Genomic DNA, 57671 nt, shown 5'->3' with positions numbered 1-57671 from the left:
CACCGTGACGACGGCCGTTATTACGATCGCCGCTATTACGACCGTCGCGACTATGACGGCCGCAAGGACTACTACAAGTCCGACAGGCGTTACTACGACAAGCGCTTCCACGACAGGGACCGCAAGTTCCATCACCCGCGCCGCTACTACCAGCAGCCCTATGACAACTTCCAGGAGCGCCGCCACGACTACACGCCGCGCCTGCAGACCTGGGGCAAGAACAATCCTCAGCCGGGCTACCGCGAGTCCAGCTATCGGCAACAGAACTATCACCGGCAGAACTATCGCCGGCAGAACTATCAGCAAGCTGACTATCAGCAACAGCCTCATCGGCGGCACGGCGTTCGCCAGCAGTACCGGGTAGAACCGGGCTACGAGGCACGGCCGCACAATCCGCGCTACAACAACCGCAGTGACTGGTCCATGAAGGACCGCCGCTAGATGGCGGAGAAGTCCCGGTCCTCTTCCAGCAACAGTTCCTTCAACGCCCGCGCAGCCGGAGACAGGCTGCGCGCGGCATGGGTGACGACGCCATAGGCCGATAGGGTCCTGGTGCTGGCAATCGGCTCCAGCATGGCCAGTCGACCGGCCATGACGTCCTCGGCGACCACATCCCAGGGGGCCATGCTGACCACATCACTTCCGGCGACTACCGCCTTCAGCACCATGAAGTTGTCGCACTCGATCGCCAGCGGTTTTTCATTGCCGGCAAGCTCGCCGATGGCGCGGGCCACTTCCACGGGCAGTTGCGTGCCGGCCAGTGCATAGGCGGCAAGGTCAGTCAGTCGCACCCGGTCCCGCGCCAGCAGAGGGTGGCCGGGGCGGCAGAACAGGGTGCCGGGATGGCGGCGCAGGGGAATGATGTCCAGCAGGGGATCGCCGTCGAACTCGCGGATATCAGCGACGAACAGCTCGATGGCGTCGTCCAGCAGACGCTGGCGCAGGCTGTGCCAGTTCTCCAGGGTGAGTTGCACGCGAACGCCAGGGTGGCGGCTGGCGAAACGTCCGAGAGCTCTGGGAACCAGGCGTGCGGCGGGGTAGGGGCCGGCACCCAGGCGCAGTTCGCCGCTGTCGAGATTGTCCAGCTGGGTCACCGCGCTGTGCAGGGCGCGGCTGCCGTCCAGCAGGCGCCGGGCATGCTCGAGCACCAGCCGGCCGTGGGCCGTCAGGCTGATCTGGCGTGGCGCCCGGTCCAGCAGGCTGCAACCCAGGCTGGCCTCCAGGGCCTGGATACTGCGGCTGAGGGCGGGCTGGCTGAGATTCACCGCTTCCGCCGCGCGGGCGAAGTGGCCATGCTCGGCGAGGGCGACGAAATGGCGGAGCTGGCGAAGGTCGTTCATGCGTGCCTTGCATCGAATATGGGAAAAGAATGCATTGGAATTATTAGCAGGCGACTGCCAGCCTGTCTCGGCCAAAAACAACAATCCCGAGCGAACCATGCGCATCACTACCCGATTCAGCGGCCTGCTCCTGGCCGCCGCGCTGCCCCTGGGCGCCGACGCCGCACTGCCGGAAGAGTCCATCGAACCGAGCATCAATGCAGAACTGGCCGAGCACACCCGGCACTTCGACGAGAAGGTCTACAAGATCGCCGACAACGTGTACTCGGCGGTGGGCTGGAACCTCGCCAACAGCGTGATGATCGTGGCACCCGAAGGGCTGGTCATCGTCGACACCGGTGAGTCGGCCGAGCAGTCGCGCAAGGTGCTCGCGGAGTTCCGCAAGATCAGCGAAAAGCCGATCAAGGCCATCGTCTACACCCACTTCCACCCGGACCACATCAACGGTGTGAAGGGCTTCGTCAGCGAGGAACAGGTGAAGGCGGGCGAGGTGCAGATCTACGCCCAGGAAACCCTGCTGGAGAACGTGGTGACCCAGGGGGCGCTGGTCGGCCCGATCCTCGGCATGCGCTCGGGCTACAGCTTCGGTGCAGCGCTGCCGGACGCCGACAGGAAGGACATGAACGCTGGCCTCGGCCCCCTGGCCCATGAAGCTAAATCCACCTTCATCGCGCCCACCATCACCTTCAAGGACAAGCTGGACACCACCATCGCCGGTCTGCCGGTGCAGTTCCTCCACGTGCCCAGCGAGGCACCGGACGAGATCGTGCTGTTCCTGCCGCAGAACAAGGTACTGATCAGCGCCGAAGTCACCCAGGGCCCGACCCTGCCGAACATCCATACCCTGCGCGGCACCAAGTTCCGCGACCCGGTGGTGTGGGTGAACAGCCTCGACAAGCTGCGTGCCTACCAGGCCGACTACATGGTGCCGCTGCACGGCCAGCCGGTGAGCGGCAAGGACAAGGTGGAGGAGGTTCTGCGCATGACCCGCGACGCCATCGCCTACGTCCACGACCAGACCGTGCGCTGGATGAACAAGGGCCTGACACCCGACGAACTGGTCGAGAAGGTCCAGCTGCCGCCCTACCTGGCCGGATACACGCCCTACCTGCGGGAGTACTACGGCACCGTGAAGCACAGCGTTCGGCAGATCTATCAGGGCTACCTGGGCTGGTTCCAGGGTGACCCGGTGGACCTCGACCCTGTCCCTCCCGTGGAGAAGGCCAAGCGCCTGGTGGAACTGATGGGCGGTCGCGAGAAAGTGCTGTTAGCCGCCGGCGACGCCTACCTCAAGGGCGACTACCAGTGGGCTGCCGAACTGGCGGGCTACGCCATCCGCATCGATCACGACGACCAACTGGCCCGAGAGATCAAGGCGCGCAGCTTCCGTCGCCTGGGCTACGCCAGCATGAACATCAACTGGCGCAACTGGTACCTGATGAGCGCCATGGAGCTGGAGGGCAAGCTGGATGGCGACGCCTCGCTGCAGCTGTCCCAGACCATGCGCAATGCCTTCCTCTCGCCGGACATGCTGAAGAACCTGCCGGCGCGGATCTTCCTGCAGAACTGGGTGACACGCCTGGACCCGGAAAAGAGCGCTGACGTGAACCTGACCCTGGGCTTCGTCTTCCCCGACATCAAGGAAGAGTGGGCGCTGGAAGTTCGCCGTGGCGTGGCCGAGCTGCACAAGGGGATTCCCGAAGGCACCACGCTCAAGCTGACCTTCGACAAGACCTACCTCGATACCGTCATCAGTGGCGAGAACGGTCTGCTCAAGGGTGCCCTGCTGGGCGACGTGAAGGTGGACGGCAACCTGCTGGACATCAAGACTTTCCTCGGCTGCTTCGACTTCGAGGAAACGCCCATCGCCCTGACCTTGCGCTGACCCGTCGCCTGCCGCGCTGCTTTCCAGCCTAAAGTGCGGAAGGCAGTCGGCGCAGCGAGCGGCACACTGCGGGGCCAACCCTCGAATGGAGACCCCGCAATGCACTTCCTGTCCTTTGCCAAAGGCGCGCTGGCGATGTTCTGGCTGGTGGCCCTGCTCAACCTCGCCTACCCCTTCGGCGAGCCGCTGCATCGACCCTTGCTGCTGGCGGCCGGCGCGATCCTGCTGGCCCATGTGGGCGAGGCGGTTCTGTTCAATCGCAAGCTGAAGGCACGCCCGTATCCCTGGCTGGAGCGTCTGCAAGTGCTGCTGTTCGGTTTCCTCCATCTGCGCGGGCTGCGCTGAACCCAGCAGGTAGGCTGCGCTGTTGTCAGTTAGATGGCGGCAGAATGCCATTGTCTTTTTCCGGACCAGCCCGCACCATTCGCGCCGTGTTCCATGGGGCCGATGGCCTCCGAGGCGGGATGGTGGATGGTCCGAGGTAGCGTGCAGGCCTGGCGTGCTTGGCGGGGACGGCGTAGGCCAGCCCTGGCGGCGGCGTTGCTGGCGGCACTGCTGGCCGGCGCATTGCAGGCGGACTGGGATTTCACCCTGATCAGTCGCCGCGCCGAAAACCTCTACGGCCCCCTTGGCCCCGGCAAGCAGCGAATCGATGACTGGCAGGCGACCCTGGGACGCCTTGCCGGTGCAGACGAGAAGATGCAACTGGAAGAGGTGAACCGCTTCTTCAACGCCAGATTGCGCTTTCGCGACGACCGCGAACTCTGGGGCGAAACCGATTACTGGGCGACTCCCGTGCAGGCCCTGCGCATAGGCGCCGGGGACTGCGAGGACTTCGCCATCGCCAAGTACTTCAGCCTGCGCCAGCTCGGTGTGCCCAGCGAGAAGCTGCGCATTACCTACGTCAAGGCGTTGCGCCTGAACCAGGCGCACATGGTGCTGACCTACTACGCATCTCCGGATGCCATGCCGCTGGTGCTGGACAACCTGGTCGGCATCATCCGTCCTGCCAATCAGCGTACCGACCTGATGCCGGTCTACGCCTTCAACGCCGAGGGTCTGTGGCTGGCTGGAAGCGGCGGCGGCAAGCAGGTGGGGGATGCCAAGCGGCTGTCACGCTGGCAGGAGTTGCTCAAGAAAATGAATGCTGAGGGCTTCCCCGTGGGGCCCGCCCGATAGGAGTCGAGATGTCTCTGTTCAAACAGTTGTTGATCGCCATCTGCCTGTTCCTGGTGGTCGCCTTCAGCGGCAGTTTCACGGTCGGCCTGGAGAGTTCGCGCGAGCAGTACGTCAATCAGCTGCGCTCCCACGCCCAGGACGCGGCGACCGCCCTCGGCCTGTCGCTGACCCCGCATATCGACGATCCGGCGATGGTCGAGCTGATGGTCAGCTCCATCTTCGACAGCGGCTATTACGAGAGCATCCGGGTCATCGACCTTGCCAGCGGCCAAGTGCTGGTAGAGCGCACCGGCGTACCCGACGCGGCTGGCGCCCAGGTGCCGCAGTGGTTCGTCAGCCTGATCGGCCTGCAATCGGTCGGCGGCGACGCCATCGTCAGCCGTGGCTGGCAGCAGGCGGCGCGGGTGGAGGTGAAGAGCCATCCGCTGTTCGCGCTTGCCCGGCTCTGGCAGAGCGCACTGGGCAGCCTTGGCTGGCTGCTGGCCTGTGGCCTGGTCAGCGCCGGCCTCGGCGCCTTCCTGTTGCGACGTCAGCTGAGGCCCCTGGATTACATGGTGGAGCAGTCCCACGCCATCGCCCGTCGTGAGTTCCTCAGCCTGCCGGAATTGCCGCGTACCCCTGAGCTGCGCCGTGTGGTGCAGGCGATGAACCAGATGGTGGAGAAGCTCAAGGCGCTGTTCCAGGAACAGGCCGAGCGCAGCGAACGGCTGCGCGACGAAGCCTACAAGGACAGCCTGACCGGGCTGGCCAACCGCCGCTACTTCGAAATGCAGCTGCAGGCGCGCCTCAGCGCCGAGGACCATGCCAGTGCCGGTTACCTGTTCCTGCTGCGCCTGCACGACCTCGCCGGACTCAACCAGCGCCTGGGTGGCCAACGCACCGACCAGTTGTTGGTGGCGGTGGCCGAGTTGCTCCGGCAGGTGGTGGCGGGGCAGGGCGCGGGCCAGTTGGTGGCACGCAGCCGGGGTGGCGACTTCGCCCTGCTGATACCCGGCCTGGTGGCCGAAGAGGCCGAGCTGTTGGCCCAGCGTCTGGATGCCGGCCTGGCGAACCTGGTGACCACGGGGGCCGCCGATGCGTTGCCGGTGGCCCATATGGGGCTGGTGCCGTTCAGTCCGGGCGAAGCGCTCGCCGACCTGTTGCGTCTGGCCGACGAGGCCCTGGCCAAGGCGGAAAGCCAGGCGGAGCGGACCTGGGCCAGCCTGACCCAGGGTGATGCGCCCAGCGTGGGCGACGAGCGCCATGCCTGGCATCAACTGCTGGATCGGGCACTTGGCCAGCGTCAGTTGCAGCTCTATTTCCAGCCGGTGGTGGATAGTCGTGATCGTTCGCGGGTGCTGCACTACAAGGTGCTGTCGCGCTTGCGCGACGAGCGTGGCGAGAACATACCGGCCGGTCGCTTCCTGCCCTGGCTGCAGCGCTTTGGCTGGATGGCGCGTCTCGACCTGCTGATGCTGGAGTTGGTCCTGCAGCAGATGGCCGGCCACGGCGAAACCCTGGCACTCAACCTCTCCGGTGCGCTGTTGCGCGAGCCCCGGGCGTTGGAGAAAGCCTTCGAGCTGCTCCGCAAGCACTCCCAACTGGGGCCGCGACTGGTGCTGGAGCTGGAAGAGGATCAACTGCCGGAGCAGGCCGTGCTGGAGCAACTCACCCGTCGTCTGCGAGACCTGGGTTTCAGCCTCAGCCTTCAGCACTTCGGTGGCCGCTTCAGCATGATTGGCAACCTGGCCCGCCTGGGCCTGGCCTACCTGAAGGTGGACGGTAGCTATATCCGCGCCATCGACCTGGAAGCCGACAAGCGCCTGTTCATCGAAGCCATGCAACGTGCCGCCCACAGCATCGACCTGCCGCTGATCGCCGAGCGCGTGGAAACCGAAGGTGAACTGCTCGTGCTGCAGGGGATGGGCATCCGGGGCGTTCAGGGCCAGCTGTTTGGTGCGCCGGCGCCCTGGCGCTGATCGATGGGCTGTAGGAGCGAATTCATTCACGAAGCAGGTCGAAGGCCTGCCCTGCGATGCCTGCTGGGGATTGCGGGAAATTCGCGAATGAATTCGCTCCCACACACAGCGAGCAAAGGCTCCGGCTGGTTCAGATGAGCCCTGATCCCGCTTCTTCTTCCTCTTCGACGATCAACCGCGAGATGCCACCCAGGGCTTCCCGCGCCTGGTTCCGGCTGAGCAGCTTGGATTGGGCCGCTGGCGGCAGGTCGGTGATGCGGATCAGACCCTTGGTCATCAGCACCGTGATCAGGTCGTCGAGTACCCGGATCATGTCCAGGTCGCTCTGTTTCAATTGCAGCAGGCTGCTCTGCATCGCCAGGTTGGCGTACCAGCCCTGAATTTCCTGGTCGTCAGCCGGCAGTGTGCCGGTCATTTGGTCGAATTCGGCTGCTTCGACGCGAATCAGGTTTCCGTCTTCATCGCGCTGGATATAGAGCATGGCGAGTCTCCCTTGAGGACTGCCGCGAGCATGAGGGCAGATGCCTCCCGTCCGCAACCACCGGAGTGGTCGCGGACGGTGAAACATCAGTTCTGGTCGACCTTGATGGTCGGGTCGGCACCCGCGATCAGGGAGTTGATGGACTGTCCGCTGAGCTGGGCTGCCGCACCCTCCAGGGTGATGGACAGATCGGCGTGGCTGGCGGCGGTACCACCGGCATCGTTCAGATGGCCGTCCTTGCTTACCAGCAGGGTGGCGTTGCCGGTGCCGTTATCGACGATCAGCTTGAGGAAGTTGTCGATGGTGCTGCTGGTTTCCCCTTGCAGCAGGTCGCTCAAGTTGAGCTTGTCGCCCTCGCTCATCTTGAAGTCCTTCACCACATCCTGATCGGGGCTGCCCACGACGCCGGAGTCACCGGCTTTCCACACGAAGGTGTCGTTGCCGCTGCCACCCCATAGTGTGTCGCTGCCTTTGCCGCCGGTCAGGGTATCGGTACCGGTGCCGCCAAACAGGATGTCATTGCCGTTGCCGCCGATCAGCTGGTCATTGCCGCCCTGGCCATAGAGGATGTCGTTGCCGTCACCGCCCTGGAGCAGGTCGTTGCCGCCACGGGTATCGCCATCCACGTTGAAGGTCGCGTGGTTGTTCTTGATGTAGCTGTACAGCTCGTCCGAGGTAGCGACGTGGCCGTTCTTCAGCTCAAGGAAACTCTGCAGCGCCTTCATGCCCGACCCTGCCGGCAGGTCGGCCGGCTTGGCCGGGTTACCGTTGAGACCCCAGGGCAGGTTATCTGTGTTGATGACGTCACCGAAGATGATGTCGTCGCCGGCACCGCCACTGATGGTGTCGTGGCCCACGGCGACCGGATCGGTACTGCTGTGGCCACCATTGAGCGCACTGGTCAGGTCGCCGGCCTGCTGAACGATATCCACTTGGCCGGTGGGGCCGGTAACGGTGTTCTTGCTGGTGACGGCGATGTTGTCGATACGAACGATGGCGTCGGCGCTTCCCCAGAGCCAGTGGGTGCTGCCATCGTTCAGCGAGAATGCGAGCTTGTAGGTGCCGTCGTTCAGTACCTTGGATTCGACGGTCGCACTGGTGCCAGTGGTCCGGGTGCCCGAGTCCTCCACTGCCCAGGTCGTGCTGCCATTGGCTCCCGTGACTTTCTTCAAGAGAGTCCAGGTGAAGGTGTCGCCGCTGCTGAACTCGGTTCCCTGATAGCTGAAGGTCAGCTTGCCGGCATTGTTGGCGCTGACGTTGAACTCTGGGCTGGTGGTGGCGGTGGCGCCGTTGTTGTAGGCGTCGGTGATCTGCAACTGGTCGTCATAGCTGCGGCTTACGCTGCCGGGGCCGGTAGTGGTCCAGTTGCTGGGCCGGTTGATGCCGCCATTGCTGTTGAAGTTGGCAATGGTCGTACTCGTGGTACCGAAGTCCAGGGAGCTGGTGCCGGTCACGTTGGTGTCGTCGAAGAACTTCAGGTAGTTCTCGTTGACGCCCGGGCCGATTCCGATAGCGCGTACGGTGCTGATGTCGCTCAGGTCCCGGAAGGTGTTGATTGACTGAGTGAGTACGCTGTAGTCGTCACTGGCGCCACTATTGGTGGTGGTGGGGTCGCCGTCGGTGAGGAACAGCGTCAGGTTCTCGTAGCCGTTTTGCTGACCATTGAACCAGCTTGTGGCCTCCTCGAAGGCGTCCTGGTAGTTGGTGCTACCAGTGGCACTCAGGCCCTCGTTCTGGCTGCGGCCGATCGCGGCCAGCAGTTGCTCGATATTGCTATCGCTGAGATCGGTGATGGTGATCTTGGTAGTAGCAGAGCCAGCGAAGCCGATCAGGGTGATGTTGATATCCCCATCGTGGTTCTTCAGCTGGTTGGCCAGGTTCAGCAGGGCGTCCTTGACCAGCTTCATCCGGGAGTCAGCGTAGCTGACGCCGCTTTGTCCTTGCAGGCTGTAGGCCATGGAGCCAGAGGTATCGACGATCAGTGCTACGTTGTAGCTGGTCCCCGGCTGGGTAGTGGTCAGAGTGCCGCCGGTATCGCCAAGGATCACGTCGTCGCCACCGCCACCGATGATGTCGTTATCACCGTTCGGGTTGGTCGGGACTTCGACACGGCCGATGTTCAGCGTGAAGTCATGATTACCCGAGGTATTGACCCCGCCGTTGGCGGTGCCGCCGTTGTCCTGTATGGCGAACTGGAAGGTTGTCTGATTGCCGGAAGCGCCCGGCTGGTAGGTCAGCTTGCCCTGGGCGATATCGCTGGCGCTTACCGACGTGTTGGCGTTGATGGCCACGCCGTTGAGCAGCAGGGTACCGCTGCCCGGCAGTGCCTTGACGATCACGCTCTGCAGGCTGTGGGTCTGGCCGGTGGCAGCGTCGATGCTGTCGCTGAAGCTGAAATCCGACACCTTGAAGGTGTAGGTGCTGCCGGCATTGACGCTGGCGGCGCCGTTGGCCGAGGTCGGCGCATCGTTCACCGGGTTGACGGTGATGGTGCCCTGGGCCGGGGTGGCATCCTGCAGGCCTGCGTTGTCCACCGCGCTGTACTGGAAGTTGGTGTTGCCGTTCCAGTTGCTGTCCGGGCGGAAGTAGATGGTCGCGCCATTGCTCACGGCCGTGATCACGCTGGCCGCGGTAATGGCGATGGTGCCGGCGGCGTCGCTGTAGAAGGTGCCGTGCTGCGGCATCGAGGTGATCTTGAAGCTGGCGATCGTACCGTCGATGTCCGAGCCACTCAGGCTGATGGCGACCAGGCTGTCTTCATTGCCGGAGGCGCTGGCAGTGTTGGTTTCCGGCGCATCGTTGACCGGGGCAACGGTGATGGTGCCAGTGGCCGGGGTGCCGTCTTCCAGCCCCTGGTTATCCACCGAGGCGTACTGGAAGTTGGTGGTGCCATTCCAGTTGGCGTTCGGCACGAAGGTGACACTGGCGCCGTTGCCACTGGCCGGCACGCTGTCACCAATAGTCAGCGTCACGCCATTGAGTTGCAGGATGCCGTTGGCCGGCAGCGACTTGATCACGAAGCTGGCAATGGTGCCGTCCGCATCGGAACCGCTGAGGGCAACCGGGATACCGGCCGAGTCTTCATCACCCGAACCACTGGCCGCATGGGTGTCTGGCGCGTCGTTGACCGAGGCAACGGTGATGGTGCCGGTGGCCGGGGAACCGTCTTCCAGGCCCTGGTTATCCACTGCGGCGTAGTCGAAGCTGGTGCTGCCGTTCCAGTTGGCGTTCGGCACGAAGGTGACACTGGCGCCGTTGCCGCTGGCCGGCACCACGGAGCCGATGGCCAGGGCGACACCGTTCAGCAGCAGGGTACCGTTGGCCGGCAGCGACTTGATCACGAAGCTGGCGACGGTGCCGTCGAAGTCCGAGCCGCTGAGGCTGACCGGGATACCGGCGGAGTCTTCGTTGCCGGAACCGCTGGCCGCATTCGTGTCCGGCGCGTCGTTGACCGAGGCGACGGTGATGGTGCCGGTGGCTGGCGTGGCGTCTTCCAGGCCCTGGTTGTCCACTGCGGCGTAGTCGAAGCTGGTGCTGCCATTCCAGTTGGCGTTCGGCACGAAGGTGAGGCTGGCGCCGTTGCCACTGGCCGGCACGTTGTCGCCGATATTCAGCGCCACGCCGTTCAGCAGCAGGGTGCCGTTGGCCGGCAGCGACTTGATCACGAAGCTGGCGACGGTGCCGTCCGTATCGGAACCGCTGAGGCTGACCGGGATACCGGCGGAGTCTTCGTTGCCGGAACCGCTGGCCGCATTCGTGTCCGGCGCGTCGTTGACCGAGGCGACGGTGATGGTGCCGGTGGCCGGGGAACCGTCTTCCAGGCCATCGTTATCCACCGCGGCGTACTCGAAGCTGGTGCTGCCATTCCAGTTGGCGTTCGGCACGAAGGTGACACTGGCGCCGTTGCCACTGGCCGGCACGCTGTCACCAATAGTCAGCGTCACGCCATTGAGTTGCAGGATGCCGTTGGCCGGCAGCGACTTGATCACGAAGCTGGCGACGGTGCCGTCGAGGTCCGAGCCGCTGAGCGCAACTGGGATACCGGCCGAGTCTTCGTTGCCGGAACCGCTGGCCGCATGGGTTTCCGGCGCATCGTTGACCGAGGCGACGGTGATGGTGCCAGTGGCCGGGGTGCCGTCTTCCAGCCCCTGGTTATCCACTGCGGCGTAGTCGAAGCTGGTGCTGCCATTCCAGTTGGCGTTCGGCACGAAGGTGAGGCTGGCGCCGTTGCTGTTCGCTGGCACGACCGAGCCGATTGCAAGCGGCACGCCGTCGAACATCAGGGTGCCATCGGTGGGCAGAGTCTTGATCACGAAGCTGGCGACGGTGCCGTCGAAGTCCGAGCCGCTGAGGCTGACCGGGATACCGGCGGAATCTTCGTTGCCGGTGGCACTGGTGGTATTGGTTTCCGGCGCATCGTTGACTGAGTTGACGGTGATGGTGCCGGTGGCCGGGGTGCCGTCTTCAAGCCCCTGGTTATCCACTGCGGCGTAGTCGAAGCTGGTGCTGCCATTCCAGTTGGCGTTCGGCACGAAGGTGACACTGGCGCCGTTGCCACTGGCCGGCACGTTGTCGCCGATATTCAGCGCCACGCCGTTCAGCAGCAGGGTGCCGTTGGCCGGCAGCGACTTGATCACGAAGCTGGCGACGGTGCCGTCCGTATCGGAACCGCTGAGGCTGACCGGGATACCGGCGGAGTCTTCGTTGCCGGAACCGCTGGCCGCATTCGTGTCCGGCGCGTCGTTGACCGAGGCGACGGTGATGGTGCCGGTGGCTGGCGTGGCGTCTTCCAGGCCCTGGTTGTCCACTGCGGCGTAGTCGAAGCTGGTGCTGCCATTCCAGTTGGCGTTCGGCACGAAGGTGAGGCTGGCGCCGTTGCCACTGGCCGGCACGTTGTCGCCGATATTCAGCGCCACGCCGTTCAGCAGCAGGGTGCCGTTGGCCGGCAGCGACTTGATCACGAAGCTGGCGACGGTGCCGTCCGTATCGGAACCGCTGAGGCTGACCGGGATACCGGCGGAGTCTTCGTTGCCGGAACCGCTGGCCGCATTCGTGTCCGGCGCGTCGTTGACCGAGGCGACGGTGATGGTGCCGGTGGCCGGGGAACCGTCTTCCAGGCCATCGTTATCCACCGCGGCGTACTCGAAGCTGGTGCTGCCATTCCAGTTGGCGTTCGGCACGAAGGTGACACTGGCGCCGTTGCCACTGGCCGGCACGTTGTCGCCGATATTCAGCGCCACGCCGTTCAGCAGCAGGGTGCCGTTGGCCGGCAGCGACTTGATCACGAAGCTGGCGACGGTGCCGTCCGTATCGGAACCGCTGAGGCTGACCGGGATACCGGCGGAGTCTTCGTTGCCGGAACCGCTGGCCGCATTCGTGTCCGGCGCGTCGTTGACCGAGGCGACGGTGATGGTGCCGGTGGCCGGGGAACCGTCTTCCAGGCCATCGTTATCCACCGCGGCGTACTCGAAGCTGGTGCTGCCATTCCAGTTGGCGTTCGGCACGAAGGTGACACTGGCGCCGTTGCCACTGGCCGGCACGCTGTCACCAATAGTCAGCGTCACGCCATTGAGTTGCAGGATGCCGTTGGCCGGCAGCGACTTGATCACGAAGCTGGCGACGGTGCCATCGAGGTCCGAGCCGCTGAGGCTGACCGGAATGCCTTGCGCGTCTTCGTCACCCGAACCACTGGCCGCATGGGTGTCTGGCGCGTCGTTGACCGAGGCAACGGTGATGGTGCCAGTGGCGGGGCTAGCGTCTTCCAGCCCCTGGTTATCCACTGCGGCGTAGTCGAAGCTGGTGCTGCCATTCCAGTTGGCGTTCGGCACGAAGGTGACGCTGGCGCCGTTGCCGGTCGCCGGCACGCTGTCACCAATAGTCAGCGTCACGCCATTGAGTTGCAGGATGCCGTTGGCCGGCAGCGACTTGATCACGAAGCTGGCGACGGTGCCGTCGAGGTCCGAGCCGCTGAGCGCAACTGGGATACCGGCCGAGTCTTCGTTGCCGGAACCGCTGGCCGCATGGGTTTCCGGCGCATCGTTGACCGAGGCGACGGTGATGGTGCCAGTGGCCGGGGTGCCGTCTTCCAGCCCCTGGTTATCCACTGCGGCGTAGTCGAAGCTGGTGCTGCCATTCCAGTTGGCGTTCGGCACGAAGGTGAGGCTGGCGCCGTTGCCACTGGCCGGCACGTTGTCGCCGATATTCAGCGCCACGCCGTTCAGCAGCAGGGTGCCGTTGGCCGGCAGCGACTTGATCACGAAGCTGGCGACGGTGCCGTCCGTATCGGAACCGCTGAGGCTGACCGGGATACCGGCAGAGTCTTCGTTGCCGGAACCGCTGGCCGCATTCGTGTCCGGCGCGTCGTTGACCGAGGCGACGGTGATGGTGCCGGTGGCCGGGGAACCGTCTTCCAGGCCATCGTTATCCACCGCGGCGTACTCGAAGCTGGTGCTGCCATTCCAGTTGGCGTTCGGCACGAAGGTGACACTGGCGCCGTTGCCACTGGCCGGCACGTTGTCGCCGATATTCAGCGCCACGCCGTTCAGCAGCAGGGTGCCGTTGGCCGGCAGCGACTTGATCACGAAGCTGGCGACGGTGCCGTCCGTATCGGAACCGCTGAGGCTGACCGGGATACCGGCGGAGTCTTCGTTGCCGGAACCGCTGGCCGCATTCGTGTCCGGCGCGTCGTTGACCGAGGCGACGGTGATGGTGCCGGTGGCCGGGGAACCGTCTTCCAGGCCATCGTTATCCACCGCGGCGTACTCGAAGCTGGTGCTGCCATTCCAGTTGGCGTTCGGCACGAAGGTGACACTGGCGCCGTTGCCACTGGCCGGCACGCTGTCACCAATAGTCAGCGTCACGCCATTGAGTTGCAGGATGCCGTTGGCCGGCAGCGACTTGATCACGAAGCTGGCGACGGTGCCATCGAGGTCCGAGCCGCTGAGGCTGACCGGAATGCCTTGCGCGTCTTCGTCACCCGAACCACTGGCCGCATGGGTGTCTGGCGCGTCGTTGACCGAGGCAACGGTGATGGTGCCAGTGGCGGGGCTAGCGTCTTCCAGCCCCTGGTTATCCACTGCGGCGTAGTCGAAGCTGGTGCTGCCATTCCAGTTGGCGTTCGGCACGAAGGTGACGCTGGCGCCGTTGCCGGTCGCCGGCACGCTGTCACCAATAGTCAGCGTCACGCCATTGAGTTGCAGGATGCCGTTGGCCGGCAGCGACTTGATCACGAAGCTGGCGACGGTGCCGTCGAGGTCCGAGCCGCTGAGCGCAACTGGGATACCGGCCGAGTCTTCGTTGCCGGAACCGCTGGCCGCATGGGTTTCCGGCGCATCGTTGACCGAGGCGACGGTGATGGTGCCAGTGGCCGGGGTGCCGTCTTCCAGCCCCTGGTTATCCACTGCGGCGTAGTCGAAGCTGGTGCTGCCATTCCAGTTGGCGTTCGGCACGAAGGTGAGGCTGGCGCCGTTGCTGTTCGCTGGCACGACCGAGCCGATTGCAAGCGGCACGCCGTCGAACATCAGGGTGCCATCGGTGGGCAGAGTCTTGATCACGAAGCTGGCGACGGTGCCGTCGAAGTCCGAGCCGCTGAGCTCAACCGGAATACCTTCCGCGTCTTCATCACCCGAACCACTGGCCGCATTCGTTTCCGGCGCATCGTTTTCCGGAGTGACGGTGATATCCAGCGTGGAGCTGCTGCCAGTGTTGGTGACATAGGTCACCTGCGGCACTGAGCCGTTCCAGTTGGCATCCGGAGTAAAGGTGTAGTTGCCGTTGGCAACGATGCTCAGGGTGCCAACGCCGGCAATCACAGCGCTTGAACCGGCGGTGAAGGTGCCGGGCACACCACTGATGCTGAAGCTGGAAACGGTCAGGACGTTGTCCACATCGCTGTCGTTGCCCAGCACGTTGCCGGTGGCCGGGTTGTCCTCGGCCACGGTCTTGGTATCGGCGACCAGGACCGAAGCGTCGTTCACCGGGGCGACGTTGCCGAAGCTCAGCTCGGCGGTGTCGGTGGTGGTGCCGTCGCTGACGGTGTAGGTCGCGGTCGGTACCGGGCCGTTGTAGTTCAGCGCCGGGGTGAAGGTGAAGCTGCCGTTGCTGTTGATCACCAGGGTGCCGACGCCGGCGAGGGTCGCGGTCTGGCCGGCGGTGTAGGTGCTCCCGCCTACTTCGAATTGAGTGACGGTCAGGGTGTCGTTGTCGACATCGCTGTCATTGGTCAGCACGTTGCCGACCGCCGCGATGTCTTCGATCACCGGTACCGGGCCGTCGTTGGACGCGATCGGCGCATCGTTCTCAGGCGTGACGGTGATGTCCAGCGTGGCGCTGCTGCCGGTATTGGTGGTGTAGGTGACCTGGGGCACCGAGCCGTTCCAGTTGGCGGCCGGGGTGAAGGTGTAATCACCGTTGCTGCCAAGGGAGAAGGTACCCACGTTGGCGAGGGTGGCGGTCTGGCCGGCGGTGAAGCTTCCGGGTACGCCGTTGATGCTGAAGCTGGCAACGGTGAGGGTGTTATCCACATCGCTGTCGTTGCCCAGCACGTTACCGGTGGCCGGAGTGTCCTCGGCCACGGTCTTGGTATCGGGCGCCAGGACCGAGGCATCGTCCACCGGGGTGACGTTAATGGTGCCGGTGGCCGGACTGGCGTCTTCCAGGCCATCGTTATCCACCGTGGCGTACTGGAAGGTGGTGCTGCCATTCCAGTTGGCGTTGGGTACGAAGGTGAGGCTTGCGCCATTGCTGTTCGCTGGCACGACCGAGCCGATTGCAAGCGGCACGCCGTCGAACATCAGGGTGCCATCGGTGGGCAGAGTCTTGATCACGAAGTGATCAACGTTGCCGTCGATGTCCGAGCCGCTGAGCTCAACCGGAATGCCTTCCGCGTCTTCGTTACCTGAACCACTGGCCGCATTGCTCTCCGGCGCATCGTTCGCCGGGGTGACGGTGATATCCAGCGTGGCGCTGCTGCCGGTGTTGGTGACGTAAGTCACCTGGGGCACCGAGCCGTTCCAGTTTGCCTCCGGGGTGAAGGTGTAATCACCGTTGCTGCCAAGGGTAAGGGTGCCGACACCGGCGATGGTGGCGGTCTGGCCGGCGGAGAAGCTGCCAGTGACGCCAGCCACGCTGAAGCTGGCGACGCTCAGGGAGGTGTCCACATCGCTATCGTTGCCCAGCACGTTGCCGGTGGCCGGGTTGTCCTCGGTGACGGTCTTGGTATCGGCGACCAGGACCGAAGCGTCGTCCACCGGGGTGACGTTGCCGAAGCTCAGCTCGGCGGTGTCGGTGGTGGTGCCGTCGCTGACGGTGTAGGTCGTGGTCGGCACCGGGCCGTTGTAGTTCGGCGCCGGCGTGAAGGTGAAGCTGCCGTTGCTGTTGATCACCAAGGTGCCGATGCCGGCGAGGGTCGCGGTCTGGCCAGCCAGGTAATTGCTCCCGTCGACGCTGAAGCCGGTAACGGTTAGGGCATCGCCGTCGGCATCGCTGTCGTTGGTCAGGACGTTACCGGTGGCCGGGGTGTCTTCGGTCACCGGTAACGGGCCGTCATTGATGGCGACTGGCGCATCGTTGACCGGGTTGATGGCGCCGAAGCTCAGCTCGCCCGTATCGGTGGCGGTGCCGTCGGTGACGGTATAGGTGGCGGTGGGCACCGGACCGGTGTAGTTCGGCGCCGGGGTAAAGATGTAGGAGCCGTCGCTGTTGATCACCAGGGTGCCGACGCCTTCGAGAATGGCAGCCTTGCCGGCGATGTAGGTGGTCTCGCCCACGGTGAACTGGGTGACGGTCAGGGAATCGCCGTCGGTGTCGCTGTCGTTGGTCAGGACGTTGCCGGTGGCCGGACTGTCTTCGGTTACCTGGACCGGGCCATCGTTGGCGGCAACCGGGGCGTCATTCACCGGGGTGACGCTGATGTTCAGCACGGAGCTGCTGCCGGTGTTGGTGGTGTAGCTGACCTGGGGGACCGTACCGTTCCAGTTGGCATCCGGGATGAAGCTGTAGTCGCCATTAGTGGCAATGGTCAGGGTGCCGACGCCGGCAATGGTGGCAGTCTGGCCGGCGGTAAAGCTGCCCGTGACACCGGCAATGGTGAAGCTGGACACGCTGAGGCTGTTGTCGACGTCGGAGTCGTTGCTCAGCACGTTGCCGGTGGCCGGAGTGTCCTCGGCCACGGTGTTGCTGTCGGCGGTGAGGACGGACGCGTCATCCACCGGCGTTACATCCGCAAAGGTCAACGCACCGGTGTCGGTGGCCGTGCCATCGGTCACGGTGTAGGTGGCGGTGGGCACTGGACCGGTGTAGTTCGGCGCCGGGGTAAAGGTGTAGGAGCCGTCGCTGTTGATCACCAGGGTGCCGACGCCGCCGAGGGTGGCGGTCTGGCCAGCGGTGTAGGTGCTGCCGCCCACGGTGAACTGGGTGACGGTCAGGGCATCGCCGTCGGTGTCGCTGTCGTTGGTCAGGACGTTGCCGGTGGCCGGGCTGTCTTCGGTTACCTGGACCGGGCCATCGTTGGCGGCAACCGGGGCGTCGTTCACCGGATTCACACCAATGGTGACGGTGATGGTGTCGCTGCCGCCCTTACCGTCACCGACGATGACCGTGAAGCTGTCATTGCCGTTGTAGTTCGGATTGGGCGTGTAGGTATAGGAGCCGTCCGGGTTGATCACCACGGTGCCGTTTCGCGGAGCGTCGCCCGGGGTGTAGGAGAGCGGGTCGCCATCGGGGTCGGTAGCGCCCAGCTGTCCCTGGACCGGGATGTCTTCGTCGGTGGTGATGCTGGTGTCCTGGCCTTGCGGGGAACTGTTGGGGATATCCGGTACCGGTACGGTGTCATCCGGCAGGCCGGTGTCGGCGGGCAGGGTGGCCTCCGTATCCGGCGTCGCGTCTTCCTCCACCAGCGCTTCAGTGGCCAGGGGAGCATTGCTGGTGGCGAAACCGATGGTCGGATCGACCTGGCCCGCTGTGGCATCCAGCATCACAAAACTGTGCCCACCACCGGCGGCACCACCGCCTGCGCCACCGGCGCTCGGGCCGGCCGCAGTGGCTTCGAGTGCCTGGGTCGGGTCGACGCCGGCCTCGATCGCCTTCTGCAGTTGCGCGACGTCGTCGGCGGGCGTCGGGGCGGCCGGCTGGGAAGTCTGGGTTTCGGCGCTGGCCACGACCTGGGATTCGCTCCACTGACTGTCGCGGCCGAGGTCGACCGTGCTGCCATCGGCGAGTTCGAGAGTCACCATCCCCTCAAGGCCGGTCTGCAACTGGTCGCCTTTAAAGAGTCTGTCGCCCTCGACTAGGAGCCGCTGGAACCCTTCCGGAGACATCGCGAAGACCTGACCAACAATGCTTTTGACGACCGCAATAACACTGCTCATGGGGTGACTCTCCTGAAGATGGCTCTCAGCTGGCTTGTCGTCGCTGGGGTCGAATTTCGATGACCAAGCGCAGGACTGACATTCCCTTTCTATAGTTAATACATGGCGTAAAGGCGGCGCCAATTAATTGGCTTATTACAATTGGCTATTGAGAATATGCCAAAGTATTGACCAATTGACTCCCATCCTAAACAATCGATTTCATGCTGTCACTTTGATATTTGCGTCGCCGTCCAGCGCTTTGAAATGCGATCTCGTTCACGAGCCGCAGTGCTCACGGAAAGCAAGCCCCGGTGCAGTTTCCGGACCTCCAATTCAACGAAAAGGATGCCAAGAATATGCGTCTGAGATTCTCCGCCGTTCTCCCTTTCGCCCTGGCTGCGAGCCTTCCCACGCAGGCCCAGAGCCTGTCTGAAGCCATGCAGCACGCCATGGATGTTCACCCGGAAATCCAGGCGGGGGTTAACAGCCGTCTGTCGGCCGACAAACAGTTGAGGGCGGCCAAGGGCGGTTACCTGCCGTCCGTCGACCTGCTGGGCGGTTATGGTCGTGAGGGCACCGACAACACCACCACTCGTGCCAACGGCGACGACCACTGGAAAACCATGACCCGTGGCGAGTCCAGCCTGCGTCTGCAACAGATGGTGTTCGACGGCTTCGCCACCCAGAACGAGGTGGGTCGCCAGCAGGCCACCGTGAACTCCCGCGCCTACTCGTTGCTCGGTACTTCCGAGCGCACTGCGCTGGATGTGGCCCAGGTCTATATCGACGTGCTGCGTCGCCAGGAGATGGTGCGTCTTGCCGAAACCAACCTGCGCAGCCACGAACGCATCTTCGACCAGATCAGCCTGCGCAGTGAGCGCGGGGTAGGGCGCCTGGCCGACCAGGACCAGGCCGAAGCGCGTCTGGCCCAGGCCCGCAACAACCTGATCACCGAGCAGACCAACCTGCGCGACGCCCGCACCAACTTCTACAGCGTGGTGGGCATGGACCCGGTGGACCTGAGCGAGCCGGCCGGCCTGCGTGGACAACTGCCCGAATCCCTCGAGGCTGCCCGCGGCACCCTGCTGGCCAACAGCCCGGTCCTGCGTTCGGCCGAGTCCGACGTGGCGGCTGCCGAGAAGCAGTACGACGCGGCGAAGTCCTTCTTCTATCCGCGCTTCGACGCCGAATTGTCCCGTGGAGCGGACAATGACCTGGACGGCGAAGACGGCCACGTGAACGATTGGCAGGCAATGTTGCGCATGCGTTACAACCTGTTCGCCGGCGGCAGCCACAAGGCCGACCTGGAGTCCAAGGCCTACCAGATCAACGAAGCGCTGGACATTCGCAACAACGCCCTGCGTGTACTGAACGAAGAGCTCGGCCTGTCCTGGAACGCCCTGGACAACGCCCGCGAGCAAATTCCGATCGCCCAGCAATACGTCGACTACAGCACCCGCGTACGCGAGTCGTACCAGCAGCAATTCAGCATCGGCGAACGTACGCTGCTCGACCTGCTGGACAGCGAGAACGAGCTCTTCACTGCCTCGCGTCGCCTGGTGGACCTGCGCTACACCGAGTTGTTTACTCAGTACCGCATCAAAGCGACCATAGGCGAGTTGCTGAAGAGCCAGGGAGTGGTGGCGCCGATGGCTACGGTCGTACAGACCGAGCTCAAGCCCGAGGCAACCCTTCCCGGCCTGAACTAGGTACCTGATTCGGATCCACGCGGCGCAGGAGGGCGTCCCCTCCCTCCTGCGCCGTCGGGGTCCGGCCTAGGCCCTGCCTTCCGTAGAACCCAGAGCAGAGAATCCAGGCGTGGATCCAGAAGTCAGCCGTTTACATGTCAATACCGATCCACGCGGGCAGCACGACGACCCCTTGCTCGATTCTCTGTTGTCCTTGTGCGTCCTGCACCACAAGCCTGCCAACCGCGCCATGCTCACCAGCGGCCTGCCGCTGCCCAAGCAGCGCCTGACCGCCGATCTGCTGCCCCGCGCCGCTGCCCGCGCGGGCCTGCAGGGCCGCCTGATGCAGCGGCGCCTGGAGCAGATTCCGAAGATCGCCATGCCGGCGCTGCTGCTGCTCAAGGAAGGCCGCTGCGCGGTGATGCTCGGCTGGGGCGACGACGGCAAGGCGCGCCTGCTGCTCAGCGAGAGCGACGGTGGTGAGGTAAAGGTCACCCGCGAGCTGCTGCAGGAGGATTACAGCGGCCAGGTGTTCTTCGCCCAGCCGCAGCACAAGTACGATCTGAACACCGGCAGCCTGATCCCGCGCACCGAGTCCTGGTTCCGCGACACGCTGAAGCGCTCCCGCTGGCTCTATACCGATGCGGTGGCCGCCAGCCTGCTGATCAACCTGATCGGCCTCGGCGCCCCCCTGTTCGTGATGAACGTGTACGACCGCGTGGTGCCCAACCAGGCGGTGGCCACCCTCTGGGTGCTGGCCGTCGGCATCTCCGGGGCCTACATCTTCGATCTGTTGCTCAAGACCGTGCGCGGCCTGTGCCTGGATCTCGCGGGCAAGAAGACCGACCTGATCATCTCCGCGACCCTGTTCGAGCGCATCGTCGGCATGGCGATGAAGTACCGCCCGATGCGGGTCGGCAGCTTTGCCCAGAACATCCACGAGTTCCAGACGCTACGGGACTTCCTCGCCTCCCTGACCCTCACCAGCGTCATCGACCTGCCGTTCACCCTGTTGATCCTGCTAGTGATCGGGTTGCTCGGCGGGCACCTGGTCTGGGTGCCGGTCCTGGCGTTCCCGCTGGCCATGGGGATCAGCTGGCTGTTGCAGAAACCGCTGGTGGCGACCATGGACCGCACCATGGCGCTGGCGGCGGAACGCCAGTCGAGCCTGATCGAGACCCTCGGGGGCCTCGACGCGGTGAAGGTCAACAATGCCGAGAGCGACCGCCAGTACCTCTGGGAGCAGACCATCGGCACCCTGGGCCGCCTCGAACTGCGGGTGAAGATGCTCTCCAGCCTGGCGATGAACCTGACCCTGATGATCCAGCAGCTGGCGGGCGTGGTGATGATCGTCGCCGGCGTCTACCTGATCATGGCTGGCGATCTCAGCATGGGCGGCCTGATCGCCTGCTACATGCTCAATGGCCGTGCCCTTGGCCCGCTGACCCAGCTTTCCGGCCTGCTCACCCGCTATCAGCAGGCGCGCCTGACCATGAAGTCCGTCGACCACATGATGGACCTGCCGCAGGAGCGTCAGGAGGGCGAGCAGCCCCTGGTCCGCACCAAGCTGCAGGGCAGCCTCGAACTGCGCCAGATCAACTTCACCTACCCGCACCAGCAGACCCCGGCCCTGAGCGAGGTGAACCTGATCGTTCGTCCGGGCGAGAAGATCGGCATCATCGGCCGCAGCGGCTCCGGCAAGAGCTCGCTGGCCAAGCTGATCGTCGGGCTCTACCAGGCCGATTCCGGCAGCCTGCTGGTGGATGGCACCGACATTCGCCAGCTCGACGTCAGCGAACTGCGCCACAACGTCGGCTACGTGCCCCAGGACATCCAGCTGTTCAGCGGCACCCTGCGCGACAACCTCATGTCCGGTGCCCGCTACGTGGAGGATGAACTGGTGCTGCAGGCGGCCGAGCTGTCCGGTGTGCACGAGTTCGCCCGGTTGCACCCCCAGGGCTATGAACTGCAGGTGGGCGAGCGGGGCCAGAACCTCTCCGGCGGACAGCGGCAGAATGTCGCCCTGGCGCGCGCTTTGTTGCTCGATCCGCCGATCCTGCTGCTCGACGAACCCACCAGCTCCATGGACAACCCCGGCGAGGAGCGCCTCAAGGAACGTCTCACCGGGATGATCGGCAACAAGACCCTGCTGCTGGTCACCCACCGTGCCTCGATGCTTTCGCTGGTGGACCGCCTGCTGATCGTCGACCGTGGCCGGATCATTGCCGACGGTCCGAAGGAAGCGGTCATGGAAGCGCTGAAGAAGGGGCAGATCAGTGTCGCATAAGGGCCTGGGCGCGCTGCGCCAGTACTTCAAGGGCGGCGATTCGCTGTCCGACCAGCCGCTGCCGGAGGTCAACAAGGCCCTGGTGGAAGACGCGCCCCGCGTGGTGCGCCTGACCATCTGGACCCTCATCGGCTTCACCCTGTTCATGTTGCTCTGGGCCAACTTCGCCCAGGTGGACGAGGTCACGCGCGGCGAAGGCAAGGCGATTCCCTCATCCAAGCTGCAGAAGGTGCAGAACCTGGAAGGCGGCATCATCTCCGAGCTGTTCGTCCACGAGGGCCAGGTGGTGGAAGTCGGTGATCCGCTGCTGCGCCTGGACCCGACCCGCTTCGAGTCCAACGTCGGTGAAACCGAGGCGGACCGCACCGCCATGCAGTTGCAGGTCGAACGCCTGAGCGCCGAGGTGGATGACCGACCGCTGCAGATCTCCGACGAGCTGCGCAAGCTCGCGCCGGAGCAGGCCAATAGCGAAGAGGCGCTTTATCGCAGCCGCCAGCAGCAATTGCAGGAAGAGGTGGCGGGCCTGGAAGAACAGCTGGTGCAGCGCCGCCAGGAACTGCAGGAATTCATCTCCAAGCAGGGCCAGTACCGCAATAGCCTGCAGCTGCTGCGTCAGGAGATTTCCATCTCCGAACCGCTGGTGGCCCAGGGGGCGATTTCCAAGGTAGAAGTCCTGCGCCTGCGCCGTGCCGAGGTGGAGAACCGTGGCGAACTGGAAGCCACCAGCCTGGCCATTCCCCGTGCCGAATCGGCGATCAAGGAAGCCGAGCGCAAGATCGCCGAAACCCGTTCGCGCTTCCGCAGCGAGGCGTTGGCCCAGCTCAACGAGGCGCGCACCGAACTGAACAAGGCCAATGCCACCGGCAAGGCCCTGGAAGACCGCGTCAAGCGCACCCTGGTCACCTCGCCGGTGCGGGGCATCGTCAAGCAGCTGTTGGTCAACACCATCGGCGGCGTGATCCAGCCAGGCAGCGACCTGGTGGAGATCGTGCCGCTGGACGACACCTTGCTCGTGGAAGCGCGCATCCGCCCGCAGGACATCGCCTTCCTGCACCCCGGGCAGAGCGCCATGGTCAAGTTCACCGCCTACGACTACACCATTTACGGCGGGCTGAGTGCCGACCTGGAACAGATCGGCGCGGACACCATCACGGATGAAGAAGGCAACAGCTTTTACCTGATCAAGCTGCGCACCAAGAAGAGCCACCTGGGGACGGAGCAGAATCCGCTGCTGATTATCCCCGGCATGGTCGCCTCGGTGGACATCATGACCGGCAAGAAGAGCATCCTGAGCTACCTGCTCAAGCCCATCATCAAGGCTCGCGCCGAGGCACTGCGCGAGCGCTGATCCTGTTCGCGGTACGGCGGCCGGGCCGGGCGCCGTGCGGGAGCGATTTCAATCGCGAATGAATTCGCTCCCACATGGCGGCCTGTATCAGGGCTTGCGTGCGATCAGTACGGCGCGGGCCGGTGCCGGGAGGCCTTCGATGGTGCGGCTGTGATCGGCAGGGTCGAGGAATTCGGGCAGGGACTGGAAGCGCATCCAGTCGGTGCTGCGTTGCTCTTCCACGCTGGTGTAGCTGACATCCACGCAACGCACATCCACGTAGCCCGCGCGGCGCAGCCACAATTCCAGTGCCGGCACCGAAGGCAGGAACCAGACGTTGCGCATCTGCGCGTAGCGGTCCTCGGGCACCAGCACCTGCTGGGCGTCGCCTTCCACCACCAGGGTTTCCAGCACCAGCTCGCCACCTCGGCGCAGACAGTCCTTGAGGTCGAACAGGTGGTCGATGGGCGAGCGGCGATGGTAGAGCACACCCATGGAGAACAGGGTATCAAAGCCTTCCAGCTTCGGCGGCAGTTCTTCCAGCGCCAGCGGCAGGTGCCAGGCGGGGAGGTCGGGCAGGAAGCGCTTCATGGCCAGGAACTGGCAGAAGAACAGCCAGTTGGGATCGATGCCCACCACGCAATCAGCGCCTGCGCCCAGCATGCGCCACTGGTAGTAGCCATTGCCGCAGCCGACATCCAGCACGCGGCGGCCGCGCAGGTCCAGATGCGGCGCGACCCGCGACCACTTCCAGTCCGAGCGCCACTCGGTGTCGACGTGCACACCGAACAGTTCAAAGGGGCCTTTGCGCCAGGGAATCAGCCCCTGCAACGCGGCTTTCAGTGCGGCTCGCGTGGCATCGTCGCAGGGGCCGTCGAGCAGGAAGCGCTGTGCCAGTTCCACCTGCTGTGGTTGCAGGGGCGGCAGGGCATCGACCGCCGCGCCCCAACGCTCGAGGTCGCCGTGGCCGACCGCCAGCTTGGCGTCGAGTTGCGCGGGCAGGTCGGCTGCCCAGTCCTGCAGGTTTGTGCCCGCCAGTCGTTGTTGCAGGGCGTCGAGGTCCAGCGTTCGAATCATGGCAGGGCGATCAGCGAAGCGAAGTTGAGGCACTGGAACCAGGGCACGACCTTGGAGAATCCCGCTGCCAGCAGGCGCTCGCGGTGTTCTTCCAGGCTGTCCGGGTGCATGACGTTTTCCAGCGCGCTGCGTTTCTGGGCGATTTCCAGCTCGCTGTAGCCATTGGCGCGCTTGAACGCGATATGCAGCTCGGTGAGCAGTTGGTGCTCCTCGGCATCTTCGAAGCGCAGCTTCTCGGAGAGGATCAGCGCGCCGCCAGGCATCAGCGCCTTGTGGATGCGGGAGAGGAGTTCGACGCGGTGCTCGCGGGGCACGAATTGCAGGGTGAAGTTCATCGCCACCAGCGAGCAGGGCTGGAAGTCCAGGGCGAGGATGTCGGCCTCGACCACCTCCACCGGCAGCAGCTCCTGGAACATGGCGTCCTGGGCATGCAGGTACTCCCGGCAGCGTTCCACCATGGCGCTGGAGTTATCCACAGCGATGACCTTGCAGCCGTCGGTTTTCACATGGCGGCGCAGGGCCTGGGTCACGGCGCCGAGTGAGCTGCCCAGGTCGTACAGCGGCGTATTCGGCTGGGCGAACTGCGCAGCCAGCACGCCGATGTTCTCGACGATGGTGGGATAACCCGGAACCGAGCGCTTGATCATGTCCGGAAAGACCCGGACCACGTCTTCATTGAAGGCGAAGTCGGCGACTTGGGCCTGGGGATTGGCGTAGATGCGATCGGGACTTTCGGTCACGGGCCGGTACCAGCAAGGGAAAAGGCCGGCATTCTAACGGACTGCGCGACGCGGCCAAACCTCCCTCACTTCAGCTGATCGGAAAAGAACTCTCCCGCGCCCTGCAATGGCCCCAGCGGGTTGCGCTTGACCTCGTGACGGCGGATGTTCGGCTCGCCGTTGCTCACCTTGTGCACCAGTACGTCATCCACCAGCACGAACACCGCGCGGAAAACCCAGCCCTGGAGCTCGCGGTTCTTGCGGAAGTTGAAGACGTCCGCCCAGAAGTTGCCCACCCGCTGGGTATCGGTCTTGGTGAACTCGAAGGCGTAGCCGATGCAGCGATCCTTGGCTTCCAGGCACTTCATCAAGCCTTCGGGCAGGTAATCGATAGGCACGTTGGGCTGGACGAACATCAGGCGCACGTCGATGAACGAGAGCATCTTGCCATTCCCCTCGATCAGCGGATCGAAGCCCAGGGAGAACAGCTCGGGGCGTGTCGTTCGGCCCGGTACCGCCTGTGAATAGCGGGCTTCCGCATCGGAGTAACTGCGAAAGGGCGACAGGACTTCAGCTCGTTCGCTGGGCAGCAGACTACCGCAACCCGCGATAGCAACTGCACAGCACAGCAAGCACCACAGTCGAACCAGGTTACCCATCACGCCCTCCCCATTTGAGTGCCCGCCTATTTGCTATAGCCGATTTCCCGGGATGGCGCTGACGGTTTTTTTGGGGATGTCGGGGTGGTCAACATGGCCACCACGGAGGCTGCGATTGCCCATTGACCCAACCAGTAGCTGAGGATGATCAGGTAGCTCGCGCCACTGAAGGGGGAGACGAAACGGTTGATGCCGATCAGGCTGTCCGACACTACGAAGAGAGCCGCCCCGCCCGCTGCCAGCAGTGCCGATTGGCGGTCGAGATCATGACCCAGGCGGGCTAGGGCGCGCCAAAGCATTGCGCTGATGGCCAGCGCGTAGCAGGCGACTGGCACCAGCAGGGCGCCAAGCCCGCCCGAGGCGAGCAGGGTGAAGATGGCAGTTCCGCAGCCGGCGGCCACCAGCAGTGAGAGTGGGGCCAGACGGCGGGTGTCCTGCAGGTAGGCGCGCAGGTAGGCCAGGTGGGCGAGGAGGAAGGCGCCGAGGCCGAACACGAACAGGTCGGCCGGCCATTCCAGCAGCATGTCGCCCACTACGGAGAATGCGAGGCCGATGGCGATCCAGCGGCGATAAGCCCCGACAGGTGTGCGACGCAACCAGATCAGTAACGCGATGACAGGGATTGGTTTGCTGATGAAGCACAACCAGTCGAGGTCCAGCGCGAGTCCGCTGAGAAAGGCCAGTGCGCCGGCGAGTCCGAAGAACAGGGTTCCCATGAATGCTCCTGCGAGTCCGTCAGGGCATCACTATGGAAAGGCGCCGCCGCACCCGCCAGGCGGCGGACGCCAACGGCGCAGTCATTTGGCGCTACTTGACGCTGATCTGGCAGTCGAAGCTTTCCACCGGGGCCACGTCGGCTTCCCAGGGGCGCTGGTAGTCAAGGTGCAAGCGACCTTCGCCGGGCTGGCTGGCCTTGAAGCGCCAGGTGGATTGCCCGGCGCTGCCCACGAGACCTGCATCCTCCGGCGTCGAGTAGACCTCCGGGCCGAGGCTCCGCAGCACGTTGGTGGCGGCATCGCGCATCACCCAGCGGAAGCCGGTGGTGGGATTGCTCGGCAGGGTCAGCACGAGGGGTTGGCCCTGGCTGAGGGACAGCGGGCAATCATCCTGCTGGTCCTGGACCACAACCGGGCCGGTCTTCTGTTGGGCGCAGGCGGCCAGCAGGGCGAGGGCCAGGGGCAACAGCAGGCGAGGGGAGGGGACGAGGGACATCGGCGGCTCCATCGGTCAAGGGCGGGGGTCAGCATAACGGCTGACCCCGCCCTTGCGTAGGGCCTGTCAGTCGAACAGCACCTTCGCCACATCGCTGAAGCGCCGCGCGAAGTGCACGGTAAGGTCTTCCTTGAGGTAATCCGGCAGCTCCTCGAAGGAACCCCGATTGGCTTCCGGCAGGATCAACTCGTGGATCTTCTGCCGGCGCGCGGCGATGACCTTCTCGCGTACGCCGCCAATGGGCAGGACCTGGCCGGTCAGGGTCAGTTCTCCGGTCATGGCCACGCCCTTCTTCGGCGCCTGGTTGCGCGCCAGGGAGAGCAGTGCGCTGGCCATGGTGATACCGGCGCTGGGGCCATCCTTGGGCGTGGCGCCTTCCGGTACGTGGAGGTGGACGAAGGCCTGGTCGAAGAAGCCCGCGTCGCCGCCATAGCGCTTGAGGTGCGAGCTGATATAGCTGTAGGCGATCTCGGCTGACTCCTTCATCACGTCACCCAACTGGCCGGTGAGCTTGAAGCCGCGATTCAGCGTGTGGATGCGCGTCGCTTCGATGGGCAGCGTGGCCCCGCCGAGGCTGGTCCAGGCCAGTCCGGTGATCACGCCGACGCCCGCCAGCAGCTGTTCCTTGCGGAATGGCGCCAGCCCCAGGTAGTGCTCCAGGTCCTTCTGGCCGACCTTGATCTTCGCCTCGGGCTCTTCCAGCAGGCGCACGACGGATTTGCGGATGATCTTGCCGAGCTGCTTCTCGAGTTGGCGCACCCCGGCTTCGCGCGCATAGCCCTCGATCACCGAGGTCATTGCGCCGTCGGTGATGGACAGGCGCTCCTTCGGCACTCCGGTGCGCTCCAGCAGGCGTGGCCAGAGGTGGCGCTTGGCGATGGCGTGCTTCTCTTCGGTGATGTAGCCGGACAGGCGAATGGTCTCCATACGGTCCAGCAGCGGGCCGGGAATGGAGTCCAGGGTGTTGGCGGTGCAGATGAACAGCACCTTGGACAGGTCCAGGCGCAGGTCCAGGTAGTGGTCGAGGAATTCGACGTTCTGCTCCGGGTCCAGGGTCTCCAGAAGCGCGGAGGCCGGGTCGCCCTGGTAACTGGCGCCGAGCTTGTCGATCTCGTCGAGCATGATGACGGGGTTCATCACCTCCACCTCCTTCAACGCCTGCACCAGCTTGCCGGGCAGGGCGCCGATGTAGGTGCGGCGGTGACCCTTGATTTCGGCTTCGTCGCGCATGCCGCCGACGCTGAAGCGATAGAAGGGGCGGCCCAGGGATTCGGCGATGGATTTGCCGATGCTGGTCTTGCCCACGCCGGGCGGGCCCACCAGCAGCACGATGGAACCGGAGATTTCACCCTTGAAGGCGCCGACCGCGAGGAACTCGATAATGCGGTTCTTCACGTCGTCCAGCCCGGCGTGGTGCTTGTCCAGCACCTTGCGGGCGTGCTTGAGGTCGAGCTTGTCTGTGCCGTAGACGCCCCAGGGGACCGAGGTGGCCCAGTCCAGGTAGTTGCGGGTGACCGCGTACTCCGGCGACCCGGTCTCCAGGATCGACAGCTTGTTCATCTCTTCGTCGATGCGCTTCTTCGCCTGGTCGGGCAGCACCTTGCCTTCCAGGCGCTGGGCGAACTGCTCGCTGTCGGCGCTGCGGTCGTCCTTGGTGATGCCCAGCTCCTGCTGGATCAGCTTGAGCTGCTCCTTGAGGAAGAATTCGCGCTGGTGCTGGCCGATCTTGCGGTTCACCTCGGCGGAAAGCTCGCTCTGCAACCGCGCCATTTCCACTTCCTTGCGCAGCAGTGGCAGCACCTTCTCCATGCGCTTGAGGATCGGCACTGTGTCCAGCACCTCCTGCAGTTCCCGGGCGGGCGCAGTGGTCAGCGCGGCGGCGAAGTCGGTCAGCGGCGATGGATCGTTGGGGCTGAAGCGATTGAGGTAGTTCTTCAGTTCCTCGCTGTACAGCGGGTTGAGCGGCAGCAACTCCTTGATCGCGTTGATCAGCGCCATGCCATAGGCCTTGACCTCGTCGCGCGGGTCCTGGGGGCTCTGTGGATAATCGACCTCCACCAGGTAGGGCGGACGGTGGCGCTTGAGCCAGCCGCGAATACGCACGCGGGACAGGCCCTGGGCCACGAACTGCAGCTTGCCGCCTTCGCGGCTGGCGTGGTGCACCCGCACCAGCGTGCCGTGTTCGGGCAAGGTGCTGGGGTCGAAGTGGCGCGGGTCTTCCGGCGGGTTCTCCATGAAGAACAGTGCCAGGCAGCGATGGTCGGTCTTGGCCACCAGCTCCAGGGTCTCGGCCCAGGGTTCTTCGTTGACGATCACCGGCAGTACCTGGGCCGGGAAGAACGGGCGGTTGTGGATGGGAATGATGTAGACCTTGTCGGGCAGGGTCTGGCCGGGCAACACCAGGCCTGTCCGCTGGCTTGAAGTGGCTTCTTCGACGATGTCGGCGTTGATGTCCTGATCGCTCATGGGGGCACCTGGCAGTTGGCTTACCCAGGCTAGATGGGGCGGAGCGGAAGGCTTTTCAACCGCTCGCCGAAGTGCGCCTCTGCCGGATGGCGCTGTGCAACCCGGGTTGCGACGGCTAGAATGAGCAAATTTTGATCAAGCCGTCCCATGTTCGAAGCTCGTCTCCTGCGCCTGGACGATCAGGCCCACCACCACGCCCATGACCATCACCAGTTGGTGATGTCCCTTGCCGGCCGCGCCGAGTTCGAGGTGGATGGCCGTGGCGGTGAGGTTTGCCGCATGCGTGCGTGCCTGGTGCCGGGGGATGCCGGACACGAGTTCGCCGGCGTAGGCGAGAACCGCATGTTGATCCTCGACCTGGATGAGCAGGGCACCTCCGCCGAAGACCAGGAGCTGCTCGGCCGCCTGTTCGAGGCGCCGCGCTATCCGGAGCTGGACGCCGACTTCCAGAACCTGCTGAGCTACGCCGGCGCCGAACTCGCGCGCTACGGCAGCGACCCGATGCTGGCCCGGTCCCTCGGCGGAATCCTGCTGCGCGCCCTGTACCTGCGGCTGTTTGGCGAGGTGAAGCGACGGCCGGTGGGCAGCCTCGATGTCGAGCGTCTGGACGGCTACATACGGGAAAACCTGTCGCGGCGGATCAGTGTGGCGGAACTGGCCCAGGCGGCCTGTCTGAGCCCGAGTCACTTCCATGCCCAGTTCAAGGACAGCCTGGGCCTGACGCCCCACCAGTATCTGCTCAAGACCCGCCTTGATCGCGCCGCACGCCTGCTACGGGAAAGCGACCAGCCGCTGGTGCGCATTGCTGAAGAGTGCGGTTTCTCCAGCCAGAGCGCGCTGACCACTGCCATGCGCCGCTACCTCGGGCTTACCCCCAAGCGACTGCGCGGCAACGAATAAATCCCCTTGCCAGCCACTGCAGCGGGTCGCCAGGGCGGCCGGTCATCCATTTCTCGAAGTTGCTGTTCGGGTGCAACCGTTTTATCCATGCTCGGGCTGGTTGTACCTGCTTGGCGCAACCGGCATTTATCGATTCACCTGCGGGATTTTGCTGAGTGTGCGATTTCATGGGCTTGGCGCCGGGTTGCACCTTTTGGCGGAAAGTTCCCTCAATCAGAGTTTTCCGCAAATAAATCAGAGAATCTGACAAGAAAGGCGGAGTGCCATATCTCTAAATTCCGCACTCGCCTTCCGGGGTCCAAATGGGAATCGTTCTTGCGAGCCCGGGTGGATGTACTAGACCGAGCATTAGCGCTGTTTGCAGATGTGCCGGGAGCGTCATGGATTCGTGCGATGGGCCAGGTCCACCGGGGCTGGTCCGTCGTCGCATTGGTGGGACCGGATGCCCAGCGTCAATTGCCCGATCGGGATTGCACCGGCCCCCTGGCCGAGGTGGTCGGGAAGTAAACCGGTGGTCGCCACGAGCGTCCGCCAAATAGCAACCAAGGGAGCGGACTACCCGCCGCCCCCGAATAAAAACAATCGAGCAGGGGAGACCCCCATGAGTATGAGCAACCCGATGCTGATCACTTTCGTGATCTATATCGCGGCCATGGTGCTGATCGGCTTTGCCGCCTATCGCTCCACCAATAACCTTTCCGACTACATCCTGGGTGGCCGCAGCCTCGGTAGCTTCGTTACCGCGCTGTCCGCCGGCGCCTCCGACATGAGTGGCTGGCTGCTGATGGGCCTGCCGGGTGCCGTCTACCTCTCCGGTCTCTCCGAAAGCTGGATCGCCATTGGCCTGATCATCGGTGCCTACCTCAACTGGCTGCTGGTTGCCGGCCGTCTGCGTGTGCAGACCGAGCACAACGGCAACGCCCTGACCCTGCCGGATTACTTCACCAACCGTTTCGAAGACAACAGCCGCATCCTGCGCATCTTCTCCGCCGTGGTGATCCTGGTGTTCTTCACCATCTACTGCGCTTCCGGCGTCGTGGCCGGTGCCCGCCTGTTCGAGAGCACCTTCGGCATTTCCTACGAAACCGCCCTGTGGGCCGGTGCCGCCGCCACCATCTGCTACACCTTCGTCGGTGGTTTCCTGGCTGTGAGCTGGACCGACACCGTCCAGGCCAGCCTGATGATCTTCGCCCTGATCCTCACCCCGATCATCGTGATGATCGCCACCGGCGGCATGGACACCACCTTCATGGCAATCGAAATGAAGGACGCGGCCAACTTCGACATGCTCAAGGGCGCCAGCTTCGTCGGCGTGGTCTCCCTGCTCGCCTGGGGCCTGGGCTACTTCGGCCAGCCGCACATCCTGGCGCGCTTCATGGCTGCCGACTCGGTCAAATCCATTCCGAACGCCCGCCGTATCTCCATGGCCTGGATGATCTTCTGCCTGGCCGGCGCCGTAGCCGTGGGCTTCTTCGGTATCGCCTATTTCTCCGCTCACCCGGAACAGGCTGGTGCCGTTACCGCCAACCACGAGCGCGTGTTCATCGAGCTGGCCAAGATCCTCTTCAACCCGTGGATCGCCGGCGTGCTGCTGTCCGCCATCCTGGCTGCGGTCATGTCCACCCTGAGCTGCCAGCTGCTGGTGTGCTCCAGTGCCCTGACCGAAGACTTCTACAAGGCCTTCTTCCGCAAGAACGCCAGCCAGGCCGAACTGGTCTGGGTCGGCCGCGGCATGGTGCTGCTGGTGGCCGTGATTGCCATCGCCATCGCCGCTGACCCGGAAAGCAAGGTACTGGGCCTGGTGTCCTACGCCTGGGCCGGTTTCGGCGCTGCCTTCGGCCCGGTGGTGATCCTGTCCCTGATCTGGAAAGGCATGACCCGTAACGGCGCCCTGGCCGGCATGATCCTCGGTGCCGTCACCGTCGTGCTCTGGAAGAACTTCTTCGGCTGGACTGGTCTGTATGAAATCGTTCCGGGCTTCATCCTTTGCACCCTCGGCATCCTGATCTTCAGCCGCATCGGCAATGGCCCGTCGGCCGCGATGATCAAGCGCTTCGACGAGGCCGAGAAGGAATACCAGGACGCCCACGTCTGACACTGTGCGGCACGCGGCCGGTCGTCCGCGTGCCGTGCTCCGGGTCGATCCCGGGCTCTCACCAACGACCCGATAGTGCTTCACCGGCCCATGTCCCTGGATATGGGCCGGTTTTTTTTGCGCTGTGGATAAGTGATCGCGAGCCTGGCCGGCAATACGCGATTTTCGCTGCTTCGACCATAGTCCGGGTTTGGTAAGACCATGGTCGAATGGCCCTACAGAAGGGCGGGGGATACAAAAGGCGCCATACAAAAACAACTACCCACCGAGGTAAGACCCATGAGTGCTGCTTCTCTGTATCCGGTCCGCCCTGAAGTGGCCGCCAAGTCCCTCACCGACGAAGCGACCTACAAAGCCATGTACCAGCAATCTGTCATCAACCCCGATGGATTCTGGCGTGAACAGGCCAAGCGCCTGGACTGGATCAAGCCTTTCACCAAGGTGAAGCAGACCTCCTTCGACGATCACCACGTCGACATCAAGTGGTTCGCCGACGGCAGCCTAAACGTCTCCGCCAACTGCCTGGATCGCCATCTCGCCGAGCGCGGCGACCAGCCGGCGATCATCTGGGAAGGCGATGATCCGGCCGAGCACGAAGTCATCACCTACCGCGACCTTCACGAGCGCGTCTGCAAGTTCGCCAACGCCCTGCGTGGCCAGGACGTGCACCGTGGCGACGTGGTGACCATCTACATGCCGATGATCCCGGAAGCCGTGGTCGCCATGCTGGCCTGTACCCGCATTGGCGCCATCCATTCCGTGGTGTTTGGCGGCTTCTCCCCCGAAGCCCTGGCCGGCCGCATCATCGACTGCAAATCCAAGGTGGTGATCACCTCCGACGAAGGCGTGCGAGGTGGCAAGAAGGTGCCGCTGAAGGCCAACGTCGATGACGCCCTGACCAACCCCGAAACCTGCAGCGTGCAGAAGATCGTCGTGGTCAAGCGCACCGGTGCCGACATCAAGTGGAACCAGCATCGCGACGTCTGGTACGAGGACCTGATGAAGGTCGCGTCCAGCCACTGCGCCCCGAAGGAAATGGGCGCCGAGGACCCGCTGTTCATCCTCTACACCTCCGGCTCCACCGGCAAACCCAAGGGCGTGCTGCACACCACCGGCGGCTATCTGGTCTACGCCTCGCTGACCCATGAGCGCGTGTTCGACTACCGCCCGGGCGAAGTCTTCTGGTGCACCGCCGACATCGGCTGGGTGACCGGTCACACCTACCTGGTCTACGGCCCTCTGGCCAACGGCGCCACCACCCTGATGTTCGAAGGCGTGCCGAACTACCCGGATGTCACCCGCGTGGCGAAGATCGTCGACAAGCACAAGGTGAACATCCTCTACACCGCGCCAACCGCCATTCGCGCCATGATGGCCGAAGGCAAGGCCGCGGTCGAAGGTGCCGATGGGTCCAGCCTGCGCCTGCTGGGTTCGGTGGGTGAGCCGATCAACCCGGAAGCCTGGCATTGGTACTACGAGAACGTCGGCCAGGGCCGTTGCCCGATCGTCGATACCTGGTGGCAGACCGAAACCGGCGCCTGCCTGATGACCCCGCTGCCGGGGGCCCATGCGCTGAAGCCGGGCTCCGCCGCGCGTCCCTTCTTCGGCGTGCAGCCGGCGCTGGTGGATAACCTGGGCAACATCATCGATGGGCCGGCCGAAGGCAACCTGGTGATCATCGACTCCTGGCCGGGTCAGGCCCGTACGCTGTTCGGCGACCACGACCGCTTCGTCGACACCTACTTCAAGACCTTCAAGGGCATGTACTTCACTGGCGACGGCGCCCGTCGCGATGAAGACGGCTACTTCTGGATCACCGGTCGCGTGGATGACGTGCTGAACGTCTCCGGCCACCGCATGGGGACGGCCGAAATCGAGAGCGCCATGGTTGCTCACTCGAAGGTGGCCGAGGCTGCGGTAGTAGGCGTGCCGCACGATATCAAGGGGCAGGGCATCTACGTCTACGTCACCCTGAATGCCGGCGAGGAAGCCTCCGAGCAGTTGCGCCAGGAACTCAAGGCCTGGGTGCGCAAGGAGATCGGTCCGATCGCCACCCCGGATGTGATCCAGTGGGCTCCGGGCCTCCCGAAGACCCGCTCGGGCAAGATCATGCGCCGTATCCTGCGCAAGATCGCCGTCGCCGAATACGACGCCCTCGGCGACATCTCCACCCTGGCTGATCCCGGAGTGGTGCAGCACCTCATCGATACTCATCGCACCATGCAGGCCGCCTGATCGGAGCCTGTCGCAAAACCCCGCCCCGGCCACAAGCCGCGGCGGGGTTTTGCATTTCCGGCGTTATTGAATTCGCGATGCAGTTTGTCCACTTCCGACGGCAAATGCCGAATTCGTATCGGATTTCCGGTGGGCGAGGAGGGGGCAAGTAACAGGTGTGGTTACAACGCGCACTGAACTGGTTCCATCGGGAACGACTCGCGCTCATTCAAGGCGTTTTTCGCGCGCCCGGGAACAAGATGAAATTCGCCAGGCCTCGAGATAAAAGGCTTCAGTAATTTATGGTCCGATAATTGCCTTGTTTATTGGTTCTGTGCTTGATCTTCCCGGCACTTTTCTCGGTGCCTGTCAATCCTGTTTCTCCCTCTCTCCGGTCCTTCTGTAATTTGTTGTCGCATTGAAGAAATATCGACTTAAGGGGTGTGGCTAGAATGCCGCACACCCAGTCGGAGCCTTTTGCGCACGGCCTTCAGCCAGCAAAGACGACGACTCTTTCTACAATTTCGTGGACCGTCTGGGCGAACTCTCACGCTGCCAACAGAAGCCATATCCCTTTGAAGGAGTCATAACATGAAGAAGATTGCACTTCTCGGCGCCATGGCGCTGTCCCTGTTGTCGCCGCTGGCTGCTATCGCTGACGACGCCAAGCCCCTGCGCATTGGTATCGAAGCCGCTTACCCGCCCTTCGCCTTCAAGACTCCGGACGGCAAGATCACCGGCTTCGACTACGACATCGGCAACGCCCTGTGCGAGGAGATGAAGGTCAAGTGCCAGTGGATCGAGCAGGAGTTCGACGGCCTGATCCCGGCTCTGAAAGTACGCAAGTTCGACGCCGTGCTCTCCTCCATGACCATTACCGAAGAGCGCAAGAAGTCCGTGGACTTCACCGGCAAGTACTACCAGACCCCGGTCAAGCTGGCGATGAAGGCCGGCACCGTGATCAACGACCCGCTGGTGGACCTGAAGGGCAAGAAGGTTGGCGTGCAGCGCGCTTCCGTCTACGACCGCTACGCGACCGATGTCTTCGCACCCGCCGGTGTCGAGGTGGTGCGCTACAGCTCGCAGAACGAGATCTTCCTGGACATGACCGCCGGCCGCCTGGATGCCACCCTGGCCGACGCCGTGAACATCGACGACGGATTCCTCAAGACCGACGCCGGCAAGGGCTTCGCCCTGGTGGGGCCGGACTACACCGAGCAGAAGTACTTCGGTGAAGGCGCCGGTATCGCCGTGCGCAAGGGTGACAAGGCCCTGGCCGACAAGATCACTGCTGCCATTGCCGCCATTCGTGCCAATGGCAAGTACAAGGAAGTACAGGACAAGTACTTCACCTTCGACGTCTACGGCGAGTAATCGCTTTTCCTTGAAAGTGGCACAAACTTCAGATTGCGGTTTGTGCCACTTTTTCGTTGTGGCGGTGCCGCCTGGTGCAACCCGGCGCGCTGCATGAGGATCTGATCATGCTCAACGGCTACGGCTCGACCATTCTCGATGGTGCCTGGCTCACCCTGCTGCTGGCCCTGTCTTCCATATCCCTGGCGGTGGTGCTCGGCCTGGTGGGTGCGGCCTTCCGGCTTTCCCCGGTCAAGTGGCTGGCCCTGATGGGTGAAGCCTATGCCACCGTGATTCGCGGTATTCCCGATCTGGTGCTGATCCTGCTGATTTTCTACGGCGGCCAGCAGCTGGTGAACGTCGTGGCTCCCATGGTCGGCTATGAGGACTACATCGACCTCGATCCGTTCTGGTCCGGTGTCTTCACCCTCGGCTTCATCTTCGGTGCGTACCTGTCCGAAACCTTCCGTGGCGCCTTCATGGCGATTCCTAAAGGGCAGGGCGAGGCGGGCCTGGCCTACGGCATGAGCGGGACCAAGGTGTTCTTCCGCATCCTGGTGCCGCAGATGATCCGTCTGGCGATTCCCGGCTTCACCAACAACTGGCTGGTGATGACCAAGGCCACTGCGCTGATCTCGGTGGTCGGCCTGCAGGACATGATGTTCAAGGCCAAGAGTGCAGCGGACGCGACCCGTGAACCCTTCACCTTCTATCTCGCGGTTGCCGCGCTCTATCTGGTGCTGACCAGCATTTCCCTGCTGGCCCTGCGCTTCATGGAGCGGCGCTACTCCGTAGGCATCAAGGCGGCTGAACTATGATCTTCGACTACAACGTGATCTGGGAGAGCCTGCCGCTCTACTTCGGTGGCGTGCTGGTAACCCTCAAGCTCCTGGCGATTTCCCTCGCCCTCGGCCTGGCTGCGGCCGTGCCGCTGGCGCTTATGCGGGTGTCGAAGCAGCCGTGGGTGAACCTCCCCGCCTGGCTCTACACCTATGTGATCCGCGGCACCCCGATGCTGGTGCAGCTGTTCCTCATCTACTACGGCCTGGCCCAGTTCGAGTGGGTGCGCGAGAGCGCGCTCTGGCCCTACCTGTCCAATGCGACTTTCTGCGCCTGCCTGGCCTTTGCCATCAACACCAGCGCCTATACCGCAGAAATCCTTGCCGGCAGCATCAAGGCCACGCCTCACGGCGAAATCGAAGCGGCCAAGGCCATGGGCATGTCCCGCGCCAAGCTCTATCGCCGCATCCTGCTGCCGTCGGCCCTGCGCCGTGCGCTGCCGCAGTACAGCAACGAAGTCATCATGATGCTGCACACCACCAGCCTGGCGTCCATCGTCACCCTGATCGACATCACCGGCGCCGCGCGTACCGTGAACTCGCAGTACTACCTGCCGTTCGAGGCCTTCATCACGGCCGGTCTGTTCTATCTCTGCCTGACCTTCATCCTGGTGCGCCTGTTCAAGGCCGCCGAGCGCCGCTACCTGGCCTACCTGGCCCCGCGCAAGGCCTGACTTTCCACGAATCGCACAGAGAGCCCCCACCATGTACAAACTGGAAGTCCAAGACCTGCACAAGCGCTACGGCAGCCACGAAGTGCTCAAGGGCGTGTCCCTGGCGGCCAAGGCCGGCGACGTCATCAGCATCATCGGCTCGAGCGGCTCGGGCAAAAGTACCTTCCTGCGCTGCATCAACATGCTGGAGCAGCCCCACGGCGGCAAGATCCTCCTCAATGGCGAGGAGCTGAAGCTCGTAGCCAACCGCGACGGCGGCCTGAAGGCGTCCGATCCCAAGCAGCTGCAGCGCATGCGCTCGCGCCTGGCGATGGTGTTCCAGCACTTCAACCTGTGGTCGCACATGAGCGCCCTGGAGAACGTGATCGAAGCGCCCGTGCATGTGCTCGGCGTGCCGAAGAAGGAAGCCATCGAAAAGGCCGAGCACTACCTGGCCAAGGTGGGCGTGGCCCATCGCAAGGATGCCTACCCGGCGCACATGTCCGGCGGTGAGCAGCAGCGCGTGGCCATCGCCCGTGCCCTGGCCATGGAGCCGGAGGTGATGCTGTTCGACGAACCCACCTCGGCGCTGGACCCGGAGCTGGTGGGCGAAGTGCTGAAGGTGATGAAGGACCTGGCCGTGGAAGGCCGCACCATGGTTGTGGTGACGCACGAAATGGGCTTTGCCCGTGAGGTGTCCAACCAGCTGGTGTTCCTGCACAAGGGCCTGGTGGAAGAGCGCGGTTGCCCGAAGGAAGTGCTGGCCAACCCGCAATCCGATCGCCTCAAGCAGTTCCTCTCCGGCAGCCTGAAGTGATCCACGACGCGGCGGCCCCAGGGCCGCCGCACCGCATTCGAAACCCTGTTTCGCCTTGTCCCTTTCCTTTTGCCGGGGTCTGCTAAGCTGCCTGCCATGACTGCCCATCGAATCACCTTTCTCCTCTGGCCCGGTACCAAGGCGCTGACCCTGGCGCTGGCCGAGGAAGCCCTGCGTGTCGCCCAGCGACTGCATCCGGAAGTGGTTTACGAGATCTCCTTCCTGCAGGCCGAACCGGCTGCCGAAGGTGCCTGGCGCCTGCCGGGCGAGGCCTGGGCCGGCAAGCTGGATGGCCTGCAGCGCCTGTTCCTGGTGGCCGACGAGCCGCCAGCGCAGATATCCCCGGCCCTCTCCGCGGCGATCAAGCATTCGGTGCGTGCCGGTTGCGTGGTTGGTGGCCTTTCCGCTGGCGTGTATCCCCTGGCGCACCTGGGGCTGCTGGATGGCTATCGCGCGGCAGTGCACTGGCGCTGGCAGGACGATTTCGCCGAACGTTTTCCCAAGGTGATCGCCACCAGTCATCTGTTCGACTGGGATCGCGACCGTCTCACCGCTTGCGGTGGCCTGGCGGTGCTCGACCTGCTGCTGGCCGTACTGGCCCGCGACCATGGCGCCGAGTTGGCGGGTGCGGTCTCCGAAGAGCTCGTCGTGGAGCGTATCCGTGAAGGCGGGGAGCGCCAGCGCATCCCGTTGCAGAACCGTCTGGGTTCCAGCCATCCGAAGCTGACCCAGGCCGTGCTGCTGATGGAAGCCAATATTGAAGAGCCGCTGACCACCGACGAGATTGCCCAGCACGTCTGTGTGTCCCGTCGCCAACTGGAGCGCATCTTCAAGCAATACCTCAATCGCGTGCCCAGCCAGTACTACCTGGAACTGCGCCTGAACAAGGCGCGGCAGATGCTGATGCAGACCAGCAAATCGATCATCCAGATCGGCCTGTCCTGCGGCTTCTCTTCCGGCCCGCACTTCTCCAGCGCCTACCGCAACTTCTTCGGCGTCACCCCGCGCGAAGACCGCAACCAGCGCCGCGGCGTCAGTCCCTTCGAAACCCAGCAGCCGGCGCCGGTGGCGGAGCGGGGCTAGAAAAACGCTTCCTTCCCTTGTGGGAGCGAATTCATTCGCGATTGCAGGGGGTGGTCCTGCGTCTGGTAACCCAGGACCGCTATGCGGTCCTTTCGCGAATGAATTCGCTCCCACGATCTCCTTCCTCTTCCTCTTCCTCTTCCTCTTCCTCTTTCGATACCCGCCAGTCACCCCGTGGAGAAAATTTCCCGACGGGTGCGTAGCGGCGGCGATCAGCGTTTAAACTGCGCCTTCCCGACGCTTTCTGTCGCATTTCCATAAGCGCCGGTTTTCGCGGGGGTGGCGCTGTAAGAAGTTGTCGCATGGCGGCAATGCCAACCCCGAATCAGTCCCTACAATCCTTTCATCACTAGCCGTTCATGGCAGGAGAAACTGATGTCCGTTGAGCATGCGCAGGTCGAGCGCGCCGATTTCGACAAGGTGATGGTTCCCAACTACGCCCCCGCCGCTTTCATCCCGGTGCGTGGCCAGGGTTCCCGAGTCTGGGACCAGTCCGGTCGCGAGCTGATCGATTTTGCCGGCGGTATCGCAGTGAACTCCCTGGGCCATGCGCACCCCGCGCTGGTCAATGCGCTGACCGAACAGGCCAACAAGATCTGGCACGTATCCAACGTCTTCACCAACGAGCCGGCCCTGCGCCTGGCCAAGAAGCTGGTGGACGCCACCTTTGCCGAGCGCGTGTTCCTCGCCAACTCCGGTGCCGAGGCCAACGAAGCGGCCTTCAAGCTGGCCCGTCGTTATGCCCATGACGTCTATGGCCCGCAGAAGCACGAAATCATCTCCGCCACCAACAGCTTCCACGGTCGTACCCTGTTCACCGTGACCGTTGGCGGCCAGCCGAAGTACTCCGACGGCTTCGGTCCGAAGATGGAAGGCATCAGCCATGTGCCCTACAACGACCTGGAAGCCCTGAAGGCGGCCATCTCCGACAAGACCTGCGCCGTGGTCCTGGAACCCGTGCAGGGCGAGGGCGGCGTGCTGCCGGCGGACAAGGCCTACCTGGAAGGCGCGCGCAAGCTGTGTGACGAACACAACGCGCTGCTGATCTTCGACGAAGTGCAGAGCGGCATGGGCCGTACCGGCCACCTGTTCGCCTACGAACACTACGGCGTGACCCCGGACATCCTCTCCAGCGCCAAGAGCCTGGGCGGCGGTTTCCCCATCGGCGCCATGCTGACCACCACCGAAATCGCCAAGCACCTGTCGGTAGGCACCCACGGCACCACCTATGGCGGCAACCCGCTGGCGTGCGCCGTAGCCGAGGCCGTGCTGGATGTGATCAATACCCCGGAAGTGCTGAGCGGTATCAATGCCAAGCATGACCGCTTCAAGACCCGCCTCGAGGCCATCGGCGCCAAGTACGGCATCTTCACCGAAGTTCGTGGTTTGGGCCTGCTGATCGGCGCCGTCCTCTCCGATGCCTGGAAGGGCAAGGCGAAGGACGTGCTGAACGCCGCCGAGAAGGAAGCCGTGATGGTTCTGCAGGCCAGCCCGGACGTGGTGCGCTTCGCGCCCAGCCTGGTGATCCCGGATGCGGACATCGACGAAGGCCTGGACCGCTTCGAGCGTGCCGTCGCCAAGCTGACCCAGGCGTAAGCCTCTGCTGGACGCAGCGCAGGGAAGCGCTGCGCTGCGATCCCAGGGACGGAACAGATTCACGCATGAGTGCGGGCCATTGGGGCCCGGCTTTTCTCCGGATGGAACCACTGGTTCGTTCGGAGTTTTCAACAAGAAAAAGGAGTGACCCCCATGTTGGTGATGCGCCCCGCGCAAATGGCCGATCTCGCTGAAGTCCAGCGTCTGGCTGCGGATAGCCCCGTGGGTGTCACTTCGTTGCCGGATGACGCCGAGGTGCTGGGCGAGAAGATTGCCGCGTCCGAGGCGTCTTTCTCCGCCGAGGTGAGCTTCAACGGCGAGGAGAGCTACTTCTTCGTCCTCGAGGACACCGCGACCGGTCGCCTGGCGGGTTGCTCGGCGATCGTCGCTTCCGCCGGCTTCTCCGAGCCCTTCTACAGCTTCCGCAACGAGACCTTCGTGCATGCCTCTCGTTCGCTTTCGATCCACAACAAGATCCACGTTCTCTCGCTCTGCCACGACCTGACCGGCAACAGCCTGCTGACCAGCTTCTATGTCGAGCGCGACCTGGTGAACACCCCCATCGCCGAGCTCAACTCCCGTAGCCGCCTGCTGTTCATGGCCAGCCACCCGGAGCGGTTCGCCGATGCCGTGGTGGTGGAGATAGTCGGTTACAGCGACGAACACGGCGAGTCGCCGTTCTGGGATGCCGTGGGGCGCAACTTCTTCGACCTCAATTACACCGAGGCCGAGCGCCTGTCCGGCCTGAAGAGCCGCACCTTCCTCGCCGAACTGATGCCGCATTACCCGATCTACGTGCCGCTGCTGCCGGATGAAGCCCAGGAGTCCATGGGCCAGGTGCACCCGCGTGCGCAGATCACTTTCGACATCCTGATGCGTGAAGGCTTCGAGACCGACAACTACATCGACATCTTCGATGGCGGCCCGACCCTTCACGCCCGTACCTCGAGCATCCGCTCCATCGCGCAGAGCCGCATGGTGCCAGTGAAGCTGGGCGAGCAGGGCAAGGGCGGTCGCCAGTACCTGGTGTGCAACGGCCAGTTGCAGGATTTCCGCGCCATCGTCGCCGAACTCGACTGGGTTCCCGGCAAGCCTGTGGTGCTCGGCGAAGAAGCCGCCGAGGCCCTCGGGGTTGGCGAAGGCGCCAGCGTCCGCCTGATCGCGGTTTGAGTCTTTGACCCTCCTCCCGCCGGGAGGAGGTGGCCCCTGGTGGGGCCGGATGAGGGCACGGCCCTCTCCCTGGCTGCCTTCCCGGACGGAAGGGAGCGAAATTTCTGGAGGCACTATGATCGTTCGTCCCGTACGCAGCGCCGACTTACCGGCCCTGATCGACCTGGCGCGCAGCACCGGCGCGGGCCTGACCACGCTGCCGGCCAATGAGGCGCGCCTGTCGCATCGCGTCGGCTGGGCGGAGAAGGCATTCCGTGGTGAGGCCGAGCGGGCCGACGCGGATTACCTCTTCGTGCTCGAGGACGACGATGGCACCGTCATCGGCATTTCCGCCGTGGCTGGCGCCGTGGGCCTGCGCGAGCCCTGGTACAACTACCGGGTCGGCCTGACTGTCAGTGCCTCCCAGGAGCTGCACATCCACCGCCAGATCCCCACGCTGTTCCTGGCCAACGACCTGACCGGCAATTCCGAGCTCTGCTCGCTGTTCCTGCATGCCGGCCACCGCACCGGCCTGAAGGGGCGTCTGCTGTCCAAGGCGCGCTTCCTGTTCATCGCGGAATTCCCCGAGCTGTTCGGTGACAAGGTGATCGCCGAGATGCGTGGCATGTCCGATGCCAATGGCGTTTCGCCGTTCTGGGAAAGCCTCGGCCGGCATTTCTTCAAGATGGAATTCTCTCGCGCCGACTACCTCACCGGCGTCGGCAACAAGGCGTTCATCGCCGAACTGATGCCCAAGTTCCCGCTCTACACCTGCTTCCTCTCCGAAGCCGCGCGCAATGTCATCGGTCGCGTGCACAGCGACACCGAGCCGGCACTGGCGATGCTCAAGGGGGAAGGATTCAGCTACCAGGGCTACGTCGACATCTTCGACGCCGGCCCGGCCATCGAATGCGAAACGTCGAAGATCCGCGCCGTGCGCGATAGCCAGAACCTGGTCCTGGCCGTCGGCACCCCTGGCGAAGACGCCACGCCTTTCCTGATCCACAACCGCAAGCGCGAAGACTGCCGCATCACCGCTGCTCCGGCCCGCCTGGCGGCCGGGACCCTGGTGGTGGATGCGCTGACCGCCAAGCGCCTGAAACTCTCCGCCGGCGCTTCGGTTCGCGCCGTACCGCTGTCGGCCAAGGAGTCCGTCTAAATGAGCACCCATTTCATCGCTGGTAACTGGCAGGCAGGGCAGGGCGAAGCCTTCGATTCGCTGAACCCGGTAACCCAGGAGGCCGTCTGGTCCGGCCGTGGCGCCAATGCCGCCCAGGTGGACGAAGCCGTGAAGGCCGCCCGTGCCGCTTTCCCGGCCTGGGCCCGTCGCCCGCTGGAAGAGCGCATCACCATCCTCGAGCAGTTCGCAGTTACCCTGCGCAACCATGCCGACGAACTCGCTCGCTGCATTGGCGAAGAAACCGGCAAGCCCTTGTGGGAGTCGGCCACCGAAGTGACCAGCATGGTCAACAAGGTCGCCATCTCCATCCAGAGCTACCGCGAGCGCACCGGCGAGAAAAGCGGACCGCTGGCGGACGCCACTGCGGTGCTGCGCCACAAGCCCCACGGCGTGGTGGCCGTTTTCGGTCCCTACAACTTCCCGGGCCACCTGCCCAACGGGCACATCGTGCCGGCGCTGCTGGCGGGCAACGCGGTGATCTTCAAGCCCAGTGAGCTGACCCCGAAGGTCGCCGAGCTGACGGTGAAGTGCTGGGTCGAGGCCGGTCTGCCGGCTGGCGTCTTGAACCTGGTGCAGGGCGCTCGTGAAACCGGCGTGGCCCTGGCCGGCAATCCGGGTATCGACGGCCTGTTCTTCACCGGTTCCAGCCGCACCGGCAACCTGCTGCACCAGCAGTTCGCCGGCCGTCCGGACAAGATCCTCGCCCTGGAGATGGGCGGCAACAACCCGCTGGTGGTCGACCAGGTCCAGGACGTGGATGCCGCTGTCTACACCATCATCCAGTCCGCCTTCATTTCCGCCGGCCAGCGCTGCACCTGCGCCCGCCGCCTGCTGGTGCCCGAAGGCGCCTGGGGCGACGCCCTGCTGGCGCGCCTGGTGAGCGTCGCCAGCACCATCAAGGTCGGCGCGTTCGACGCCCAGCCCGCGCCCTTCATGGGCTCGGTAATTTCCCTGGACGCCGCCCGTCACCTGCTCAAGGCTCAGGAACACCTGATTGCTGGCGGCGCGGTGGCACTGCTGGCCATGTCCCAGCCGCTGCAAAATGCCGCGCTGCTGACCCCGGGCATCCTCGACGTGACCGCCGTTGCCGATCGTCCGGACGAAGAGTTCTTCGGCCCGCTGCTGCAGGTGATCCGCTACCGCGACTTCGATTCCGCCATCGCCGAGGCCAATGCCACCCAGTACGGCCTGGCCGCCGGCCTGCTGTCGGACTCCGCCGAGCGCTACCAGCAGTTCCTCATCGAGAGCCGCGCCGGCATCGTCAACTGGAACAAGCAACTGACCGGCGCCGCCAGCAGTGCGCCCTTCGGTGGTGTCGGCGCCTCCGGCAACCATCGCGCCAGCGCCTACTACGCCGCTGATTACTGCGCCTACCCGGTGGCCTCGCTGGAAAGCGAAACCCTTGCCCTGCCTGCAACCCTTACTCCAGGAGTCAGCCTGTGAACGCCTATGAAGTGAACTTCGACGGACTGGTCGGCCCGACCCACAACTACGGTGGCCTGTCCTACGGTAACGTCGCCTCGCAGAGCAACAGCCAGGCGACCTCCAACCCGAAGGAAGCCGCACTGCAGGGCCTGGGCAAGATGAAGGCGCTGATGGAAATGGGCTTCAAGCAGGGCGTGTTCGCCCCGCAGGAGCGTCAGGACGTCGCCGCCCTGCGCAGCCTGGGCTTCTCCGGCACCGATGCGGAAGTCATCGCCAAGGCCGCCAAGGAAGCCATGCCGCTGCTGGCTGCCTGCAGCTCGGCCTCCAGTATGTGGACCGCCAACTCCTGCACCGTCAGCCCCAGCGCCGACACTGCGGACGGCCGTGTGCATTTCACCGCTGCCAACCTGAATTGCAAGTTCCACCGTTCCATCGAGCACCCGACCACCAGTCGCGTGCTGGGCGCCATGTTCGCCAACGACAAGTTCTTCGCTCACCACGCAGCCCTGCCGGCGGTCGGCCAGTTCGGCGACGAGGGTGCTGCCAACCACACCCGTTTCTGCAACGGTTACGGTCAAGCCGGTGTCGAGTTCTTCGTCTTCGGTCGTAGCGCGTTCGACGCCCGCTACCCCTCCCCGCAGCGCTACCCGGCACGGCAGACCCTGGAAGCCAGCCAGGCGATCGCCCGTCTCCATGGGCTGGGCGCGGAAGGCGTGGTCTACGCTCAGCAGAACCCCGCGGTGATCGACCAGGGCGTGTTCCACAACGACGTGATCTCGGTGGGTAATGGCGAAGTGCTGTTCTACCACGAGGATGCCTTCCTCGAGACCGACAAGGTGCTGGCCGAACTGGATGGCAAGCTGGGCAAGCGTGGCGGCCGCTTCCAGGCGGTGCGTGTGCCGCGCAGTGCGGTGAGCGTGGAGGATGCGGTGCGCTCCTACCTGTTCAACAGCCAGCTGCTCAGCCGCGCCGACGGCAGCATGCTGTTGATCGTGCCGGAAGAGTGCCGTGCCAACGCCAACGTCTGGAGCTACCTGAACGAGTTGACCTCCGCTCAGGGTCCGATTCGCGAAGTGAAGGTCTTCGACCTCAAGCAGAGCATGCAGAACGGCGGTGGTCCGGCTTGCCTGCGCCTGCGCGTGGCACTGAAGGAACATGAGCTGGCGGCGGTGAACCAGGGGGTGATGATGACCCCGGAGCTCCACGCCACCCTGACCGCCTGGGTCGAGAAGCACTACCGTGACCGCCTCAGCGAATCCGACCTGGCCGACCCTCAATTGCTGTCGGAGTGCCGGACGGCATTGGATGAACTGACGCAGATCCTTAAACTGGGCGCTGTTTATCCCTTCCAGCTCAACTGAGAACCCTGAAATGTCCGACGCCCTGCAACTCATCCTCGAAGATACCGACGGCACCCAGCTCGAAACCTCCTGCACCCGGTTTGCCGTCGTCTGGCAGGGCAAGGAAGTCTGGATCCAGCAGGCTGGCAACGGCCAGCTGCTGATCGGCGTGGACGTCGAGGAAGACGACACCGAGTACGCCAACCTGCTGCTGCGCCCGCTGGCCACCAACCTGGTCAGCTTGCAGCTGGAGATGGAACCGGCTGACGCCGACGACGACCATGTGCATGGTCCCGACTGCGATCACGATCATTGAGGTAACAGGATGCTAGCCCTCGGAAAACTGCTTGAACTGACCCTCGCCGGCCGTGAGCCGACCGAGAAGATCCAGCTGACATCCGGGGGCGTGCGCCTGCACTGGCTGGGCGAGGGGGCGCTGGACGTCACCCCGCCGGCCGCCGAAGACACTGGGCTCGACCTGCTGCTTTCGGCCGGGGTGCACGGTAACGAAACCGCTCCGATCGAACTGCTGGACCGCCTGCTCCAGGCCATTGCCCGTGGCCAGCTCAAGCCGCGCGCCCGCATTCTCTTCCTGCTGGGCAACCCCGAAGCCATTCGTCGCGGTGAGCGCTACGTCGAGCAGGACGTCAATCGCCTGTTCAATGGTCGCCACGCCGAATCCAGCGGTTTCGAAGCCATGCGCGCCGGAGAGCTGGAGCGCTACGCCGCCGCCTTCTTCAGCAAGCCTGATCGCGCCCGCCTGCACTACGACCTGCACACTGCCATCCGTGGCTCGAAGATCGAACAGTTCGCCCTCTATCCCTATGTGGAAGGCCGCGAGCATTCGCGCCAGGAACTGGCTCGCCTGCGGGACGCCGGCATCGATGCCGTGCTGCTGCAGAACAAGACCGGCATCACCTTCAGTTCCTACACCTACGCAAGTCTGGATGCAGAGGCCTTCACCCTGGAGCTGGGCAAGGCACGGCCTTTCGGCAGCAACGAGGAGGTCAATCTCGACCGCCTCGAAACGCGCCTGAAGGCGCTGATCGAAGGGAGTGAGCCGAAGACCGACGGTGACAGCCTGGACGGGCTGCAACTGTTCTCGGTATCGCGCGAGATCATCAAGCACAGCGAATCGTTCCAACTGCACCTGGCGCCTGATATCGAGAACTTCAGCGAATTGCCCGTGGGCTACCTGCTGGCCGAAGACATCGCGGGCACCCGCTGGGTCGTGGAAGAGCAGGGCGCCCGCATCATCTTCCCCAATCCCAGGGTGAAGAACGGTTTGCGTGCCGGGATTCTCATCGTTCCCGCCGACGTCTGAAACCTATCCAGGATCTGCTGCGCGTCGGCCCTGCTCCATTGAAAGCGGGCTGGAGCACCGGCCCGGTCGGAATGCTCATTTACAGCTCGCAAACTCCGCTTCCTCGCCAGCCTTGATTCGCTGGCGCTCACCCTTTGGGTCAGCCTTCGGCTGTTTCTCCCGTTGCTCGTTGCGCCTTGCATGGCGCTGGCTCGCAAGACCGTGAACAGATTCTGCGCCTTTATTTCTTTCTGTACCTGTACCCGTATGGCGCCGGGCTTTAGGATCGGGCTCTTCGCCCATCCAAGGAGCCCGGAATGAGCCTGATCGACCTGCGCAGCGACACCGTCACCCAACCCACCGCCGGCATGCGCGAGGCCATGCAGCGCGCCGAGCTGGGCGACGATGTCTATGGCGAAGACCCCACCGTGAACCGCCTCGAGGCGAGCCTGGCCGAGCGCCTGGGTTTCGAGGCGGCGCTCTTCGTGCCGACCGGCACCATGAGCAACCTGCTGGGACTGATGGCCCACTGCGAGCGTGGTGACGAGTACATCGTCGGCCAGCAGGCCCACACCTATAAGTACGAAGGTGGCGGCGCCGCCGTGCTGGGGTCCATCCAGCCCCAGCCCATCGACGGCGAAGCCGACGGCAGCCTGGATCTCGGTAGGGTCGAGGCCGCCATCAAGCAGGACGACTTCCACTTCGCCCGCACCCGGCTGCTGGCCCTGGAAAACACCATGCAGGGCAAGGTCCTGCCGCTGGAGTACCTGGCGGCGGCGCGCGAGCTGACCCGTCGTCGCGGCCTGGGCCTGCACCTGGACGGCGCCCGGCTGTACAACGCGGCGGTGAAGCAGGGGGTGGATGCCCGCGAGATCACCCGCCACTTCGACTCGGTTTCCGTCTGCCTGTCCAAGGGCCTCGGTGCGCCGGTGGGTTCTGTGCTCTGTGGTAGTGCGGCGTTGATTGCCAAGGCTCGGCGGCTGCGCAAGATGGTCGGCGGCGGCATGCGCCAGGCCGGCTTGCTGGCAGCGGCCGGACTTTATGCGCTGGATCACCAGGTCGAGCGCCTGGCGGAGGATCACGCCAATGCCGAGCGCCTGGGATCGGGGTTGCGGGAGCTGGGCCATGACGTCGAGCCGGTGCAGACCAACATGGTCTACGTGCAGGTCGGCGATCAGGCACGTGCCCTGGGCGAGTTCCTCGCCAGTCAGGGTATCCGTGTCAGCCCGGCCGCGCGCCTGCGCCTGGTTACCCACCTGGATGTGCAGGCCGCCGATATCGCCCGGGTGATCGAGGCTTTCGCCGCGTTCCGCCGCGCCTGAATCGGCGGCGTGCATAAATAGCCGCCATCTATCGCACAAAGAGACTATCCCGCTGGCGCAGGGCCGATATAATGCGGCCCTTTGCCGGTGATTCGTATGCCTGTCGCCAGACGGCTGCGAGTTTCGCGTGCAATGTTGGAAATAGGCGGGAACTGCCGGAATTTTCTTGAAAACCTGCTGCTTTTTCGCCGATTTCCACTTGCCGTCCTTCGCCGATAACGATTTGCACCGCCGTCGTGGCCGCAGTTTCCGTGGAAGAACCTATGAAAAGCGCAGAAATCCGTGAAGCCTTCCTGAGCTTCTTCGAAGAGAAGGGGCATACCCGTGTCGCTTCCAGCTCCCTGATTCCGGGCAACGACCCGACCCTGCTGTTCACCAACGCGGGGATGAACCAGTTCAAGGACTGCTTCCTTGGCCTGGAAAAGCGCGCCTACACCCGTGCCACTACCAGCCAGAAATGCGTGCGTGCCGGCGGCAAGCACAACGACCTGGAAAACGTTGGCTACACCGCGCGCCACCACACCTTCTTCGAAATGCTGGGCAACTTCAGCTTCGGCGACTACTTCAAGCGCGACGCCATTCACTACGCCTGGGAATTCCTCACCGGCGACAAGTGGCTGAAACTGCCGAAAGAGAAGCTCTGGGTCACCGTCTACGCCAGCGATGACGAGGCCTACGACATCTGGACCAAGGAAGTCGGCATTCCCCACGAGCGCATGGTGCGCATCGGCGACAACAAGGGCGCCCCTTACGCTTCCGACAACTTCTGGGCCATGGGCGATACCGGCCCCTGCGGTCCCTGCACCGAGATCTTCTTCGACCACGGTCCGGAAATCTGGGGCGGCCCGCCCGGCTCGCCGGAAGAAGACGGCGACCGCTACATCGAGATCTGGAACAACGTGTTCATGCAGTTCAACCGCACGGCCGACGGTGTGATGCACCCGCTGCCGGCACCCAGCGTGGACACCGGCATGGGGCTGGAGCGCATCAGTGCGGTGCTGCAACACGTGCACTCGAACTACGAGATCGACCTGTTCCAGAGCCTGCTCAAGGCGTCCGCCGAAGCCATCGGCTGCGCCAATGACGACGCCCCGTCGCTGAAAGTGGTGGCTGACCACATCCGTTCCTGCAGCTTCCTCATCGCCGATGGCGTACTGCCGTCCAACGAAGGCCGTGGCTATGTGCTGCGCCGCATCATCCGTCGCGCCTGCCGCCACGGTAACAAGCTGGGCGCGACGGGCAGTTTCTTCCACAAGATCGTCGCCGCCCTGGTGGGCGAGATGGGCGAGGCTTTCCCCGAGCTCAAGCAGCAGCAGGCGCATATCGAACGCGTGCTGAAGACCGAGGAAGAACAGTTCGCCAAGACCCTGGAGCAGGGCCTGCGCATCCTCGAGCAGGATCTGGCTGGGCTGTCCGGCACGGTCATCCCGGGTGATGTGGTGTTCAAGCTCTATGACACCTACGGCTTCCCCATGGACCTGACCGGCGACATCGCCCGTGAGCGCGGCCTGACCCTGGACGAGGAAGGCTTCGAGCGCGAGATGGAGAAGCAGCGCGAACTGTCCCGCGCCTCCAGCGCCTTCGGCATGGACTACAACGCCCTGGTCAAGGTCGACGTCGATACCGATTTCACCGGCTATGTCTGCACCCACGGTGAAGGCAAGGTGATCGCCCTGTTCAAGGACGGTCAGGCCGTCGAGCAGCTCGCCGAAGGCGAGGAGGGCGTGCTGGTCCTGGATCGCACCCCGTTCTACGCCGAGTCCGGCGGCCAGGTGGGCGACTGCGGCTTCATCGCCGCCAGCGGCCTGCGCTTCGATGTACGTGACACCACCAAGGCCGGCGGTGCCTTCCTGCACCACGGCGTGGTCGATCACGGCACCCTGCGCGTCGGCGCCGCCGTTACCGCCCAGATCGATGCCACGGTCCGTCAGGCTACAGCGCTCAACCACTCCGCCACCCACTTGCTGCACGCCGCCCTGCGCCGCGTGCTGGGCGACCACGTCCAGCAGAAGGGCTCCCTGGTGGACAGCCAGCGCCTGCGCTTCGACTTCAGCCACTTCGAGGCCATCAAGCCCGAACAGCTGAAGGCCCTGGAAGACATCGTCAACGCCGAAATCCGCAAGAACAGTGAAGTCGAGACCGAAGAGACCGACATCGACACCGCCAAGGCGAAAGGCGCCATGGCCCTGTTCGGCGAGAAGTACGGCGACCAGGTCCGCGTGCTGACCATGGGCGGCGATTTCTCCGTAGAGCTCTGCGGTGGCACCCACGTGTCCCGTACCGGCGACATCGGCCTGTTCAAGATCACCAGCGAAGGCGGCGTGGCCGCTGGCGTGCGCCGCATCGAAGCGGTGACCGGCGCTGCAGCGCTGACCTACCTGAACGGTGCCGAAGAACAACTGAAGGAAGCCGCGGGCCTGGTCAAAGGCAGCCGCGACAACCTGCTGGACAAACTGTCCGCGCTGCTGGAGCGCAACCGCCAGCTCGAGAAGGAGCTGGAACAGCTCAAGGCCAAGGCGGCGAGCGCCGCTGGCGACGACCTGGCTGCTTCCGCCATCGATGTGAAAGGCGTGAAGGTGCTGGCTGCGCGCCTGGACGGACTGGACGGCGACGCGCTGCTGGCGCTGGTCGACCAATTGAAGAACAAGCTCGGCCGCGCAGTGATCCTGCTCGGCAGTGCGCTGGAGGGCAAGGTGACACTGGTCGCCGGCGTCACCCAGGACCTGACCGGCCAACTCAAAGCCGGCGATCTGATGAAGCAGGCCGCGGCAGCGGTTGGCGGCAAGGGCGGTGGTCGCCCTGACATGGCGCGCGGCGGCGGTACCGACGCCGCGGCCCTGGAGCAGGCTCTGGCCCTGGCCGCACCGTTCGTCGAACAGGGCCTCTGAGGCCCGCCGCCAGCGGTCCGCCCCACGCCCGGCGGACCTTGGCAGTGTTCTGCGTTGATTGTTTAATGGGCGCCCTTCACGGGATTAGGCGGCTTTTGAAATGGCTTTGATCGTACAGAAGTTTGGGGGGACCTCGGTCGGCACTGTCGAGCGCATCGAGCAGGTGGCCGAGAAGGTGAAGAAGTTCCGCGAAGGCGGCGATGACATCGTGGTCGTGGTTTCCGCCATGAGCGGCGAAACCAACCGCCTGATCGATCTGGCCAAACAGATCAGCGAGCAGCCGGTACCGCGCGAACTGGACGTGATGGTCTCCACCGGCGAGCAGGTGACCATTGCCCTGCTGGCCATGGCGCTGATCAAGCGCGGCGTGCCGGCGGTTTCCTATACCGGGAACCAGGTGCGCATCCTCACCGACAGCGCCCACAACAAGGCGCGTATCCTGCAGATCGACGACCAGAAGATCCGCGCCGACCTCAAGGCCGGCCGCGTGGTCGTGGTCGCCGGCTTCCAGGGCGTGGATGAGCACGGCAACATCACCACCCTCGGTCGCGGCGGTTCCGATACCACTGGCGTGGCCCTGGCTGCGGCGCTGAAGGCCGATGAGTGCCAGATCTACACAGATGTAGATGGCGTCTACACCACCGACCCGCGTGTGGTACCCCAGGCCCAGCGCCTGGACAAGATCACCTTCGAAGAGATGCTGGAAATGGCCAGCCTCGGCTCCAAGGTGCTGCAGATTCGCTCGGTGGAGTTCGCCGGCAAATACAATGTCCCGCTGCGCGTGCTGCACAGCTTCCAGGAGGGTCCGGGCACCCTCATTACCCTTGATGAAGAGGAATCCATGGAACAGCCGATCATCTCCGGCATCGCCTTCAACCGCGACGAAGCCAAGCTGACCATCCGTGGCGTGCCGGACATCCCCGGCGTGGCATTCAAGATCCTGGGCCCGATCAGTGCCGCCAATATCGAAGTGGACATGATCGTGCAGAACGTGGCGCACGATAACACCACCGACTTCACCTTCACCGTCCACCGCAACGACTACCAGAACGCCCAGCGCGTGCTGGAGCAGACCGCTAGCGAACTCGGTGCTCGTGAAGTGATCGGCGACACCAAGATCGCCAAGGTCTCCATCGTTGGCGTTGGCATGCGCTCCCACGCTGGCGTTGCCAGCCGCATGTTCGAAGCCCTGGCCAAGGAAACCATCAACATCCAGATGATCTCCACTTCGGAAATCAAGGTTTCCGTGGTGATCGAAGAGAAATACCTGGAGCTGGCGGTCCGTGCACTGCACACCGCCTTCGAACTGGACGCCCCGTCTCGACAGGGCGAGTAAGGCAAATTCCAAAAGGCGCGGCTCATCCCGCGCCTTTTGTCGTTTTTGGCCGCTACGGTGGAACTTTCCTTTTGCCGGGGCTGGTCAATACTTGGGTGTAAGCTCCAGCGGCAGTTCCGTGCCGGGGCCGTAACCATTTCTTTTTTGCAGACTGTTGTCCCGAAACGAATCCGTAAGGAGAAAGGAATGCTGATTCTGACTCGCCGGGTCGGAGAGACCCTGATGGTGGGTGACGATGTCACTGTGACCGTGCTTGGCGTGAAAGGTAATCAGGTGCGCATTGGTGTCAATGCTCCCAAGGAGGTTGCCGTGCATCGCGAAGAAATCTACCAGCGCATACAGAAAGAGAAAGACCAGGAACCAAGCCACTAATTTTTCTGCATTTTTTGCTTTGCAAACGGGGAAAACATGGATATCATGCGCCCCGTGTTGCGGAGAGGTGGCCGAGTGGCCGAAGGCGCTCCCCTGCTAAGGGAGTACACCTCAAAAGGGTGTCGGGGGTTCGAATCCCCCCTTCTCCGCCATATTTCGTGTTGTAGGGTGGTCAGTGGTAGATCGATAAGTTATTGAAACTTCTCGAAAAAACAGTTGACCAAGGCTGAAAATTCCCTATAATGCGCGCCCACAACGCACTCATAGCTCAGCTGGATAGAGTACCCGGCTACGAACCGGGCGGTCGGAGGTTCGAATCCTCCTGAGTGCGCCATTTTCTGAACATTTGGCTTGGGCTGGATGGTTGGAAAACCAGAGGTGATCTGGTCTAAAAACACCACACGCACTCATAGCTCAGCTGGATAGAGTACCCGGCTACGAACCGGGCGGTCGGAGGTTCGAATCCTCCTGAGTGCGCCATACCGAAAGGGCCTGCAGAAATGCAGGCCCTTTTCTTTTTCTGTTCAGCGCCCGCTTTTCACGCAGCCGTCCTCGTCGAACGCCACTTGCTGGCCGGCGCCTTGCTTCGCCTTGTAGTGGTACCGGACCTGGCCATTGGTGCCGCTGATGCGATCCGGCTTGCCCAGTGCACTTTCGACGTCGGCGCGGGTCATGCCCTTGCGGACCTGCTTGCGAATGATCGCCTTGCGCCGCTCCTGCGGCGAAATCAGGTTGCCGCAGACTTCTGCTCGTTCACCGACAACTACTATTTCCGTGGAGCGTTCAGGGCTTTCCCAGTTCTGACTCGGAAAGTACCGGCTGCCGTTTTCCTCCGGTATCGGCTCGCTGTTCAGCAGGTTCAGCGTCCTGGTGCGTTGATATTCGACTTGGCTGTCCGGCGGGCAGCCATGCTGGTTGAAGCTGACGTTGCCTTCGGCGTCGCTGCAGCGGAAGACGGATGCCGCATTCAGTGGGGATTGCGGCAAACAGGGCAGGGTGACGAGAGCGAGGATCGAGAGTCGTTTCATGGTGCCTTCTCCTTGGCATGGGCTCTCGAGCGTATCCGGTGAATTTCTTTGCGTGGGCGTGTCCTACAGAAGGTTGCTTTCGTCGCACCAAGGTGAGGGCAATCCCAGCTATGCGATGCAAGCGATTGTTCTTTCCACGATTTTGTAACGCGTGAGTCGAATGGCGGTGTTATCATTGCGCGGTCAGCCCCGCCGGGGCATTCGGACAACCATCATGGACTTACCCAGTAGTTACTCAGAATCCCGATTGCACAATCGCGAAATGACTGTCTGACCCCATTTCGGCGCGCCCCGCCGCTGGGGGTGGAGCGCGCTATATGACTGAAGTAGAAGCCAAAAAGCCGCAAGAGAGCCTGCAGGACCGCCTGGCCCAGGTAATCGATCTGCTGCATCGCCACAAGCTGGTAGAGGACCTGACCCACCGTCAGGAAGGCCAGCATCGCGACCTCGTTGAAAACCTCGTTCACCGGCAGAATCTTGCCGAGCTTCAGCGCAAGCTGGACGAGTTGCACCCTGCCGACATCGCCCACATCCTCGAAGCCCTGCCGCTGAATGACCGCCTGACGGTCTGGCAGCTGGTCAAGGCGGAGCGCGACGGCGACATCCTCCTCGAAGTCTCCGACGCCGTCCGGGAGTCGCTGATCGCCGACATGGACGATCACGAGCTGCTCGCCGCGGCCAAGGAAATGGATGCCGACGAGCTGGCCGATCTCGCGCCCGAGTTGCCGAGAGATGTGATTCACGAGCTGATGGAGTCCCTCGATGCGCAGCAGCGCGAGCGCGTTCGCTCCGTGCTGTCTTATGAGGAAGACCAGGTCGGCGCGTTGATGGACTTCGAGATGGTCACCATCCGTGATGACGTGGCCCTGGAAGTGGTGTTGCGCTACCTGCGCCGCCTCAAGGAACTGCCCGGCCATACCGACAAGCTTTTCGTGGTGGATTACGACGGTGTCCTCAAGGGCGTCCTGCCCATCAAGCGTCTGTTGGTGAACGATCCGGACAAGGAAGTGGCCGAAGTAATGGCCACCGACCCGGTGAGCTTCCATCCGGATGAGGATGCCTACGATGCCGCCCAGGCGTTCGAGCGCTACGACCTCGTGTCGGCGCCGGTGGTGGACAAGAACGGCAAGCTGATCGGCCGTCTGACCATCGACGAGATGGTCGACTTGATCCGCGAGGAGAGCGAAAACGAAGTCCTCAATATGGCCGGTCTGCGCGAGGAGGAAGACATCTTCGCCTCGGTCTGGAAATCGGTGGGCAACCGCTGGGCCTGGTTGGCAGTCAATCTGGTCACCGCCTTCATCGCCTCCCGAGTAATCGGCCTGTTCGAAGGTTCCATCGAGAAACTGGTGGCCCTTGCCGCGCTGATGCCCATCGTCGCCGGTATTGGCGGCAATTCCGGCAATCAGACCATCACCATGATCGTCCGCGCCATGGCGCTCGACCAGGTCGGGACGGGCAACACTTCGCGCCTGCTGCGCAAGGAGTTGGGCGTGGCGCTCATCAACGGCCTGATCTGGGGTGGGGTGATTGGCCTGGTGGCCTACTACCTGTACGGCAGTTGGTCATTGGGTGCGGTGATGACGGGCGCCATGACGCTGAACCTGTTGCTCGCGGCGCTCATGGGGGTGCTGATTCCCATGACCCTGACGCGCATGGGGCGCGACCCGGCCATGGGTTCCAGCGTGATGATCACGGCCATGACCGACAGTGGCGGCTTCTTCATCTTCCTTGGGCTTGCCACCCTGTTCCTGCTCTGACCCGCGCAGACAAATGAAGAAGCCGCCTTGCAAGGGCGGCTTCTTCGTTTCTGCGGCGGCAGGAATGCGGGCGCCGCTCCGAACCTCGAATCGGAGGCATGAAAAAACCGGCAATTGCCGGCTTCTTCAATCAGTGCGGGGCAGTCTCACGACTCCTCGGCAGCCAGTTCTGCATCGTGGGCGATCAGCGCAACCAGTGCGTTTTGCTGGCGCCGGGAGAGCTGGCGGAAACGCTGCAGCAGTTCGCGTTCGTGCAGGCTCAGCTCCGGGCTGTCCAGGCGCATGGAAACGCCTTCGTCCAGGGCGCCTTCCTGGAGCATGCTTTGCTCGAGGCGGGCGATGATCTCGGAGTTCATGCTGCGATGGTGGTTGCGGGCCACGACAGCAATGCGCTCGCGCATACCCTCGGGGAGGCGAACGACGAATTTGTCAGCCGTACGACTGGAATAGATAGCCTGTTTCATAGGGCGCATACATTCAACCGGTTAGTTCAGGAAAGCGATGCTGGCAATGAGCTGCAAGATTGTCACCGGTTTGACTGTTCTTGGCAGCAATTGTTCAGCCAGTTTCGCGATTCGAATCGGTATGACCCTAAGGTCAGCAAAACGTTTCCTTGACGTCAAATTGGTGTCGGATTGTGATCGTTATAGCGGCTTTTGGCCAGCACCAATTGTCCGAATTGCGAGTGGCTGAACACTTTCCAGACAATTCCCAAATGCTGCTTCCACCGCTCTAAATCCCTCATTGAGCACATTCCGACAGCCGCATTGCTCCTCGAAGCCCCATTCAAGGTCCATGAAGGCATCATGATGCTGTCTGGCCATCACTCTAAAGGGTAGCTGCAGTTGTCAGACCACGCCCTTCGCAAAAGAATCCTTTGCGCTGCCATAAAAGCGGTTCAAAATTTTCAAACCAGCTTCCACGGCTCCCCTCCGTGACCATCGTTCGCAACTCACTCCTACCAGGTGCATTCATGACAGGCAGGCTCATCTATCTCATCGGCCCGTCCGGTTCCGGCAAGGACAGCCTCCTGGATGCCGTGCGAGAGCGCCTGGGCGGGCAGGGCTGCCGTGTTGCGCGCCGGGTGATCACGCGTTCTGCAGAGGCCAGGGGCGAGCTGGCGGAAGCTGTCAGTCCCGAAGTGTTCGCCGAACGCGAGGCCCGTGGTGACTTCGCCATGAGCTGGTTCGCCAATGGCCTGTCCTATGGCATCCCCCGAGTGATCGACGACTGGCTTGCTGCGGGCGACGACGTGCTGGTAAACGGCTCCCGTGGCTACCTGCCGGAAGCGCGTCGACGTTATCCACACCTGTTGGCCGTGCTACTGACGGTGGAGGACAGCGTCCTGCGTACACGCCTGCATGCCCGTGGCCGTGAGTCGGCGGAAGAAAT

General features: G+C 63.7%; 40 protein-coding genes and 3 tRNA genes (2 of these 43 running past the window's edge). 32 read left to right on the top strand and 11 right to left on the bottom strand.

The annotated features are described in order from the left end of the window. Positions 1 to 441, top strand: partial view of a hypothetical protein gene (locus FXN65_RS20820; protein ID WP_151135958.1) — the 3' portion only. 168 nt of this gene lie to the left of the window's left edge; only the last 441 of its 609 coding nucleotides appear in the window; its start codon lies off the left edge, out of view; it ends in the stop codon at positions 439 to 441. Here FXN65_RS20820 and FXN65_RS20815 read toward each other — a convergent pair. Then, positions 438 to 1340, bottom strand: coding sequence for a LysR family transcriptional regulator (locus tag FXN65_RS20815; protein WP_151135956.1), 903 nt, complete (start codon positions 1338 to 1340; stop codon positions 438 to 440). The two genes, FXN65_RS20820 and FXN65_RS20815, sit on opposite strands and share 4 nt — an antisense overlap. A 97-nt stretch (positions 1341 to 1437) precedes the next feature. On the opposite strand from FXN65_RS20815, the gene FXN65_RS20810 reads away from it, so the two are divergent. The 4 genes from FXN65_RS20810 (at position 1438) to lapD (ending at position 6362) form a co-directional block, all read left to right on the top strand. Beyond that, positions 1438 to 3225 (top strand): alkyl/aryl-sulfatase, encoded by a 1788-nt coding sequence (locus FXN65_RS20810; protein WP_151135954.1) that lies wholly within the window; start codon positions 1438 to 1440, stop codon positions 3223 to 3225. A gap of 99 nt (positions 3226 to 3324) precedes the next feature. Continuing rightward, on the top strand, positions 3325 to 3570 hold the full coding sequence (locus FXN65_RS20805) for a DUF1145 domain-containing protein (protein WP_151135952.1): 246 nt from the start codon (positions 3325 to 3327) through the stop codon (positions 3568 to 3570). A gap of 126 nt (positions 3571 to 3696) precedes the next feature. Then, complete coding sequence (gene lapG / locus FXN65_RS20800) at positions 3697 to 4404, top strand: cysteine protease LapG (protein ID WP_151135950.1); 708 nt, start codon at positions 3697 to 3699, stop codon at positions 4402 to 4404. An 8-nt stretch (positions 4405 to 4412) separates the two neighbouring features. Further along, positions 4413 to 6362, top strand: a complete 1950-nt coding sequence (gene lapD, locus FXN65_RS20795) for a cyclic di-GMP receptor LapD (protein ID WP_151135948.1) — start codon at positions 4413 to 4415, stop codon at positions 6360 to 6362. Positions 6363 to 6492: 130 nt separating this feature from the next. On the opposite strand, the gene FXN65_RS20790 is transcribed toward lapD, so the two are convergent. Beyond that, positions 6493 to 6843: a tryptophan synthase subunit beta gene (locus FXN65_RS20790; protein ID WP_151135946.1), complete on the bottom strand. Its 351-nt coding sequence runs from the start codon at positions 6841 to 6843 to the stop codon at positions 6493 to 6495. 86 nt (positions 6844 to 6929) lie between these two features. Beyond that, complete coding sequence (locus FXN65_RS20785; RefSeq protein WP_151135944.1) at positions 6930 to 18209, bottom strand: retention module-containing protein; 11280 nt, start codon at positions 18207 to 18209, stop codon at positions 6930 to 6932. 338 nt (positions 18210 to 18547) lie between these two features. Here FXN65_RS20785 and FXN65_RS20780 point away from each other — a divergent pair, with 338 nt between their 5' ends. From FXN65_RS20780 to FXN65_RS20770, 3 genes are all read left to right on the top strand, one after another. Next, complete coding sequence (locus tag FXN65_RS20780) at positions 18548 to 19900, top strand: TolC family outer membrane protein (RefSeq protein ID WP_151135942.1); 1353 nt, start codon at positions 18548 to 18550, stop codon at positions 19898 to 19900. A gap of 109 nt (positions 19901 to 20009) precedes the next feature. Next, a complete protein-coding gene (locus tag FXN65_RS20775) occupies positions 20010 to 22166 on the top strand; it encodes a type I secretion system permease/ATPase (RefSeq protein ID WP_151135940.1) in 2157 nt (718 codons plus the stop codon). After that, entirely contained in the window at positions 22156 to 23514 is a 1359-nt protein-coding gene (locus FXN65_RS20770; protein ID WP_151135938.1) for an HlyD family type I secretion periplasmic adaptor subunit, read from the top strand. Before FXN65_RS20775 ends, FXN65_RS20770 begins: the two co-directional genes overlap by 11 nt. 87 nt (positions 23515 to 23601) lie before the next feature. On the opposite strand, the gene cmoB is transcribed toward FXN65_RS20770, so the two are convergent. From cmoB to lon, 6 genes are all read right to left on the bottom strand, one after another. Then, on the bottom strand, positions 23602 to 24570 hold the full coding sequence (cmoB, locus tag FXN65_RS20765; protein ID WP_151135936.1) for a tRNA 5-methoxyuridine(34)/uridine 5-oxyacetic acid(34) synthase CmoB: 969 nt from the start codon (positions 24568 to 24570) through the stop codon (positions 23602 to 23604). After that, positions 24567 to 25310 carry a carboxy-S-adenosyl-L-methionine synthase CmoA gene (cmoA, locus tag FXN65_RS20760; RefSeq protein WP_151135934.1) on the bottom strand — a complete coding sequence of 248 codons (744 nt, stop codon included), beginning with the start codon at positions 25308 to 25310 and terminating at the stop codon, positions 24567 to 24569. Before cmoA ends, cmoB begins: the two co-directional genes overlap by 4 nt. Before the next feature lie 65 nt (positions 25311 to 25375). Further along, positions 25376 to 25948 (bottom strand): hypothetical protein, encoded by a 573-nt coding sequence (locus FXN65_RS20755; protein WP_151135932.1) that lies wholly within the window; start codon positions 25946 to 25948, stop codon positions 25376 to 25378. 26 nt (positions 25949 to 25974) lie between these two features. Next, positions 25975 to 26664, bottom strand: coding sequence for a lysoplasmalogenase (locus FXN65_RS20750; RefSeq protein WP_151135931.1), 690 nt, complete (start codon positions 26662 to 26664; stop codon positions 25975 to 25977). 91 nt (positions 26665 to 26755) lie between these two features. Continuing rightward, positions 26756 to 27160 (bottom strand): protease inhibitor I42 family protein, encoded by a 405-nt coding sequence (locus tag FXN65_RS20745; protein WP_151135929.1) that lies wholly within the window; start codon positions 27158 to 27160, stop codon positions 26756 to 26758. Positions 27161 to 27226: 66 nt separating this feature from the next. Beyond that, complete coding sequence (gene lon / locus FXN65_RS20740) at positions 27227 to 29626, bottom strand: endopeptidase La (RefSeq protein WP_151135927.1); 2400 nt, start codon at positions 29624 to 29626, stop codon at positions 27227 to 27229. A gap of 147 nt (positions 29627 to 29773) precedes the next feature. On the opposite strand from lon, the gene FXN65_RS20735 reads away from it, so the two are divergent. The 22 genes from FXN65_RS20735 (at position 29774) to FXN65_RS20630 (ending at position 53971) form a co-directional block, all read left to right on the top strand. Further along, positions 29774 to 30526, top strand: coding sequence for an AraC family transcriptional regulator (locus tag FXN65_RS20735; RefSeq protein WP_151135925.1), 753 nt, complete (start codon positions 29774 to 29776; stop codon positions 30524 to 30526). Positions 30527 to 31127: 601 nt separating this feature from the next. After that, positions 31128 to 32621, top strand: coding sequence for a sodium/proline symporter PutP (gene putP, locus FXN65_RS20730; RefSeq protein WP_151135923.1), 1494 nt, complete (start codon positions 31128 to 31130; stop codon positions 32619 to 32621). Between the two features lie 279 nt (positions 32622 to 32900). Continuing rightward, positions 32901 to 34856: an acetate--CoA ligase gene (gene acs, locus FXN65_RS20725; RefSeq protein ID WP_151135921.1), complete on the top strand. Its 1956-nt coding sequence runs from the start codon at positions 32901 to 32903 to the stop codon at positions 34854 to 34856. Positions 34857 to 35426: 570 nt separating this feature from the next. Then, positions 35427 to 36209, top strand: coding sequence for an ABC transporter substrate-binding protein (locus FXN65_RS20720; protein WP_151135919.1), 783 nt, complete (start codon positions 35427 to 35429; stop codon positions 36207 to 36209). A gap of 107 nt (positions 36210 to 36316) precedes the next feature. Next, complete coding sequence (locus FXN65_RS20715) at positions 36317 to 37006, top strand: ABC transporter permease (protein ID WP_151135918.1); 690 nt, start codon at positions 36317 to 36319, stop codon at positions 37004 to 37006. Next, entirely contained in the window at positions 37003 to 37701 is a 699-nt protein-coding gene (locus tag FXN65_RS20710) for an ABC transporter permease (RefSeq protein ID WP_151135916.1), read from the top strand. Before FXN65_RS20715 ends, FXN65_RS20710 begins: the two co-directional genes overlap by 4 nt. A gap of 31 nt (positions 37702 to 37732) precedes the next feature. Continuing rightward, positions 37733 to 38497: an arginine/ornithine transport ATP-binding protein AotP gene (gene aotP, locus FXN65_RS20705; RefSeq protein ID WP_151135914.1), complete on the top strand. Its 765-nt coding sequence runs from the start codon at positions 37733 to 37735 to the stop codon at positions 38495 to 38497. 96 nt (positions 38498 to 38593) lie between these two features. Further along, positions 38594 to 39580, top strand: a complete 987-nt coding sequence (gene argR, locus FXN65_RS20700) for a transcriptional regulator ArgR (protein ID WP_151135912.1) — start codon at positions 38594 to 38596, stop codon at positions 39578 to 39580. Positions 39581 to 39955: 375 nt separating this feature from the next. Next, positions 39956 to 41176 (top strand): aspartate aminotransferase family protein, encoded by a 1221-nt coding sequence (locus tag FXN65_RS20695; protein WP_151135910.1) that lies wholly within the window; start codon positions 39956 to 39958, stop codon positions 41174 to 41176. Between the two features lie 153 nt (positions 41177 to 41329). Next, positions 41330 to 42346: an arginine/ornithine succinyltransferase subunit alpha gene (gene aruF / locus FXN65_RS20690; protein ID WP_151135908.1), complete on the top strand. Its 1017-nt coding sequence runs from the start codon at positions 41330 to 41332 to the stop codon at positions 42344 to 42346. A 115-nt stretch (positions 42347 to 42461) separates the two neighbouring features. Continuing rightward, a complete protein-coding gene (gene astA, locus FXN65_RS20685; protein WP_151135906.1) occupies positions 42462 to 43484 on the top strand; it encodes an arginine N-succinyltransferase in 1023 nt (340 codons plus the stop codon). Next, positions 43485 to 44948 (top strand): succinylglutamate-semialdehyde dehydrogenase, encoded by a 1464-nt coding sequence (gene astD / locus FXN65_RS20680; RefSeq protein WP_151135904.1) that lies wholly within the window; start codon positions 43485 to 43487, stop codon positions 44946 to 44948. Then, entirely contained in the window at positions 44945 to 46291 is a 1347-nt protein-coding gene (gene astB / locus FXN65_RS20675) for an N-succinylarginine dihydrolase (protein WP_151135902.1), read from the top strand. The genes astD and astB overlap by 4 nt, the downstream gene beginning before the upstream one ends. Before the next feature lie 10 nt (positions 46292 to 46301). Beyond that, entirely contained in the window at positions 46302 to 46586 is a 285-nt protein-coding gene (locus FXN65_RS20670) for a topoisomerase II (protein WP_151135900.1), read from the top strand. A gap of 9 nt (positions 46587 to 46595) precedes the next feature. Then, entirely contained in the window at positions 46596 to 47594 is a 999-nt protein-coding gene (gene astE / locus FXN65_RS20665; RefSeq protein ID WP_151135898.1) for a succinylglutamate desuccinylase, read from the top strand. A 296-nt stretch (positions 47595 to 47890) separates the two neighbouring features. Then, on the top strand, positions 47891 to 48895 hold the full coding sequence (gene ltaE / locus FXN65_RS20660) for a low-specificity L-threonine aldolase (protein WP_151135896.1): 1005 nt from the start codon (positions 47891 to 47893) through the stop codon (positions 48893 to 48895). A gap of 263 nt (positions 48896 to 49158) precedes the next feature. Then, a complete protein-coding gene (gene alaS / locus FXN65_RS20655) occupies positions 49159 to 51783 on the top strand; it encodes an alanine--tRNA ligase (protein WP_151135894.1) in 2625 nt (874 codons plus the stop codon). Positions 51784 to 51883: 100 nt separating this feature from the next. Next, the gene (locus FXN65_RS20650) at positions 51884 to 53119 is read left to right on the top strand and encodes an aspartate kinase (protein WP_151135892.1); all 1236 of its coding nucleotides are present in this window, start codon (positions 51884 to 51886) and stop codon (positions 53117 to 53119) included. Between the two features lie 186 nt (positions 53120 to 53305). Beyond that, positions 53306 to 53491 (top strand): carbon storage regulator CsrA, encoded by a 186-nt coding sequence (gene csrA, locus FXN65_RS20645; protein WP_003283978.1) that lies wholly within the window; start codon positions 53306 to 53308, stop codon positions 53489 to 53491. Positions 53492 to 53552: 61 nt separating this feature from the next. Next, positions 53553 to 53643, top strand: a tRNA-Ser gene (locus FXN65_RS20640). A 105-nt stretch (positions 53644 to 53748) separates the two neighbouring features. After that, positions 53749 to 53825, top strand: a tRNA-Arg gene (locus FXN65_RS20635). A gap of 69 nt (positions 53826 to 53894) precedes the next feature. Continuing rightward, positions 53895 to 53971, top strand: a tRNA-Arg gene (locus FXN65_RS20630). 44 nt (positions 53972 to 54015) lie between these two features. Here the strand turns inward: FXN65_RS20630 and bamE are convergent. Beyond that, a complete protein-coding gene (gene bamE / locus FXN65_RS20625; protein WP_151135890.1) occupies positions 54016 to 54519 on the bottom strand; it encodes an outer membrane protein assembly factor BamE domain-containing protein in 504 nt (167 codons plus the stop codon). Positions 54520 to 54836: 317 nt separating this feature from the next. Between bamE and mgtE the strand changes: the two genes are divergently transcribed. Further along, entirely contained in the window at positions 54837 to 56279 is a 1443-nt protein-coding gene (mgtE, locus tag FXN65_RS20620; RefSeq protein ID WP_151135889.1) for a magnesium transporter, read from the top strand. 146 nt (positions 56280 to 56425) lie between these two features. Here the strand turns inward: mgtE and FXN65_RS20615 are convergent, their stop codons facing one another. Further along, entirely contained in the window at positions 56426 to 56752 is a 327-nt protein-coding gene (locus FXN65_RS20615) for an Arc family DNA-binding protein (RefSeq protein ID WP_151135887.1), read from the bottom strand. A 500-nt stretch (positions 56753 to 57252) separates the two neighbouring features. On the opposite strand from FXN65_RS20615, the gene phnN reads away from it, so the two are divergent. Beyond that, positions 57253 to 57671 carry the 5' portion of a phosphonate metabolism protein/1,5-bisphosphokinase (PRPP-forming) PhnN gene (phnN, locus tag FXN65_RS20610; protein WP_151135885.1) on the top strand. The gene runs 166 nt beyond the window's last position, so 419 of the gene's 585 nt are visible here — the first part of the coding sequence; the start codon lies at positions 57253 to 57255; its stop codon lies off the right edge, out of view.

This window comes from Pseudomonas lalkuanensis, from assembly GCF_008807375.1.
GTDB classification, from domain to species: domain Bacteria; phylum Pseudomonadota; class Gammaproteobacteria; order Pseudomonadales; family Pseudomonadaceae; genus Metapseudomonas; species Metapseudomonas lalkuanensis.
Note: the sequence above shows the minus strand (reverse complement) of the source record. Positions and strands in the feature narration are given on the sequence as shown.

Bases quoted from the DNA above. Each gene is read 5' to 3' on its own strand.
- FXN65_RS20780 (WP_151135942.1), top strand. From the start codon at position 18,548: ATGCGTCTGAGATTCTCCGCCGTTCTCCCTTTCGCCCTGGCTGCGAGC.
- FXN65_RS20670 (WP_151135900.1), top strand. From the start codon at position 46,302: ATGTCCGACGCCCTGCAACTCATCCTCGAAGATACCGACGGCACCCAG.
- astD (WP_151135904.1), top strand. From the start codon at position 43,485: ATGAGCACCCATTTCATCGCTGGTAACTGGCAGGCAGGGCAGGGCGAA.
- astA (WP_151135906.1), top strand. From the start codon at position 42,462: ATGATCGTTCGTCCCGTACGCAGCGCCGACTTACCGGCCCTGATCGAC.
- FXN65_RS20810 (WP_151135954.1), top strand. From the start codon at position 1,438: ATGCGCATCACTACCCGATTCAGCGGCCTGCTCCTGGCCGCCGCGCTG.
- FXN65_RS20615 (WP_151135887.1), bottom strand. From the start codon at position 56,752: ATGCGCCCTATGAAACAGGCTATCTATTCCAGTCGTACGGCTGACAAA.
- mgtE (WP_151135889.1), top strand. From the start codon at position 54,837: ATGACTGAAGTAGAAGCCAAAAAGCCGCAAGAGAGCCTGCAGGACCGC.
- FXN65_RS20750 (WP_151135931.1), bottom strand. From the start codon at position 26,664: ATGGGAACCCTGTTCTTCGGACTCGCCGGCGCACTGGCCTTTCTCAGC.
- argR (WP_151135912.1), top strand. From the start codon at position 38,594: ATGACTGCCCATCGAATCACCTTTCTCCTCTGGCCCGGTACCAAGGCG.
- alaS (WP_151135894.1), top strand. From the start codon at position 49,159: ATGAAAAGCGCAGAAATCCGTGAAGCCTTCCTGAGCTTCTTCGAAGAG.
- FXN65_RS20745 (WP_151135929.1), bottom strand. From the start codon at position 27,160: ATGTCCCTCGTCCCCTCCCCTCGCCTGCTGTTGCCCCTGGCCCTCGCC.
- lapD (WP_151135948.1), top strand. From the start codon at position 4,413: ATGTCTCTGTTCAAACAGTTGTTGATCGCCATCTGCCTGTTCCTGGTG.
- csrA (WP_003283978.1), top strand. From the start codon at position 53,306: ATGCTGATTCTGACTCGCCGGGTCGGAGAGACCCTGATGGTGGGTGAC.
- FXN65_RS20710 (WP_151135916.1), top strand. From the start codon at position 37,003: ATGATCTTCGACTACAACGTGATCTGGGAGAGCCTGCCGCTCTACTTC.
- acs (WP_151135921.1), top strand. From the start codon at position 32,901: ATGAGTGCTGCTTCTCTGTATCCGGTCCGCCCTGAAGTGGCCGCCAAG.
- FXN65_RS20720 (WP_151135919.1), top strand. From the start codon at position 35,427: ATGAAGAAGATTGCACTTCTCGGCGCCATGGCGCTGTCCCTGTTGTCG.
- FXN65_RS20715 (WP_151135918.1), top strand. From the start codon at position 36,317: ATGCTCAACGGCTACGGCTCGACCATTCTCGATGGTGCCTGGCTCACC.
- FXN65_RS20785 (WP_151135944.1), bottom strand. From the start codon at position 18,209: ATGAGCAGTGTTATTGCGGTCGTCAAAAGCATTGTTGGTCAGGTCTTC.
- FXN65_RS20755 (WP_151135932.1), bottom strand. From the start codon at position 25,948: ATGGGTAACCTGGTTCGACTGTGGTGCTTGCTGTGCTGTGCAGTTGCT.
- lapG (WP_151135950.1), top strand. From the start codon at position 3,697: ATGGTCCGAGGTAGCGTGCAGGCCTGGCGTGCTTGGCGGGGACGGCGT.
- ltaE (WP_151135896.1), top strand. From the start codon at position 47,891: ATGAGCCTGATCGACCTGCGCAGCGACACCGTCACCCAACCCACCGCC.
- FXN65_RS20815 (WP_151135956.1), bottom strand. From the start codon at position 1,340: ATGAACGACCTTCGCCAGCTCCGCCATTTCGTCGCCCTCGCCGAGCAT.
- FXN65_RS20695 (WP_151135910.1), top strand. From the start codon at position 39,956: ATGTCCGTTGAGCATGCGCAGGTCGAGCGCGCCGATTTCGACAAGGTG.
- aruF (WP_151135908.1), top strand. From the start codon at position 41,330: ATGTTGGTGATGCGCCCCGCGCAAATGGCCGATCTCGCTGAAGTCCAG.
- FXN65_RS20790 (WP_151135946.1), bottom strand. From the start codon at position 6,843: ATGCTCTATATCCAGCGCGATGAAGACGGAAACCTGATTCGCGTCGAA.
- lon (WP_151135927.1), bottom strand. From the start codon at position 29,626: ATGAGCGATCAGGACATCAACGCCGACATCGTCGAAGAAGCCACTTCA.
- aotP (WP_151135914.1), top strand. From the start codon at position 37,733: ATGTACAAACTGGAAGTCCAAGACCTGCACAAGCGCTACGGCAGCCAC.
- astE (WP_151135898.1), top strand. From the start codon at position 46,596: ATGCTAGCCCTCGGAAAACTGCTTGAACTGACCCTCGCCGGCCGTGAG.
- bamE (WP_151135890.1), bottom strand. From the start codon at position 54,519: ATGAAACGACTCTCGATCCTCGCTCTCGTCACCCTGCCCTGTTTGCCG.
- FXN65_RS20650 (WP_151135892.1), top strand. From the start codon at position 51,884: ATGGCTTTGATCGTACAGAAGTTTGGGGGGACCTCGGTCGGCACTGTC.
- putP (WP_151135923.1), top strand. From the start codon at position 31,128: ATGAGTATGAGCAACCCGATGCTGATCACTTTCGTGATCTATATCGCG.
- cmoB (WP_151135936.1), bottom strand. From the start codon at position 24,570: ATGATTCGAACGCTGGACCTCGACGCCCTGCAACAACGACTGGCGGGC.
- FXN65_RS20805 (WP_151135952.1), top strand. From the start codon at position 3,325: ATGCACTTCCTGTCCTTTGCCAAAGGCGCGCTGGCGATGTTCTGGCTG.
- FXN65_RS20735 (WP_151135925.1), top strand. From the start codon at position 29,774: ATGTTCGAAGCTCGTCTCCTGCGCCTGGACGATCAGGCCCACCACCAC.